General features: G+C 64.0%; 53 protein-coding genes (2 of these 53 only partly in view). 25 read left to right on the plus strand and 28 right to left on the minus strand.

Features of this window, described 5'->3' with window-relative positions; genetic code table 11:
* The 3 genes in view from C7402_RS19965 to C7402_RS19975 are tightly spaced (at most 3 nt apart) and all read right to left on the minus strand, a layout consistent with a single transcriptional unit that may run on beyond the window.
* Window positions 1-606 carry the 5' portion of an SDR family oxidoreductase gene (locus tag C7402_RS19965; protein ID WP_116611787.1) on the minus strand. The gene continues 135 nt to the left of window position 1, outside the view, so 606 of the gene's 741 nt are visible here — the first part of the coding sequence; it begins with the start codon at window positions 604-606; the stop codon falls past the left edge of the window.
* A complete protein-coding gene (locus tag C7402_RS19970; protein ID WP_116611788.1) occupies window positions 603-1,919 on the minus strand; it encodes an FAD-binding oxidoreductase in 1,317 nt (438 codons plus the stop codon). The genes C7402_RS19965 and C7402_RS19970 overlap by 4 nt, the downstream gene beginning before the upstream one ends.
* A gap of 3 nt (window positions 1,920-1,922) precedes the next feature.
* On the minus strand, window positions 1,923-3,347 hold the full coding sequence (locus C7402_RS19975; RefSeq protein WP_116611789.1) for a UbiA family prenyltransferase: 1,425 nt from the start codon (window positions 3,345-3,347) through the stop codon (window positions 1,923-1,925).
* A 682-nt stretch (window positions 3,348-4,029) separates the two neighbouring features.
* Between C7402_RS19975 and C7402_RS19980 the strand changes: the two genes are divergently transcribed.
* The 9 genes from C7402_RS19980 to C7402_RS20020 all read left to right on the plus strand — a co-directional run bounded on the left by C7402_RS19980 (window position 4,030) and on the right by C7402_RS20020 (window position 12,772).
* The gene (locus C7402_RS19980; protein WP_341869251.1) at window positions 4,030-4,854 is read left to right on the plus strand and encodes a glycosyltransferase family 2 protein; all 825 of its coding nucleotides are present in this window, start codon (window positions 4,030-4,032) and stop codon (window positions 4,852-4,854) included.
* The gene (locus tag C7402_RS19985) at window positions 4,851-5,807 is read left to right on the plus strand and encodes an NAD-dependent epimerase/dehydratase family protein (protein WP_116611791.1); all 957 of its coding nucleotides are present in this window, start codon (window positions 4,851-4,853) and stop codon (window positions 5,805-5,807) included. Before C7402_RS19980 ends, C7402_RS19985 begins: the two co-directional genes overlap by 4 nt.
* 26 nt (window positions 5,808-5,833) lie before the next feature.
* Window positions 5,834-6,856, plus strand: coding sequence for an MraY family glycosyltransferase (locus C7402_RS19990; protein ID WP_116611792.1), 1,023 nt, complete (start codon window positions 5,834-5,836; stop codon window positions 6,854-6,856).
* Complete coding sequence (locus C7402_RS19995) at window positions 6,856-8,754, plus strand: polysaccharide biosynthesis protein (protein WP_116611918.1); 1,899 nt, start codon at window positions 6,856-6,858, stop codon at window positions 8,752-8,754. The genes C7402_RS19990 and C7402_RS19995 overlap by 1 nt, the downstream gene beginning before the upstream one ends.
* A 65-nt stretch (window positions 8,755-8,819) precedes the next feature.
* A complete protein-coding gene (locus C7402_RS20000; RefSeq protein ID WP_116611793.1) occupies window positions 8,820-9,653 on the plus strand; it encodes a sulfotransferase in 834 nt (277 codons plus the stop codon).
* 92 nt (window positions 9,654-9,745) lie between these two features.
* On the plus strand, window positions 9,746-10,684 hold the full coding sequence (locus C7402_RS20005) for a glycoside hydrolase family protein (protein WP_116611794.1): 939 nt from the start codon (window positions 9,746-9,748) through the stop codon (window positions 10,682-10,684).
* 8 nt (window positions 10,685-10,692) lie between these two features.
* Window positions 10,693-11,109 (plus strand): sugar 3,4-ketoisomerase, encoded by a 417-nt coding sequence (locus tag C7402_RS20010; RefSeq protein ID WP_116611795.1) that lies wholly within the window; start codon window positions 10,693-10,695, stop codon window positions 11,107-11,109.
* Between the two features lie 137 nt (window positions 11,110-11,246).
* Window positions 11,247-11,663 carry a sugar 3,4-ketoisomerase gene (locus tag C7402_RS20015; protein WP_116611796.1) on the plus strand — a complete coding sequence of 139 codons (417 nt, stop codon included), beginning with the start codon at window positions 11,247-11,249 and terminating at the stop codon, window positions 11,661-11,663.
* Complete coding sequence (locus tag C7402_RS20020) at window positions 11,660-12,772, plus strand: DegT/DnrJ/EryC1/StrS family aminotransferase (protein WP_116611797.1); 1,113 nt, start codon at window positions 11,660-11,662, stop codon at window positions 12,770-12,772. Before C7402_RS20015 ends, C7402_RS20020 begins: the two co-directional genes overlap by 4 nt.
* A gap of 32 nt (window positions 12,773-12,804) precedes the next feature.
* Here the strand turns inward: C7402_RS20020 and C7402_RS20025 are convergent, their stop codons facing one another.
* From C7402_RS20025 to C7402_RS20065, 9 genes are all read right to left on the minus strand, one after another.
* Entirely contained in the window at window positions 12,805-13,743 is a 939-nt protein-coding gene (locus tag C7402_RS20025; protein WP_208948958.1) for a GNAT family N-acetyltransferase, read from the minus strand.
* A gap of 72 nt (window positions 13,744-13,815) precedes the next feature.
* The gene (locus C7402_RS20030; protein WP_116611799.1) at window positions 13,816-14,490 is read right to left on the minus strand and encodes an acetyltransferase; all 675 of its coding nucleotides are present in this window, start codon (window positions 14,488-14,490) and stop codon (window positions 13,816-13,818) included.
* Between the two features lie 7 nt (window positions 14,491-14,497).
* Complete coding sequence (locus tag C7402_RS20035; RefSeq protein WP_116611800.1) at window positions 14,498-15,253, minus strand: class I SAM-dependent methyltransferase; 756 nt, start codon at window positions 15,251-15,253, stop codon at window positions 14,498-14,500.
* Window positions 15,254-15,309: 56 nt separating this feature from the next.
* Complete coding sequence (locus tag C7402_RS20040; RefSeq protein WP_133254511.1) at window positions 15,310-16,872, minus strand: hypothetical protein; 1,563 nt, start codon at window positions 16,870-16,872, stop codon at window positions 15,310-15,312.
* A gap of 132 nt (window positions 16,873-17,004) precedes the next feature.
* Window positions 17,005-17,946, minus strand: coding sequence for an NAD-dependent epimerase/dehydratase family protein (locus C7402_RS20045; RefSeq protein WP_116611802.1), 942 nt, complete (start codon window positions 17,944-17,946; stop codon window positions 17,005-17,007).
* A 15-nt stretch (window positions 17,947-17,961) separates the two neighbouring features.
* Window positions 17,962-21,123 carry a rhamnan synthesis F family protein gene (locus C7402_RS20050; RefSeq protein ID WP_116611803.1) on the minus strand — a complete coding sequence of 1,054 codons (3,162 nt, stop codon included), beginning with the start codon at window positions 21,121-21,123 and terminating at the stop codon, window positions 17,962-17,964.
* A gap of 745 nt (window positions 21,124-21,868) precedes the next feature.
* Window positions 21,869-22,474 carry an adenylyl-sulfate kinase gene (gene cysC, locus C7402_RS20055; RefSeq protein ID WP_279635564.1) on the minus strand — a complete coding sequence of 202 codons (606 nt, stop codon included), beginning with the start codon at window positions 22,472-22,474 and terminating at the stop codon, window positions 21,869-21,871.
* Window positions 22,475-22,633: 159 nt separating this feature from the next.
* A complete protein-coding gene (gene galE, locus C7402_RS20060) occupies window positions 22,634-23,665 on the minus strand; it encodes a UDP-glucose 4-epimerase GalE (RefSeq protein WP_112172558.1) in 1,032 nt (343 codons plus the stop codon).
* A 31-nt stretch (window positions 23,666-23,696) separates the two neighbouring features.
* Complete coding sequence (locus C7402_RS20065) at window positions 23,697-24,815, minus strand: glycosyltransferase family 4 protein (RefSeq protein ID WP_244314887.1); 1,119 nt, start codon at window positions 24,813-24,815, stop codon at window positions 23,697-23,699.
* A gap of 304 nt (window positions 24,816-25,119) precedes the next feature.
* Between C7402_RS20065 and C7402_RS20070 the strand changes: the two genes are divergently transcribed.
* The gene (locus C7402_RS20070) at window positions 25,120-25,491 is read left to right on the plus strand and encodes a CidA/LrgA family protein (RefSeq protein ID WP_116611805.1); all 372 of its coding nucleotides are present in this window, start codon (window positions 25,120-25,122) and stop codon (window positions 25,489-25,491) included.
* Window positions 25,492-25,496: 5 nt separating this feature from the next.
* Window positions 25,497-26,243, plus strand: a complete 747-nt coding sequence (locus tag C7402_RS20075) for an LrgB family protein (RefSeq protein ID WP_224040662.1) — start codon at window positions 25,497-25,499, stop codon at window positions 26,241-26,243.
* 19 nt (window positions 26,244-26,262) lie between these two features.
* On the opposite strand, the gene C7402_RS20080 is transcribed toward C7402_RS20075, so the two are convergent.
* Both C7402_RS20080 and C7402_RS20085 read right to left on the minus strand, forming a co-directional pair.
* Window positions 26,263-27,093, minus strand: coding sequence for a glycosyltransferase (locus C7402_RS20080; RefSeq protein ID WP_116611920.1), 831 nt, complete (start codon window positions 27,091-27,093; stop codon window positions 26,263-26,265).
* Window positions 27,093-28,355 (minus strand): oligosaccharide flippase family protein, encoded by a 1,263-nt coding sequence (locus C7402_RS20085; protein ID WP_112172562.1) that lies wholly within the window; start codon window positions 28,353-28,355, stop codon window positions 27,093-27,095. Before C7402_RS20085 ends, C7402_RS20080 begins: the two co-directional genes overlap by 1 nt.
* Window positions 28,356-28,636: 281 nt before the next feature.
* On the opposite strand from C7402_RS20085, the gene C7402_RS20090 reads away from it, so the two are divergent.
* The 6 genes from C7402_RS20090 to C7402_RS20115 all read left to right on the plus strand — a co-directional run bounded on the left by C7402_RS20090 (window position 28,637) and on the right by C7402_RS20115 (window position 36,076).
* Window positions 28,637-30,031, plus strand: coding sequence for a phosphomannomutase/phosphoglucomutase (locus tag C7402_RS20090; protein WP_112172563.1), 1,395 nt, complete (start codon window positions 28,637-28,639; stop codon window positions 30,029-30,031).
* 189 nt (window positions 30,032-30,220) lie between these two features.
* Window positions 30,221-31,222, plus strand: a complete 1,002-nt coding sequence (waaC, locus tag C7402_RS20095) for a lipopolysaccharide heptosyltransferase I (RefSeq protein WP_208948959.1) — start codon at window positions 30,221-30,223, stop codon at window positions 31,220-31,222.
* A 264-nt stretch (window positions 31,223-31,486) separates the two neighbouring features.
* A complete protein-coding gene (kdoO, locus tag C7402_RS20100; protein ID WP_112172564.1) occupies window positions 31,487-32,371 on the plus strand; it encodes a Kdo hydroxylase KdoO in 885 nt (294 codons plus the stop codon).
* Window positions 32,372-32,459: 88 nt separating this feature from the next.
* A complete protein-coding gene (gene waaA / locus C7402_RS20105; protein ID WP_116611806.1) occupies window positions 32,460-33,782 on the plus strand; it encodes a lipid IV(A) 3-deoxy-D-manno-octulosonic acid transferase in 1,323 nt (440 codons plus the stop codon).
* Window positions 33,783-34,082: 300 nt separating this feature from the next.
* Window positions 34,083-34,445 carry a DMT family transporter gene (locus C7402_RS20110; protein ID WP_112172566.1) on the plus strand — a complete coding sequence of 121 codons (363 nt, stop codon included), beginning with the start codon at window positions 34,083-34,085 and terminating at the stop codon, window positions 34,443-34,445.
* 50 nt (window positions 34,446-34,495) lie between these two features.
* A complete protein-coding gene (locus tag C7402_RS20115) occupies window positions 34,496-36,076 on the plus strand; it encodes a hypothetical protein (protein WP_116611807.1) in 1,581 nt (526 codons plus the stop codon).
* 12 nt (window positions 36,077-36,088) lie between these two features.
* On the opposite strand, the gene ureG is transcribed toward C7402_RS20115, so the two are convergent.
* The 14 genes from ureG to C7402_RS20185 form a co-directional block, all read right to left on the minus strand.
* Window positions 36,089-36,733 carry an urease accessory protein UreG gene (ureG, locus tag C7402_RS20120; RefSeq protein ID WP_116611808.1) on the minus strand — a complete coding sequence of 215 codons (645 nt, stop codon included), beginning with the start codon at window positions 36,731-36,733 and terminating at the stop codon, window positions 36,089-36,091.
* A gap of 22 nt (window positions 36,734-36,755) precedes the next feature.
* Complete coding sequence (locus tag C7402_RS20125; RefSeq protein ID WP_116611809.1) at window positions 36,756-37,436, minus strand: urease accessory protein UreF; 681 nt, start codon at window positions 37,434-37,436, stop codon at window positions 36,756-36,758.
* Window positions 37,423-38,073 carry an urease accessory protein UreE gene (ureE, locus tag C7402_RS20130; protein ID WP_116611810.1) on the minus strand — a complete coding sequence of 217 codons (651 nt, stop codon included), beginning with the start codon at window positions 38,071-38,073 and terminating at the stop codon, window positions 37,423-37,425. The genes C7402_RS20125 and ureE overlap by 14 nt, the downstream gene beginning before the upstream one ends.
* A gap of 9 nt (window positions 38,074-38,082) precedes the next feature.
* Complete coding sequence (gene ureC / locus C7402_RS20135; RefSeq protein WP_116611811.1) at window positions 38,083-39,789, minus strand: urease subunit alpha; 1,707 nt, start codon at window positions 39,787-39,789, stop codon at window positions 38,083-38,085.
* 29 nt (window positions 39,790-39,818) lie between these two features.
* A complete protein-coding gene (locus C7402_RS20140; RefSeq protein WP_112172572.1) occupies window positions 39,819-40,124 on the minus strand; it encodes an urease subunit beta in 306 nt (101 codons plus the stop codon).
* A 10-nt stretch (window positions 40,125-40,134) separates the two neighbouring features.
* The gene (ureA, locus tag C7402_RS20145) at window positions 40,135-40,437 is read right to left on the minus strand and encodes an urease subunit gamma (RefSeq protein ID WP_065057295.1); all 303 of its coding nucleotides are present in this window, start codon (window positions 40,435-40,437) and stop codon (window positions 40,135-40,137) included.
* 243 nt (window positions 40,438-40,680) lie between these two features.
* The gene (locus C7402_RS20150; RefSeq protein WP_116611812.1) at window positions 40,681-41,583 is read right to left on the minus strand and encodes an urease accessory protein UreD; all 903 of its coding nucleotides are present in this window, start codon (window positions 41,581-41,583) and stop codon (window positions 40,681-40,683) included.
* Between the two features lie 91 nt (window positions 41,584-41,674).
* Entirely contained in the window at window positions 41,675-42,370 is a 696-nt protein-coding gene (urtE, locus tag C7402_RS20155; RefSeq protein WP_112172574.1) for an urea ABC transporter ATP-binding subunit UrtE, read from the minus strand.
* A 34-nt stretch (window positions 42,371-42,404) separates the two neighbouring features.
* Window positions 42,405-43,190 carry an urea ABC transporter ATP-binding protein UrtD gene (gene urtD, locus C7402_RS20160; protein ID WP_224040668.1) on the minus strand — a complete coding sequence of 262 codons (786 nt, stop codon included), beginning with the start codon at window positions 43,188-43,190 and terminating at the stop codon, window positions 42,405-42,407.
* Between the two features lie 92 nt (window positions 43,191-43,282).
* Complete coding sequence (gene urtC, locus C7402_RS20165) at window positions 43,283-44,476, minus strand: urea ABC transporter permease subunit UrtC (protein ID WP_116611814.1); 1,194 nt, start codon at window positions 44,474-44,476, stop codon at window positions 43,283-43,285.
* A gap of 1 nt (window position 44,477) precedes the next feature.
* Complete coding sequence (urtB, locus tag C7402_RS20170; protein ID WP_116611815.1) at window positions 44,478-46,118, minus strand: urea ABC transporter permease subunit UrtB; 1,641 nt, start codon at window positions 46,116-46,118, stop codon at window positions 44,478-44,480.
* Between the two features lie 134 nt (window positions 46,119-46,252).
* Window positions 46,253-47,557, minus strand: a complete 1,305-nt coding sequence (urtA, locus tag C7402_RS20175) for an urea ABC transporter substrate-binding protein (protein WP_116611816.1) — start codon at window positions 47,555-47,557, stop codon at window positions 46,253-46,255.
* A 483-nt stretch (window positions 47,558-48,040) separates the two neighbouring features.
* On the minus strand, window positions 48,041-48,364 hold the full coding sequence (locus C7402_RS20180) for a rhodanese-like domain-containing protein (RefSeq protein ID WP_112172579.1): 324 nt from the start codon (window positions 48,362-48,364) through the stop codon (window positions 48,041-48,043).
* An 82-nt stretch (window positions 48,365-48,446) separates the two neighbouring features.
* Entirely contained in the window at window positions 48,447-49,100 is a 654-nt protein-coding gene (locus C7402_RS20185) for a protein-L-isoaspartate O-methyltransferase family protein (RefSeq protein ID WP_112172580.1), read from the minus strand.
* Window positions 49,101-49,428: 328 nt separating this feature from the next.
* On the opposite strand from C7402_RS20185, the gene C7402_RS20190 reads away from it, so the two are divergent.
* The 8 genes from C7402_RS20190 to C7402_RS20225 form a co-directional block, all read left to right on the plus strand.
* The gene (locus tag C7402_RS20190) at window positions 49,429-50,505 is read left to right on the plus strand and encodes a LacI family DNA-binding transcriptional regulator (RefSeq protein ID WP_116611817.1); all 1,077 of its coding nucleotides are present in this window, start codon (window positions 49,429-49,431) and stop codon (window positions 50,503-50,505) included.
* 52 nt (window positions 50,506-50,557) lie between these two features.
* Entirely contained in the window at window positions 50,558-52,045 is a 1,488-nt protein-coding gene (locus C7402_RS20195) for a sugar ABC transporter ATP-binding protein (RefSeq protein WP_112172582.1), read from the plus strand.
* Window positions 52,026-53,045: an ABC transporter permease gene (locus C7402_RS20200; RefSeq protein WP_116611818.1), complete on the plus strand. Its 1,020-nt coding sequence runs from the start codon at window positions 52,026-52,028 to the stop codon at window positions 53,043-53,045. The genes C7402_RS20195 and C7402_RS20200 overlap by 20 nt, the downstream gene beginning before the upstream one ends.
* A gap of 108 nt (window positions 53,046-53,153) precedes the next feature.
* Entirely contained in the window at window positions 53,154-54,122 is a 969-nt protein-coding gene (locus C7402_RS20205) for a substrate-binding domain-containing protein (protein ID WP_112172584.1), read from the plus strand.
* 39 nt (window positions 54,123-54,161) lie between these two features.
* Complete coding sequence (locus C7402_RS20210; protein ID WP_116611819.1) at window positions 54,162-55,211, plus strand: sugar phosphate isomerase/epimerase family protein; 1,050 nt, start codon at window positions 54,162-54,164, stop codon at window positions 55,209-55,211.
* Window positions 55,212-55,236: 25 nt separating this feature from the next.
* Window positions 55,237-56,397 (plus strand): Gfo/Idh/MocA family protein, encoded by a 1,161-nt coding sequence (locus C7402_RS20215; RefSeq protein WP_224040649.1) that lies wholly within the window; start codon window positions 55,237-55,239, stop codon window positions 56,395-56,397.
* Window positions 56,398-56,544: 147 nt separating this feature from the next.
* Window positions 56,545-56,868: a type II toxin-antitoxin system RelB/DinJ family antitoxin gene (locus C7402_RS20220; RefSeq protein WP_112172587.1), complete on the plus strand. Its 324-nt coding sequence runs from the start codon at window positions 56,545-56,547 to the stop codon at window positions 56,866-56,868.
* Window positions 56,865-56,906, plus strand: the beginning of a protein-coding gene (locus C7402_RS20225; protein WP_116611821.1) for a type II toxin-antitoxin system RelE/ParE family toxin. 246 nt of this gene lie beyond the right edge of the window; the window shows 42 of its 288 coding nt (coding positions 1-42); its start codon is at window positions 56,865-56,867; its stop codon lies beyond the right edge, outside the window. Before C7402_RS20220 ends, C7402_RS20225 begins: the two co-directional genes overlap by 4 nt.

Genomic DNA, 56,906 nt, shown 5'->3' on the forward strand with positions numbered 1-56,906 from the left:
TGGCGTTGCGACGAGCGGTCCCGGCAATGGCATACCTTCCGTCATCGGCGTAGCAACGAAGCCGGGCTTGATTGTCAGCACGTGTGCTCCAGCTTTGAACAGTCGCGCGCGCAACCCCTCGCAGAATGCCGTGAGCGCCGCTTTCGCACTGCCATAAACATAGTTCGAGCCGCGTCCTCGATCGCCCGCCACCGAGGAAATCACCGCGAGCGCGCCGTGCCGCTGAGCCTCGAGCATATTGGCGATTGGGGTCAGCAACGCGATGATCGATACGGCGTTGACGTTGAATTCGCGCACCGCGAGGGCGGGGTCGAGTTCGCAGGCCTTCTGATCCGGCAAGGTGCCGGGTGCGACGAGTGCAACGTCGAGTTGGCCAAGTTCACGCGTAAAATGCGCGAGCATCTCACTATGTGCCGCGAGATCGTTAATATCGAGCTGGTGGCAAACTGCGAGTTCCGCGCCTCGCGCGCGCAGGTCGGCGGCAACTTGCGCGAGGCGATCGCCATTGCGTGCAACGAGAAATAAGCGAGCCCGCTGCTCCGCCCATTTGCGAGCACAGGCGATAGCGATTGCCGAGGTCGCGCCGATGATGAGAATGTTTTTCATAGTCGAGTCGTTCGTTCCCAGAAGCGTGACATCATTGCTGGATCCCTCAGCGCTTCGAGTTCTTGCCACTTTGAATAGGCTGCGCGAAAGTCCGCGCCGGACATATGCGCGTCTTTGGCAGGGTAGAGTCTGCCGCCGGCCTCGCGAACGATTGCATCCAGGCACGCAAAGAGGCGAACATTGGATGCGTCCCGTTGCGGAAAGTCGAGCGCGAGCGAGGTGCCTTCCATCGGAAAGGACAGCAATCCGGGCGAAACACCTGAGCCGCAACGCTTGAGCACCGCAAGGAAAGAGCCTGTCCCGCTCGTGGAGATCGCGTCGAGAATGGCGCGTATCGCGTCGCGTGCGGTCTGCTGAGGAACCACGCATTGATATTGCTGAAAGCCTGCGCGGCCGTAAATCCGGTTCCACTCAAGCACGCTGTCGAGCGGATAAAAAAAAGCATCGTAGCTGACTTTCGATCGCGTTTCGCCATTGGGCTGGCGATGGTAGTACAAGCCATTGAAGGCTCGTAGTGTCAGCGAATTGAAGATGGGGATGGGCAGCGTCAACGGCACGGTATGTTTTTTGCGCCGGTCGACTTCGAGCGGCCCATCAGTGGCGTGGTCGCCGACCATGAAAATGCCGCGCCCGAGCGCGGAGCCGCGGCTTTGGCAGTCCACCCACGCCACGCTGTACTCGTGCAGCGGATCGAGGCGCTCCGAGAGTTCGAAGAATTCGTCGAGGTTCGTGAAACGAATACTTGTCTGGTCGATCTGGCTCGAGCAGATCGGCATGAGCTGGATTTCCGCCCAAAGAAGAAGGCCCGTGAGACCGAGGCCCCCGATCGTGGCTGCGTAGAGATCCCGATGCGTGTCCGGAGAACATTCAAGAATGGCGCCGTCGCTGCGCGCAAGACCGAAGCGGCGTACATGACAGCCGAAGGTTCCGCGCACATGATGGTTCTTGCCGTGTACGTCGTTCGCGATTGCGCCGCCTAGCGTGGCGTATTTGGTTCCCGGTGTGACTGGCAGCATCCAGCCGCGCGGAATTGCGACCTCGAGAATCTGTTCGAGTGTGATGCCGGGTTCCGCACGCAGGACGCCGGTGGTCCAGTCGACCGTGATTAACCGGTCGAGGGGCAAGGCCCGAACGACGTGGTTCGATGCCGCGAGGCAACTGTCGCCGTAGCTGCGGCCGTTGCCGAATGCAAGCGCGTTGCCGTGCGCCTGCGCTACCTCGCGCCAGGTTGCCACGGCGCGGTCGCGCCAGGTGAGTGAATGGGCTTCTTGCGGGACGGCGGGATAGCGTCCCCAGGATAGTACTGTCGTCATCAGTCAGATCGCTGCCCAGAACACGAGGCAGCAGAGCGCTACGACGGCAAGGCTTACGCGGTCACGCGCGGCGAACACGATCGGGTCGTCATGCATCAGGCCGCGGTGCGCGATGATCCACGTCCGGCTGACCCAATAGAGCAGCAACGGGCACGCGAGCCAGATGACCTGTGCATGGCGGTAGAGCTTGGCTGTGTTGCCGTCCTGGATATACATCGCCAGCACGAGCACGGAAAGGTAGCCCGACGCCGTCCCGAGTGACGAAATGAGCGGCAGGTCGCTCAGTACGTAGCCACGCCCGCGCGTCTTGACGAGACCACGTGCCTGCATCGAGTGGAGTTCCGCGTAACGCTTCACCAGCGCGAGGCTGAGGAAGATGAACATCGAGAACGCAAGCAGCCAGAATGTGAGGTGCGCGCCAATGGCAGCGCTGCCGGCGACGATGCGGATGGTGTAGAGCATTGCGAGCACGACGACATCGACCATCACCTGCCGCTTGAGATACATCGAGTAGGCTAGCGTGAGTACGTAGTAGCCAACCAGTACGGCGCCGAATCGTAAGGGGAGGAAGAGCGCAGTCAGCGCGAAGGCGCACGCTAGCAGGACAGGAAACAGCGCGATCCCCCAGGTAAGCGGAAGCGCGCCGGATGCGAACGGGCGCTTGCGCTTGGTGGGATGGTGTCGGTCGTCTTCGAGATCGAGCAAGTCGTTGAGCAGGTAGACGCTTGACGCGCAAAGCCCAAAAGCCACGAATGCCAGCAAAGCCGCGATAACGAGTTCTGGACGATCGAGCTTGTGAGCCGCAAGAAGAGGGACGAAGATCAGCAGGTTCTTCAGCCACTGATGCAGGCGCAACGATTTCGACAAGGTCTTGAGCATTGGCGGCCGCGATTCGATCACGCTCTCGACATTGCCAATTTTGCGAGCGGCGCGTTCGACGCCGCTCGACGGGTTCACGACATAGGCCCGTGCAGCGGATTGCCACACGGCGACGTCGTCGTGCGAGTTGCCAGCGTAGTCGAAATTCTTTTCGCCAAACTCGGCTACGAGCTTTTCGCGCTTGCGATGCGACGAGAGATTGACTCCGTCCGCAGTTGCGAAGGTCTGGTCGAAGAGGCCGAGATGGTCAGCGATGGCACGCGCGTAGCGCTCGTGGGTGGCGGTCGCGAGCACGAGTTCGCGACCGGCCTGGCGTTCTTCCTTGAGCCAGTCGATCACCTGCGGATCGTAGGGCAGGACAGTGACATCGACATTGGTGCTCTCGGCCAGGCCCGCCTTGAGGGCCGGCTTGCCGCCACGCGCCAGCCACACGAGCGGCCGGTAAAACCGCAGTGGCGCAGATTTGAAATAGGCGAATCCCGATTCGATTAGCACATCCGATCGAATCAATGTGCCATCCAGGTCAACAACGAGTGGTCTGCTGCGCATACAGTTGGCCAGTTGGCAATGGGTTTATGGGGCGTGATTTATCGGGCGCGTACCCGCGTGAATGCGGACGTGTCCTCCGCAGCTTTCGAGTCGGGGAATTTTACCGGAACTTCCGATCACGTTACATGCACACCGATTTATCCCTTGCGCAGCTTTGCGCTTGCGACGGCTTGTGCGGCGGACCGTGGGGTTCGAGGCGGGCCGCAAATCAAGGCGCAGAGGTCTCGCACGAATGCCCGGTGCCTGGGCAGTTGATGCGTTAGAGCGCGGGCGCCGGCTGGGCCGTCTGGGCGATGCAGGCGATGAGATCGAGTACGCCGCGCCTGGCGGGATTGCGGACGAGCGCAAACCAGGCGAGTCTTGAAAAAAGCAAACGATGGTCGTTGTACGGGCCGGAAAGCGCCGCTTATCGTCCCCCGGTAAGTCCCTGGAATGCGCAGCGATGGTGATTTTTCGGCCATGCCAGGTCGCTCAGGTACTATTGAAAACAGGTGCGGAAAACTTCCTGCAACGTAAGAATTTCGCTGCACTTTGCTGTCGGCGCGTAACAAATAGAAAAGTCAGTTGCCTGAAGCGGACCTTTTCAGCAAACTAGTGGGTTTCAATCGACCCCGTTTAAACAAACGGCACATATGGTGCTATATCGTCGCGTTTTCAGATGACAGTGACTGCGGTATCCAGCATGGATCACGGTGTGGTGTCCGTTTCGGTGGTCGTCTTTCATCCTGACCGGCAGCTGCTTGCGCGCACCTTCGCGAGTCTCGCAGAAGCCGGCGCGGCATTGGCTCAGGCCGTGCCAGGGACGTCGATCCACCTGTATCTGGTCGACAACGGCGGGATGCCTGACATGCCAGACGGTGGTTTCGCCGTGTTGGCGAGGGCGGGCATCGGTTGCACGGTGCTCGGCGGTCACGGCAACGTCGGGTACGGGCGCGGGCACAATCTGGCTATCGCGCTGGCGTCGAGCCGATATCATCTGGTGCTCAACCCGGACGTCGACATCGAGCCCGGCGCGTTGGTCGAGGCGGTGGCGTTCCTGGACGCACATCCTGAAGCGGGCCTGCTAACGCCCGCCATCGTCGACGATGCTGGCCAGCTTCAATACCTTTGCCGCCAGTTTCCGACCCTCACCGATCTATTTGTGCGCGGCTTCCTGCCACGCGCGGCGCGCCGGCCTTTCGAGGGGCGACTTGCCCGTTATGAGATGCGGGCGCAGATCAACGAACGCGACACGATCTGGGATCCGCCGATCGTAAGCGGTTGCTTCATGCTGTTTCGCACTGACGTGCTCAAAAAGCTTGCGGGCTTTGACGCGCGCTACTTCCTCTACTTCGAGGACTACGACCTCAGCCTGCGCGCGCATGACGTCGCGCGTGTCGTTTATGCCCCGTCGGTGCGCGTGCTGCACCATGGCGGCGGCGCATCGCGCAAGGGACTCGCGCATATCCGCATGTTCCTTGCGTCGGCATTCAAGTTCTATAACCGGTTCGGGTGGAAGTGGCTTTGAGCAGCGTATTGGTGACCGGTGCAAATGGTCTGGTCGGACGAACGTTGTGCGCGACGCTGGCCCGTCATGGCCATGACGTGACCGCGTTGGTGCGACGCGGCGATTTCGGCATGGACGCGGTCCGGGAATGGCGTCATGAGACGGCGGATTTCGAGGGACTCCCGCAGGCGTGGCCTGATGGGTTGTCGCCGGATTGCGTCGTCCATCTCGCCGCGCGCGTGCACGTGATGCACGATGACGCTCCCGATCCGCAAGCGGCGTTTTACGCGACGAACGTTGAAGGCACATTGCGCGTTGCCCGCGCCGCGCAGGCCCGGGGCGCGCGGCGCATCGTATTCGTCAGCAGCATCAAGGCTGTTGCGGAGGTGGATGGCGGCATTCCGCTTGCTGAGTCGGTGCGGCCCGCGCCGCGCGATCCGTACGGCCGTTCGAAGCGTGCTGCCGAGGAAGCGCTGTGGCGTCTGGGTGAGGAAACAGGGCTGGAAGTCGTGGTCGTCCGGCCGCCGCTCGTCTACGGTCCCGGGGTCGGCGCCAATTTTCTTCAGATGATGAACGCGCTTTCGCGCGGCATGCCGTTGCCGCTAGGTTCGGTCAATGCACGGCGCAGCCTCGTCTATAACGAAAATCTCGCCGATGCGCTCATGCATTGTGTCACCGACCCACGAGCCGCCAATAGCTGCTTTCACGTGGCCGATGCCAACGATCTTTCGGTCGCCGAATTGCTGCGTGGCCTTGGCCGCCACCTCGCGAAGCCCGCACGCCTGATTCCCGTTCCAACAGGCCTGCTGCGCGCCGCAGGCGTGCTGACCGGTCGCGCCGCCCAGTTGGAGCGTTTGACGTCCAGCCTGCAAGTCGACGCATCGCTGATTCGCGAACGGCTGGACTGGCAGCCGCCGTTTGCGGTGGAGGAGGGGCTGGAAGCGACCGCACGTTGGTATCGTGCGACGCATTGAAAGCGCGGAGACCGTACACGTTTATCATGCATTTGCCGATTTCATCACCGCTGGCCGCCGCATGGATCGCGCTGGCTTGCTGCGTACTCTGCGCAGCCATCCTCGCGTTTCTGCTGAAGAGTGGTCTCGCGTGGCGCCTTGCTACGGATATCCCCAACGAACGCTCGCTTCATGCGCGGCCGACGCCCCGCGTGGGTGGTTGGGGCGTCGTGCCGGTTGCCGTGCTGGCAATAGTGCTCCTGGCGCCTTCGCTATGGTTGATCGCGATTGGCGCGGCGTTTCTTGCCACCGTTTCGCAGATCGATGACCGGCGTGGACTACCCGCGCGCGTGCGCTTCGCGGCGCATTTCATTGCCGTTCTGGCGCTGACGGTGGTTTATCCCGCCCCGGTTCCTTGGTGGTGTTTGGTGGGCCTGGCGTTTTTGATGCTTTGGCTGGTGAATTTGTACAATTTCATGGACGGCGCTGACGGTCTCGCCGGCGGCATGGCGTTGTTCGGCTTCGGCGCATATGCAGTGGCAGCGCTTTTCGGGCCGGCGCCGATGCTCGAACTCGGCTGGGCCTGTGCGGCAGTCGCCGGAGCCGCGGCGGGATTTCTGCTGTTCAATTTCCATCCGGCAAAGATTTTTTTAGGCGACGCCGGCTCGATTCCAGCCGGTTTTCTCGCCGGCGCGCTAGGCTATTGGGGCTGGCGCGGTGGTGCCTGGCCGGTCTGGTTTCCGGCGTTGGTCTTCTCGCCGTTTATCGGGGATGCATCAATCACCCTGATCCGCCGGCTTTTGCGCGGCGAAAAGTTCTGGCAAGCGCATCGAGAGCATTATTATCAGCGCATGGTGCGGTTCGGGGCCGGTCACGCAGCGACAGCATTGACGTGGTATCTGGTAATGTTTGTCGGCACGGTACTTGCTGTTTGGACTCTGAATCGCCCTGCGGCTCTGCAGTGGGGGATCGTGGCAGGTTGGGCAGTCGTGCTCGTTGTGATGGGCGCGGCAATTGACGCACGCTGGCGTAATTTCCAGTCCCTTGGCAGAAAAACAGAGGTCCAATGATGCTCCGTAACAAAGCCTCATGGCTCTCGTTCAGCGCCTTTCTGTTTGATATTGGCGCGGTGGCCGCAGCGTGGCTGACGGCTTACCTTCTACGCTTCAACGCGACCGTTCCGCCCGAGTTCTGGCACGGCGCCATGAACACGCTCATCTGGGTGCTGCCTGTCTATGCGTTGATGTTCCGCATATTCGGGCTGTATCGCGGTATGTGGGTCTTCGCGAGCCTGCCGGACCTCATGCGAATTTCGAAGGCGATCATAGCGGCCGCGCTGATCGTCATGATCAGTTCGGTCATGTTGCAGCCGACGCCGATCATTCCTCGCTCGGTGCTGATCGTTTCGCCGCTGCTGGTGTTCTTTGTCATGGGTGGCTCGCGGGCGCTCTACCGTGCGACCAAAGAGTTTTATCTTTACGGCGGTCTCGTCGCACAGGGCAAGCCCGTGATCGTCATCGGCGCGGGCGGTGCCGGGGCGAGTCTTGCGCGCGAACTGTCGCGCTCTGCCGAGTGGCGCCTCGTAGGCTTGCTCGACGACGACGAGGCGAAACAGCGGCGCGAGATCTATGGCTACAAGGTGCTCGGCGCGATCGACGACATCGCGCATTGGGCACAGACATTACGCTGCGAGTTCGCCATCATTGCCATTCCGTCGGCTTCGGCCGAGGTGCAGCGTCGTGTCGCGACACAATGCGTTCGTGCCGGCGTGAAGGCCCTTATGCTGCCTTCGCTGACCGAACTCCTGCCTGGTCAAGGTTTCCTTTCGCAGGTGCGCAATATCGACCTCGAAGACCTGCTCGGCCGCGACGCCGTCAACATCGACACACCGCATGTCGAAGCCCTGCTGAGTAGCCGGGTGGTCATGGTTACGGGCGCAGGTGGCTCAATCGGCTCCGAGCTATGTCGGCAGATTTTGCGTTTTGCGCCCGCGCAACTCGTCGCGCTCGATGTGTCTGAATATGCGATGTACCGGCTCACCGAAGAAATCCGCGAACGCTTTCCCGAGCTTTCCGTGGTGCCGATCGTTGGTGACGCGAAGGATGCGCTGCTGCTCGACCAGGTCATGGCGCGCTACACGCCCCATATCGTATTCCACGCCGCCGCCTACAAGCACGTACCGTTGATGGAGGAACTCAATGCCTGGCAAGCGATTCGCAACAACGTGCTCGGCACATACCGCGTGGCGCGCGCGGCGATCAAGCATCAGGTGAGGCATTTCGTTCTCATTTCGACGGACAAGGCTGTCAACCCGACCAACGTGATGGGCGCAAGCAAGCGCCTTGCGGAGATGGCCTGCCAGGCGCTGCAACAGACCAGCGAGCGCACTCAGTTCGAGACCGTGCGATTCGGCAACGTGCTGGGCAGTGCGGGCAGCGTGATCCCGAAGTTCCAGCAGCAGATCGCGAAGGGTGGCCCGGTGACGGTCACGCATCCGGAGGTCACACGCTTTTTCATGACCATTCCCGAGGCGTCGCAGCTCGTGCTACAGGCTTCGAGCATGGGGCGTGGCGGAGAGATTTTCATTCTCGACATGGGTGCGCCGGTCAAGATCGTCAATCTCGCGAGGGACCTGATTCGTTTGTATGGCTACACGGAAGAGCAGATTCGTGTGGTCTTCACGGGATTGCGGCCCGGCGAGAAGCTATATGAAGAACTGCTCGCTGATGACGAAACCACGACGCGTACGCCGCACCCCAAGCTGCGTACGGCTAAAGCGCGCGAGGTGCCTGACAATCTGCTGGACGAATTGCTGCCGTGGCTCATGCAGCACCGTGTGCCAGGCGACGACGAAGTGCGGCGCGATCTGCGCCGGTGGGTGCCGGAGTATCAGCCAGCCGTTGCGCCGACGCTCCAGAGTGTGGGTACTTCCATGGTCCGCACCAGAGAGTTGAGCAATCGCGCCTGACCGCGGCGACCATACGGCCTGTGCGACACAAGGCCTGACCAATTCGAAACCCTGAACGCTCACTGATGAAATTAGGTCTTTTCAAGAAACCCGTGGCTTCCGCAGATTCGCAACGACCTTTCACTCCGTTGTTCGTGGGTGGTCCGCCCAGGTCCGGAACGACGATCCTGCACGCCATGATCTGCTCTTCGAACAAGACCAATGGTTTCATCAATGAATGCAGCTACTTCACGGCGTTCATGCACCCGCTGCAAGTTGGCCTCAATACGTTTGATGCGCACACGCGACATTATTTCGACTCCAGGGAAGCATTGATTTGCAATCACGCGGGCATTCTCGAGACGGAACTCGGCAAGATCTGGGAGCGTACCGGCAAACCGGAAATTCTCGCGCTGAAGGACCCGATGCTTACGCCGTTGTTTTCACTACTCGGTGAAACGTTGTCGTTCGCGAAATTCGTGGTATCCGTGCGTGATCCCCGCGCGACGATTTCGTCGCGCATCGAGGTCACAGAGCGTGAGCAACGGGGCGTTGCCGTGACAGATGAGCAGATTCAAGCGTTCTGTCATGAGTATGTCCACATGTACGGCATGATCGCCAATGCGCGCGCAACGCTTGGAGAACGTTTATGCCTCGTTGACTATCGTGACGTCGCGGGTGGAAAGGCGATTGAGCAGTTAACGGCCTTCGGTCTTGGCACACTGGACAGTCAAAGAATCTGGGCTGAGCCTATCAGCAATCCGAGCGAGTATGCCGACGACGTATGGGCAACGCAGCTCCACGGTCAACAGCCGTCCCTGGATTCCGTTGAACGCTTTCGTCAGCATCTGAGCCCTGCCGCAGAGCAGTGCATCATGGCTATGTGTGGTCCGATTGCGCGAGAACTCGGCGCAATCTAGACGGTATCGGTTAGAGGTCTTTGGTCGAGAGTATCTGTGGCCAGGACACTGCGCGAACGACGATAACGTCGGGGTGCGCTCAAGGAGAAAATGTGCATTGGGAAAAACTGGGGATCGTCTACGCACCTGATGAGCGCGCGCCTTGGGCCGTGTCTCACGCAATGGTTCCTACGCCATTTCTTCTCAACGACAACACGATTCGCGTCTTCGTCACGCTGTGCGATGCCAATTTCGTCGGTCGTCCGGTGTATGTCGACGTCGATGCCCGTGACCCGAAGAAAATTCTCGGCGTGGGACCGGGACCGCTCATGGACATCGGGGTACCCTCCGCATTTGATGACAACGGCGTACTCACGTGTAGCGTGACCCGGCTCGATGACGGCAGGATTTTCATGTACTACGCCGGTTTCGAACTCGGTGTAAAGGTGCGGTACAAGCTTCTCACCGGCCTCGCGGTCAGCAGCGACAACGGGGAGAGGTTCGAGCGGGTACAGCAGACGCCTGTACTCGAGCGCAGCGACAGCGAGATGACGTTTCGGGGCGGGCCGTTTGTGTTCCGCGAGGACGGCGTGTTCAAGCTTTGGTACGTGGCTGGGTCCGGTTGGGAGATGATCGATGGCAAACCCATGCCGGTCTACGTGCTTAAATATGCCGAATCCAGTGACGGCGTGCAGTGGCCGAAGGAGGGGCGTACCGTTCTGGATCTCACAGGAAGTGACGAGCATGGCTTCGGGCGCCCCTGGATCACGAAATCCGCAAACGGCAAGTACCAACTGTACTACTCGATTCGCCGCCGTTCTCTTCGCGCGTATCGGCTCGGCTACGCTGAATCCGACGATGGCATCCATTGGCTGAGAAAGGATGACGAAATGGGGCTCGACGTTACGCCGGGATCATTCGATTCTGACGCGATCATGTACTCCGCCGTCATCAATGTGCATGGGCAGACTTATTGTTTCTACAATGGTAACGAATTCGGACGCGATGGCTTCGCCGTCGCCCGCTTGACCAGCGCCCAGATCAGCGCTTGAAAGAATCCATGGCAAACATTTCGGATTGCATTCTGCTCGACTTTCGGCAAATTCACGATGATCGCGGATCGCTTACCCCGGTCGAGAGCGGAAAAGACATCCCGTTTGCCATCCGTCGAGTTTTCTATCTTTACGATGTGCCCGCAGGTGTCGAACGCGAGGGGCATGCCTACAAGTCGCTTCAGCAGGTGTTGATTGCGATTGCTGGCGAATGCGTGGTTCATCTGGACGATGGTGTGAATCAGCGCGAAGTCGCACTGCGGCATTCGCACGTCGGACTTTATATTCCATCGATGATCTGGCGCCGGATTGACGGGTTTGCTTCCGGCTCGATGTGCCTGACGCTCGCATCCGACTACTATGATGAGGGTGACTATTACCGCCAGTACGACGCCTTTCAGCAGGCTGCAACCGGCGGGCTTTAGCGTAGCAACAGAGAACGCGGCGCCTCTGCTTCGGGAGCCCCAAAGCGGATCGTCATATAATTGCTGTTCCCAGATGACGCCGCACGGCTACACTCGTGTGCGATGATCGTTTTGGGGCGTCCCGTCCCCGCACCTCTATGCCCAGCGTACACGACTGCCGAATTCTGCGCTTCCCGCAGATCCACTCTTCTGCCGGCACGCTAACTCCGATCGAGAACATGCGCAACGTTCCGTTCGAGATCCAGCGCGTCTACTACCTGTATGACATTTCCGAAGGGGCATCTCGCGCGGGTCACAGCCACAAGAACTTGCAGCAGGTGCTCATTGCCGTGTCCGGCTCGTTCGACGTCCATCTCGACGACGGTCGCGAAAAGCGCGTTGTGCGGTTGAGTCAACCCCAAGAGGGCCTGTATATCCCAAGGATGATCTGGCGGGAAATCCACGCCTTTTCGTCGGGCGCTGTGTGCGTTTCGCTGGCGTCGCTCCTCTACGACGAAGCGGACTACTTCCGTCGCTATGACGATTTCCTGCTTGCAGTGTCGGAGCGAACATGAACATCATCCCTTTTCTCGATCTCGCTCCCACGCATGAAGCGATTCGCCAGCAGCTAGATGCGGCGTATCACCGGGTGATGCACTCGTCAAGATTCATTCTCGGCGAGGAAGTCGCCGCCTTCGAGCGGGAGTTCGCGGCGTACTGTGGCGCCGGGCATTGCGTCGGCGTAGGCAACGGGCTTGACGCGATCCACCTTGTCCTTCGCGCGCTCGGTATTGGACCGGGTGACGAAGTGCTCGTGCCGTCGAATACCTACATCGCAACATGGCTTGCCGTGTCACAAGCCGGTGCGACGCCGGTGCCGGTCGAACCTCTTGCCAGCACCCACAATGTCGACCCGTCGGCGATCGAGCGTGCAATTACGCCTCGTACCCGCGCGATCATCCCCGTTCATCTGTACGGCCAGCCTGCCGACATGGCGCCGATTTGCGAAATCGCGCGCCACCGTGGTCTAAAAGTCGTTGAAGATGCTGCTCAAGCGCATGGCGCGCTTTACGACGGGCTGCGCGCGGGTTCGCTGGGCGACGCTGCGGCGTTCAGCTTCTACCCGGGGAAGAATCTCGGCGCGCTCGGCGATGGCGGTGCGGTTGTCACGCGCGATGAGGCGCTCGCAGACCGAGTCCGGATGCTGGCCAACTACGGCTCGAAAGTGAAGTACGTTCACGACGTTGGCGGCTACAACTCACGCCTCGACGAGTTGCAGGCGGCGTTCCTGCGCGTCAAGTTGCCTTATCTCGACGAATGGAACGCGCATCGTCGGACACTGGCGAATCACTACGTTGCCCGGCTTCGCGACCAAGCTATCGGTTTGCCGGCTGTCATCGAGAATGCATCGCCGGTTTGGCACCTCTTCGTCGTTCGGGTGCCGGAGCGGGAACGCGTGATGCGCCATCTACAGGAATCGGGCGTTGGCGTGCAGATTCATTATCCGATTCCTCCGATGCGCAGTGGAGCGTATCAGGAGGCGTGCCAGACGATGCAGCCGTGCGCCATCGCCGATGCACTGAGCAAGGATGTCTTGAGCCTTCCCATCGGTCCACATCTTTCCATGGCGCAGGCCGATCGTGTGTGCGATGTGCTGATCGACGCGGTGAGATCCGTCAGATAGCGCAGGGTGAAGCACCGATAGGCGCGCCGACTTCAAAGCGTCAGTTCGTAGAAGTCGTGGACGACGGTCCTGGCGCCGAAGCCTTCTTTTTGCTCTATCAGGCCGATGTTCAGATGCCTGCCATTGTCCTCGTTTGAAATCCCGAAATCGAAATAGACGCGCTGCGCGTAATCGTGTTCGATCAGGGTCGCAAACAGCAGATCGAGTGCACCCGTTTCGCGTCCGCGCAGGCTGGTCGATATGTACTGCATGTGCGCAACACGGCCGGTATCAAACACCACAACGCCCGCGATCACGTTGCACGCTTCGAGGCAGACATGGAGTCGGATGTTCTGCGGAAAGCGTTGTGCCAGCATCTGGATCTCATCGAGTGTATGAACTGGCTTCACACCGTGCGCGGCGGCGAGATTGTCCTCGAGGATGGCCCAGAACGGACCATATTCGTCCACTGTCCTGACTTCGAGCGCCAGCTTGCCGGCCTGCGTGATTTTGCGCTGGCGTCGCTTCTGAAACGGGATGCGTGACTCCTGCGCAATAACCGAAAGCACATCGCGTCGCGTCAGACGTGCGTCGAGCCGGAACAATGCGTAATGGTCTTCTTGTGCAGGGTAGCGGTGGTAGATCGACGGAATTGTCTTGTACGCGAGCTTTTCGAAACCTTGCTCACGAAGGTATGACACGAGGGCGTCGAAGACCGCGAGCATGGTGGGGGTGGTCATCGACGTCGCGGATATGACGCCGCCATAGGTCAGCCCACCGTGGCTTTGCAGCGTGCGGTCGCTCTGATTGCCAGGCAGCAGCGCCAGTAACGTTCCCTTTGCGTCGTGTACAAGTAGCGAGTGATCGACGAAGCGTTCGTTGTGGTAATCCATGTAGTCCCGCAAGAGCAGAAACGTTGCGTTTCTTGACTCGCGAACAAACTGGTCCCAGCACGCCTTGAATTCCGTCGTATAGCGGGTAACCTTGATCACTGCCTGAATCCTGGTATTTTCATCCGACATTGCAAGGGCTTGCGCGCGCAGTGGCATCGATGATGGAGAAGCTCAGGTCCGAATACGATTCAGCCGACGCGCACTGCCGGTCGGCTCGCCGGCTGCACCGCGCATGACTTTGTCCTCGTCGACGTCGCTGGCGACCAGAGCGCCAGCGCCAATCACACAGTCGGCTCCTACCCGGATGTTGTTCGCAAATGTCGCATTGACACCGACAAAGCAATTCGCACCGATTTCCACAAAGCCAGAGATCACCGCATGAGAGGCCACGAAACAATTGTCGCCGACAATTGAATGATGTCCGACGTGATTTCCGCTCCATAGCACGACGTTGTTGCCGAGCCTGGAAAACGGCTGAACGACGTTATTTTCGAAGATGAAGCAGTGCTCGCCGATTTCGACATTACGCCACACGAACGCGTGGCTGCTGATGTACGAAGCCGGGTGATATCCCCGTGCTTTCGCTTCCGTGTAGAGACGTGTCCGAAGCCGGTTGAGCTGACCATATGTGACTGCCGCAAAGAACTCATGGCTTTGCGGGTCGAATTGCGTTTCGATAGATTCGAACGGCACGACAGGCAAGCCGAACAGATCGCCCCGCTTCAGGAAGGCTTGTTCGACGGCAAAGCCCACAACGTCATAAGGCGAGTCGTGTGTGAAATACTCGTACGCGATCTCGGCGAACGCCGAGTCTCCCAGGATCACAAGCTTTTTGGTCTTTTCCATCTCGAGCTCACGGACGAATAATGAGGATATCTTCCCTTCGGTTAGCCATCGGCAAATCGGGCGCTTGCGGCATGATGTAAGCGTCGAATCCGGCCGCCCGCGCGCGATTGACGATCGACATGACCACTGCATCGTCGATCTGCCCGATCTCGGGCGTATTGAAAACTGCCGGTGGCACTTCATCCGTTCCGGTATAAGCCTGATGGAAGCGTATGCCCGTCTCGCTGGCAAAAAAGCGCTTTCGCTTTGAGATATTCGGTATGTCGCCAATGAGCAGACTGCCACCGGGTGCGAGCAGGGAGAGCGAACGATCCAGGAAATCCCAGACGTTGCCCTCTGCAAAGACATACTGGAAGACGGAGTAGACAACGATCGCGTCGACTTTGCCAATGTACTCGGCGAAGATCTCGGGGCACTGCGGATAGTAGGCGGCCACCTTGCGCGCGCCAAGGCTATCCGGCAGGTGCGACAGCATCTCCTCTGAATCGATCAGCACAAGGTCGTGAGCCTGCCGCTCGCAATGTGCCATGAAGGCGCGCGCCAGGTCACCGCATCCCGGACCAATGTCCAGCACGACACGGTTGCGTTGTGAGAGCGCCGGCATCTTGGCGATGAGGTCGTTCAGGATCGCGGCTTCCTTTCCTGCCCGGTAGCTTTCGGGGAAACCGATCCGTTCGTTTGCCGAGAGTGAATCGTCCTGCGCAAGCGCGCGGAAATCGTCGAATCCCAGATTCGCGAAGCGGGCGTATCGATGTTCACTCATATCAACGGGTCCCAAGTCTCCCGAGCATTAGTCGGTAGCGAAATCATCAAATTGTGTCATCGTGTTCTATCCGTGGCCGAGTGTCTGTCGGTCAAACGCAGCACTTCCTCCACTTCGAACTCGTATCCGCGACGTAGGGCATCGAGTTCTGCGGCGTGTTCTGCGGCTAACGTTCGTGCCCGATTCAAGGGGGGCGCGATTTCTGCGGCGGTTAAATAGTCGGTTGGCGCGTAACGAACATCGTCGAGAAACGACTGCATCTGGTTAGGCATATGGCGCCTTAGCGGCGGAGGAGGGGCGGCGTCGAGCCCCGCGTCGATCGCGCACTCCAGCGCCTGCTGCGTGTGGTGCCGCTCGTATTGCGCGCGCGCCAGGTGCGATTCCCTGGCCAGTTTGTCGGGCGTGATCGTGCCAAGATGATCGATCAATTCCTCCGGGCGTGACCAGACAAACGCTTCTCGATAGAACATGTCGCAACCGCCGAGGAAGCGAGAGACGTAACTGTCGTGGCCGACGATCGGAATACCCGCTCCCATTGCCTCGATTGCGACCTTGCCGCCACCCAACGGAAATGACGCGAGATACAGATCGACGCCGTACGAGTGTAGTGCCTTCCATACGCTGCGCACCCAGGGCACGTGAATAAACCGTTCACGAGGCACCCCGTTCGACTCAAGCTCGCCGTGTATCCGCTTCAGGACTTCCGGGGACAGTGGTCCGATATGCACGTGAGAGCCACCCGTTGCCTTCATGACACGGGGCAGCACGTCGAAGTATGGATATTTATAAGGCACGTCGAACTTGTTCTGCGAGCCCGACGACGCAGTTCGCAGGACACCCTTCACCATAAACGGCGTGTCATCGCGGTATCCCTGGTCGGCTGCGACCAGTGGCCAATAGACCGGGCGTGCAACGCCGATCGCATCCCGGCAATTGCAGAATCCCATCGGGTGCGGATCGATGTGCATGGCATGGCGGAGCGCGACTCCCAGGCACAATTGATGATCACCGTGGTGGTAGAAAACTGTCCTGTCTGCGAGGAACGGCTGGGCTGCGGCAATGGCGACTGGATCCTGATGGTGATTCATCAGGATGAGTGTTCGGGGACGAAGCGTATCCAGACGTCGCAGTAGCCACTGTAGCTTCGACGCCATCGAGCCTTCCGGCGCAACTTCTCCAGCCACCGATTCGCCAAACCGCTCCTCGATGATCGAACGATCAGCCAGGCCGAGTGCATCGGTCAAGATCACATAGGGGCGTGCGCCAAACTTGCCGGTCTTCAATAGATCTTCGATGACGGCAGTGTGGCCGCCAGCCCGATACAGCCGGGTTGCGAGAACGACGCAATCAGCTCTTTGATGCGTGGCATCGCACTCGCGGGCGATATGCAACTCTTGCCCAACGGCTTCGCCGATTCGCTGGCAAAAGTCGTCAAGGGCTGGCTCCGCGAATACCCTCGCAAGACTGCGCCGATCGAGGATGCATGCGTGCACGAACTTGCTGATACCGGAGAGCGCGGCGTCCGCGCCATCCGAACGCCAGGCGTCGTTCAACTCGTCGACCAGTGCCTCAACGCTCGGATAGAACTGTTTCCCCGAGGATAGAATTTCGCCGTTCATCTCAATGCCTTTGCCGCAGGCTCTGTGCATGGAACAACATAACTTACGGTAGTCCTAGTCATTCCAGTCCTCTGATTCCTCAACAACCAACAAACCAATCGCTTGCTTCTGTCTGGTTCATGCCGAGAAGTCTCAGATATCTCCTTTTGCTTTGATGAGCCGCCAGTAATGCGCACAGCCGCTTTCGAGTGAATACTTCGGCTTCCAGTTCAGTCCTTCGCGAGCCCGACGGATATCGAGGTAGATCTGCTCGACATCGAAATTTCTTTGCGGCAGATAGCGGACCGCTCCTTCGAGACCGGTAGTCTGTCGAACGACCTTCAGCACGTCGCTGATACGATGCCCGACACCGCTGCCAATGTTGAACGTGCCAGATGACCGGTCGCCGTAAGCAGCGAGCAGGGCAGAGACGACATCTTCAACATAGATGTAGTCACGGACGACAGAGCCGTCGCCCCATATCTCGATCGGTTCGCCGCGCATCATCTTCCCGATGAAAGTAGGGATGACGCCTTGTACCCCGATCCGATGCTGATGCATGCCGTATGGATTGGCGACACGCAGGACGGTTGCACTCAAGCCATACAGCTTTGAGTACATCGCAAGGTAATTCTCCACTGCGACCTTGACTACGCCGTAGGAGCACAAGGGATTCAGGGGATGTCCTTCCGGCACGGGTAACGTCATGGGATTGCCATAGACCGTTCCGCCAGACGAGACATACACGATCCGCCCGACGTTTGCGGCCTGCATGTGCCGGAGTAGTTGCAACGTTCCAATGAGGTTGCTTTGAACGTCGGCGATGGGATCGTCGTTCGACGTGCTGGGTACCGTCGTACTGATCAGATGGTAGACCACATCGACGTCGCGCAGCGCCTCGTCAAAGCCCTCTCCAGTCACGAAGTTGCCGAGAACAACTTCGACATCCCGGGCGAATTGCGCATCGTTCGGCATGTTTCTCTCGAACACACGTACGTTGGCGCCGGAGTGCAGAAGACCGTCGACAAGATGTCGTCCAAGGAAGCCGAAGCCTCCAAGAACAAGTACCTTCGCGCCTGATACCGCTTGAATCATTTGTTGCTCCGTCGCTTACCGGGAAATGCCAGGGGCGTAGGTGACCTGACTCTCAAAACCCGCGCGCCGTGCGATGGTCGGCAGCATGCGCTCGAGTGCGTGTAGCATCGTGCCATCAATAGGCAGCGGCTCTGCGGGATAGTCGTCCCAGCCGAGGCCCAAATCAAAAAGCGGCTTAAGCGCCGCGGCGCGAGCCCAGAACATCGTCCCGACGGGGAACGGGAAAAACTGGTCGGGCAAATCTCCGATACCCATCTCTGCGGCAAGCTTTTCCGCGAACGGGTAGTTCTTGTCCCACCCGATCATGTTCGGGTCGTCGGAGAAAATCAAGCCGACCTTCGGCTGCGCAGCAAACGTCGCCAATATGTTTCGCGCCGCGGGGTGCGTTGTGCCGAGCAGGTTTTCCATGAGGAAGGCGATCCAATGCCTGACGATGGGCGAGCCCGCCACATGCAAGCTCTTCTTCGTATGGAAATGCCCGATGATGTCGTAGGCCTGAAGGTCTTTCGCAAATTCCGTCACCATCGGACCAATGTCGCGCCCGCGGTTCTTCACGACGCGAACGTCGAGCGCGCCATGTGCATAGTCCTTGAGCGCCAGGTGAGCCGCGCGGGCGGCTTCCTCGGTTGGCGCGCTGACGAATAGATCGCAATGGACATCGTTGAACTCGAGCCTCTGGATGATATCCGCAAGCATGTCAGGATAGAAGGCGTGAATGTGAACGGCAACACGCTGCGTAGACGATGTGCGGGCTTGCGTAGCCGACACGTCGATAACCTTGAGTTGCCACGGCCCGGACGGTCTTCCCGCACGGACGAAATGGGCGAGCGGATTGGCGCCAGTTTCGACCAGACCTTGATGCGCTGCGTAGACGTGCGGATAGAATCCGGGCGTTGCCTTCCTCGCATAGATTCCCGACTGGTTCGCCTTGACGTATTCGGCGATCGCGTCCGCTCGGCCAACGGGCGACTCCGGTGGCAGATAGAAGTCCGCAATGAAGTCGTGACCGTCGTTGAGCGTCTGAATGTCGACGTCCTGCTGCGCATACCGCTCACGTGTGGTGCGCCCGAGATCAACCAGTTGCTCGACATAGTGCGACATGTCGAACCGATCCTTAGCCAATCTACGCACACTGTCCGAGAGATTCGCCCGTAATTCGGGTTCCTGGTACAGTTCGACAATGCGGCGGGCCGCCTCTTCAGTGCTCAGAAAAGGCAGCACACACTGCCGCGTCAACTCGCCGGTGAGCAGATTTTCCGCGACGCCGGAGGCCTTATCGAAGCAGAGCACAGGCAAGCCAGCTGCCATCGCATCGATTGCGATATTCGGCAGGGGATCGAGTCGTGAGGATATGAAGCATGCGTCAGCAAGCTGGTAGATTTCCTCCAGGTCAGGTGTTGCTTCAGCCAGCAACACGCGTCCCATCAGATCGGACTGCTTGATTTGCTCCTCGATGTAATCCGCATACTGGCGATAGTTGTCGACGATTCGTCCAACCCAGATCATCAGGATGTCAGCCGTGGGATCGATGCGCCGGATCTCCGCAGCGGTCGCGATGAACAGATCAACCCCTTTGCGATATTCAATGGTGCCGGCACCAAGAACGACGAACGGCTTACGGCTTCGTTCGGCGAGCACGGTCGCAATTTCGCTCTTTCGTTGCGCCACGCCCGCGCTGGTGAGCTTGGGTTTGCGCGGAATGACAGACTTGCCCTGAGGGATGATGCAAGCCGCGTCGGCCGCGGGGCGGGTCCGCTCAATCGCGGCATTCGTGCGGACGACCTCTGCGGAAAACACGGTCGTACCGGCCCACGCCATGGCGTCGACCAGGTCGTCGGGAGAGCAGTGGAATTTGAAGAACTCGTGAATCAGGAGAACCGAAGGTATTCGGCATTTCGCGAGCGGCACCAGTACAGCGCGCGACGCGAGGCTGTTCACAATCGCCATCCGGATCGGGTAGCGACTGTGCAATTCGTCAATGACGGGCGCCAGCGACAGCGGATCGCGTTCCCCCGGGGAGTAGGGGCCGACTACCACGTCACTATCTTCGATGAAATGCTGCTCGAGTTCGCCATCATCGAGCAACAGCGTGATCACATTGTATTGGTTGCGCAGTTCCCGGCAAATATTCCACGCGAGAACCGGTGCGCCGGTCCGCGATGCTTCATGGCTCACAACAAGCACGCAATCGCGCCCAGGACGCATGCCGTCGACGTTTGCGCGTAACTTCAGTTGGGCCGGTCGGCCGGTTCTGCCTTCTGCGCGACCGTGTTCCGCGAAGTGACGGTAAGGATCGAGTTGCGCATTCTTCACGTCCGGATAACGCCTGAGGTAATACTCGGCGTCGAAGTCTTCATCAACAACTTGCATAGCCTTTCCCGGCTCTGGCTCCGGCAATGGCGCAATCTCAATGGGGGCAGGATATGAAACATTGGCGTCAACCGGCGAAATCATGCGTTTGGCCGCGCGCAAAGGCGCCGTTACGCGCCAGGACGTCGAACTCAGCAGCGCGGCAATCACGCTCTCTCGCTTGGCGATTTCCAGCCCGCTTTCCGCGCGCACTTGTGCAACTTGCTGGGCGATTTCCGCTTCGCTTGCCGTGCGCGCTTGATCAATATGCCTGGCGATTTCCGCTTTGCTTGCCGCGCGCGCTTGATCAACGTGCCTGACGATTTCCGCTTTGTTTGCCGCGCGTGCTTGATCGACCTGCTTTGCGATTTCCAACGCACTTTCTGCGCGCATTTGCGCGATTTGCCCAAGGAGCTCGTAGATACGCTCTTCGCTTGTTCCCAGCTTTTTTTGCAGAGATTCGATATCGCGTTCTTGCAAGTGCAACTCTTGCTGCAAAGCCGAGATCCGCGCGTCGCGATCTTCGACTAGCCCTGCGAGGCTTTCGATGCGCCCGACATTGAGATCGGCTTGCTTGTCGTGCAACTCCTTCGCCAAATGTGCGTTCCTGACGCCGAGCTCACGAATCGCATTGTCCTGACCCTCTATGCGTGCTTCGAGGTTGGCAGCATGCTGGCGCCATTGCGACATTTCTTCGCGAAGGTTTGCGATTTCAAGGTCGCCCTTTGCCGCTCTGTTCGTTTCTGCCAAGAGTTCCTGCCGAAGGCTATCGACATTGCTTTGCACCTGTCCTCCGTTCGTGCGCAAGACTTCCTCGGTGTGCATCATTTCTACCCCATGTGTCGGACACAGTTTGCCGTTTCGGGCTTATTCCGAGACTATTCGAATGTTCAGTTGCCAGTAAAATTTTCCGGAAATTTCCGGGCGCCGGTACATATTGCGATCTGAAAATGCCGCATGAATGCAGTACTGCGGTTTTGGATTGTCCAGGTCAGCCTAATTGGGACGACGAAAAAGATGCGCTTCCGAGTCTTCCGGCTGCAAACCTTTACCCTAACCGCAATTGCGGCCTGCGCTCACCGAGATGTGCGCGAAGCTTGTTTTGGGCATGGCGCCTATTGTAATAGCTGGAGGCTGTCCGGCCGCTAGATGAGATTGAACTGAGGTTGTTGCCAGCAGCGTTGAGCGTCATCGGAGCGCCGACCAACATTGTCGATTGCTGCTGACGTGCGATTTATCGGGCTGGATCGGCACTGGCCGCTGTAGCCCCTGCGAGCGGTTCGCGTTGCGGCGGGGCGCGGCCTGGATTCGTGTCCGGATATACGCTGTCCGATTGAGTTGGTAGCCGCCATTCGGGACGCGTCGGTGAAGTGAGTCACGTGTGTTCAGCGGCGCTAGCGTTGACCGCCGGAGGCTCCGGAGTGCGCGTCTTCATGTTCCGTGGCGTGCCGAAGCGATATGGCCGAACGCTTGGCGTTTCCCGTGCTTTTTCGTTTTTTTCGATTTGGGACGCCGGCGTGAGCCGCTGAGCGAAGGCAAGATCAGGACGGCGTGAACGTTCGCCGTCGTCTGGTTATTGGGTGCCTGCCGCGCGACGAGTTGCGATCTCGGGCGCATGCTCGTCATGATGGCCAATCGCCATGTTGCGCTCATGCACCAGATACTTAACGATTTCCTCTACGCAATGCTCAACGCTGTTGTCGTGAGTGCGTAGCGCGAGATCCGGGTGGAGCGGTCGACGATAAGGTGAATCGACGCCGGTGAACTGAGGAATTTCCCCACGTCGAGCGCGTCGATAGAGGCCTTTAGGATCGCGTTCCTCGCATATGGAAAGCGGTGTATCGACAAAAACTTCGACGAATGTTTCATCGCCGATGATGCGCCTGGCATTGGCCCGGTGCTCAGGCTCGGGAGAAATCGTCGCGGTTACGGCAACGAAACCTTCGTTGCGAAAGAGCGCTGCCACGTGGGCCACGCGTCTAAGGTTTTCCGTACGCTCGTCGTCGCTGAACCCGAGATCCGAATTTAGCCCGGTGCGAAGTACGTCGCCATCGAGAACAATCGCGCGTTGTGCAAACGTTTGCAATCGGTTGACAAGTGCACGCGCAATCGTTGATTTTCCTGCCCCAGACATGCCGGTGAGCCAGATGACCACACCAGCCGATTCCTTTTCTCTCACAGCTTAAGCCCTGTTAGACGTCAGTTGCATTTCGTCCGAAGGATTGTTGCATCCACAATCTGGAGGCTTATTGTAGCTGTGATACCGCTGTTGTAACGTCGACGTAATAAAACGCAACAAATCGGCGATCTTGTAATTGTTTGTCTCGGCACGATGTGCTTACTCAAACCCCCGCGGATTCCCCTCCTGCCACCGCCAGTGGTCCGCGCACATCTGCTCGATCCCAAACCGCGCCGTCCACCCCAGCACGTTTTCCGCCGCCGCCGGATTCGCATAGCACTCGGCAATATCCCCCGGCCGGCGCGCCACGATTTCATACGGCACAGGCCGCCCCGAAGCCTCTTCAAACGCCTTCACCACCTCGAGCACGCTATACCCGCGCCCCGTGCCGAGATTCACAACAAACCCCGCATCGTGCTTCACGAGCGCATCGAGCGCCGCGAGGTGTCCTTGCGCGAGATCGACCACGTGAATGTAATCGCGCACGCCCGTGCCATCCGGCGTCGGATAGTCGCCGCCGAACACGCGCAGCTTCTCCAGCTTGCCCACCGCCACCTGCGCCACGTACGGCATGAGGTTGTTGGGAACGCCCGCCGGATCCTCGCCGATCAGCCCGCTCTCATGCGCGCCCACCGGATTGAAATAGCGCAGCACCGCGATGCGCCACGACGCGTCCGAAATCGCCACGTCACGCAGGATCTGTTCGGCGATGAGCTTCGACTGGCCATACGGGTTGGTCGCCGAAAGCGCAAACGTCTCGTCGATAGGCGAGCGCTCGGGCACGCCATACACCGTGGCCGACGAGCTGAATACGAACTGCTTCACGCCGTGCTGGCGCATCACGTCGAGCACGACGAGCAGGCCGTCGACGTTGTTGCGGTAATACTCGATGGGCTTCGCCACCGACTCGCCCACCGCTTTGAGCGCCGCAAAATGGATCACGCCGGTAATGCGGTGCGCTTCGAAAATGCGCGAGAGGGCCGCGCCATCGCGCACGTCGGCATCGTAAAAGGCAACCGGCTTGCCGGTGATCTTTTCGACGCGCGCGAGCGATTCCCGGCGGCTGTTCACGAGATTGTCGACCACGACCACTTCATAGCCGCCATTGAGCAGTTCGACGCAGGTGTGCGAGCCAATGTAGCCCGCGCCGCCGGTGACGAGGATGGTGCCCTTTGAGTTCGTCGCTGTCATGCCGTGTTCGTTCCCGTGAAATCAAACTCGATCAAAATGTCGACCCGGTAATTTCCCGGATCAGTTCCCGGTAGCGTTGTACCACAACGCGTTCGTCGAATTCTTTCTCGATTTTTTTCCGGCCGCGCCCGGCCATGGCGGCGCGCGCTTCGTTCCCGAGGTCGAGCATGCGCGCCAGGCTCGCCGCGAGCGAGGCGGCGTCGCGTGCTTCGCACAGCAGGCCGTTCACGCCTTCGGCGACGACTTCGCGGCAGCCGGGCACGTCGGTGGCCACGATCGGGCGGCCCATCGCGCTCGCTTCCATCAGCGTGCGCGGCACGCCCTCGCGGTACGACGGCAGGACGACGCAATCGGCGTCCGCAATATAGGGGCGCACGTCGGCGGTCTCGCCGAGGTATTCGATCACGCCTTCGCGCTCCCACGCGGCCACTTCGTCGCGCGAGATGGCGCTCGGGTTGTCCACGCCCACCGGGCCGAGCAAGCGAAAGCGCGCATGCGGATAGCGTGCGCGCAGCGTGCGGGCGGCTTCGACGTACTCGCCCACGCCCTTGTCCCAGAGCAGGCGGCCGATCAGCACGAAGGCGAAGGTCTCGCGCGCGGGCAGCGGCGTGAACGGGAAGTCGTCGAGATCGACGCCTTCGCCATGCAAGAGCCGCGCGCGCTCGGGATGCGCGAGCAGGTCCTGGTCCTTGAAGGCGGCTTCGTCGTCGCGATTGAGGAACCAGACTTCGCGTGGAAAGCGGAACGCGAAGCGATAGAGGCGCTTGGCGACCTGCGCCGCGCGGCTCTTCTGGATGAAGACGTAGCCGAGGCCCGTCGTCACCGCGACCGACGGTGTGCGCGCGAGCCACGCGGCGATCGAGCCATAGATGTTCGGCTTGATCGTGTAATGGAACACGACGTCGGGCTTGAGCGCGCGATAGTGGCGACGGAGCGCGAGGAGGGTGCGCAGATCGTGCAGCGGGTTCGTGCCCTTCGAGGCGACCGGCAGATCCACGCAGCGGCAACCCATTTCGGCGAGCGGCTCGAAGGTGCGGTCGCGCGGCGCGATCACGGTGACCTGCGCGCCGGCCTGCGTGAGCGCGCGCAAGAGGCCGCGCCGGTACGTGTAGATCGCCCAGGCGGTGTTGCAGACGAGGGCGATATGCAAGTGGCTGGCGGCGGACCGGGGGGCGCTTGCGGCGCGAGCGTTCTGCGAGGTTGGGGCGGGCGAGGTGTTCACGAAAGCGGGGGCGTCGTTGTCACGGCGTGTGACGAAAAGGGCGGCAGCAGCCGGGCGGCACATTTTAGCCGACGCCCGATCCGTCCCTCAGATGACCCTGTTTGTGCCGATCTGTGCCGCTCTGTGCTGTTCAAGCGCGCGCACGCCCCGCCAGGTATGAAGATTCGCTGCGCATCGGCCGCCGTTGGGCTACACTGCGCGCGCCTCGCGTGTTTCCAGTCCAGTCTTCGCCATGCTTCGTTCCCTTGCCGCCCTGCTGATATTCCAGTGTCTCGGCGAGAGCGTGTCCTACGTGTTCTCGCTGCCCGTGCCCGGTCCCGTGATCGGCATGCTGCTTCTGTTCGCCTTCGCGTTGATGCGGCCCGCCGCCGCCGAGGCCATCGAGCCCACCGCGCTCGAATTGTTGCGCCATCTTTCGCTGCTCTTCATTCCGGCCGGCGTGGGCATCATGGTGTCCGCCCAGGCGGTGCGCGGCGAAGCGTTCGCCGTGATCGCGAGCCTCGTGGTGAGCACGACGCTCGGCATCGCCGTCACCGCGCTCGTCACGCGCGCGCTGTTGCGGCGTCAACGGCGTGCCGATACGGCCGGGGAGGGCGCGTCGTGAACAACCTGGCGAACAACCATCTGCCGCTGTCCAGGCTCGACGCCATCTGGGTCTATCTCGCCGGCTCGCCGCTGCTCGGCCTCACGGTCACGCTCGTCGCGTATCTCATCGCCATCAACATCTATGCGCGCGCGAAGCACAATCCGCTCGCCAATCCGGTGCTGATCGCCGTGGCGCTCGTGGTCGCGGCCCTCAAGATCACCGATACGCCGTATCGCACGTACTTCGAAGGCGCGCAGTTCGTGCACTTCCTGCTCGGCCCGGCCACCGTCGCGCTTGCGTTGCCGCTGTATCGCCAGTGGGGCAAGTTGAAGCGCGGCGCGCTGCCCTTGCTCGGCGGTCTCGTGGCGGGCTCGCTCACCGCGATCGTTTCGGCGGTCGGCGTGGCGAAGCTGTTCGGCGCCTCGCACCAGACCGTCGCTTCGCTTGCGCCCAAGTCGGCGACCACGCCGATCGCGATGGCCGTCGCCGACAAGATCGGCGGCATTCCGTCGCTTACCGCCGTGCTCGTGATCTCGACGGGCGTGTTCGGCGCCGTGACCGCGCGCTGGATTCTCAACCTCGTGCGCGTGCGCGAAACCGAGGTGCGCGGCTTTGCGATTGGCGTGGCCTCGCACGGCATCGGCACCGCGCGCGCGTTTCAGGTGAGCGAGGAGATGGGCGCGTTCGCGGGCCTCGGCATGGGCCTGAACGGAGTGTTCACGGCGTTCGTCGTGCCGGTGCTCCTGCCCGTCATGCTGCGCTGGATGTAACGCGCACGGTCCCAGGTGATCAGCGCGCGAAGAGCGCGCGCTTCATTTTCTGCAAGGTGCGATAGGGCGTCACGAAGTGCAGCAGGCTCTTCGCCACGCCCGCCCAGTCGCGCCAGTTCAGCACGTTCAGATAACGCAGTTGCAGGCTCAACGTCGAAACGATCTGCCGCCGCCGCTTCGTTGCGCTAATGCCGCCTTCATTCAGTTCGTAGTACAGGCCAAGTTCCGGCAGGTTCGCGCATTCGTAGCGCTCCATCAGTCGCAGGAACAGGTCGAGGTCCTCGGCGGCCGGATACTTCAGACGATAGTTGCCCACGGCGAGCACGGCGTCCACGCGCAGCATCACCGAAGGATGCACGAGCGGCGAGCGCAGGAGGCGCGTGCGGCGCAGCGCGCGCGCGTCGGCGCTCGGGCGCAGCATGAAGAGCGGCTCGCCCGCGCGGTTGACCACCTGGGTCCACGTGCCGAGCGCTGCGAGCGCGGGCTCGGTTTCCATGCGCGCGCGCTGTTTGGCGAGCCGCTGCGGCGCGGCGAGGTCGCCCGCGTCGATGCGCGCCGCGTAGCGAAAGCCGCGCGCCGCGAGCGCCTCGACGCCGGCCTGCAACGCGCGCTCGATGCCGCCGTTCTTCGCCATGCGCAACACTTCCACCTGCATGCCGGGCACTTCGGGCACGACGATGGGCGGCGTGCTGCCGTCGTCGACCACGAGCGCATAAATGGTTGCGTTCTCATCGAACGAGGCGAGCGTGCGCTCGACATCGTGCTGGCCGTTGTACGCGGGCATGAGCACGGCGACGTCGGCGAGCGCGCCTGTGCGTGCGTGGCTCGCCGGGAGCGCGGCGGAATTCATCATGAAACGAGCTTGAAGCGAATGTAGTAGAAGTTCACGCAGGCCGCCGCGAGATAACCCGCCGCGAGGCCGCACAGCGCGCCATACGAACCGAGCCGCCCGATCGCCACGAGATTCACGGCGAACGCTACGGCGAGCGCGAGCAGCCACTTGGCGAGCAGCACGAATTTCGCCTGATATTTGAGCACGACGAGGTTGCCGATGGCTTCGATCCCCGCGGGCACGGAAAGCCACACGGCCCAGCGGAAGATGCCGATCGCGCCTTCATAGTCCGGCCCGAACACGCGGCCGATGATAAAGCCCGCGAGCGCATCGAGCACGAGCGCGCCGGCCACCATCAGCGCGGCCGTCATCGCGAAGAGGCGCACGAGGTTGCGGCGCAGTTGCGCGGCTTGCTGCACGCGGTAGACGAAGGCGGGCGCGATCGTTTGCGAGAGCATGAGCGCGAGCGTGATCCAGTTCTCGTTGAGCTGCTGCGCGGCCGAGTAGCGGCCGAGATCGGCGAACGAGATCGTGCGTTCCAGCATCAGCCGGTCGAGCTTGAGGAACAGGTACATGCAGATGAGGCCGAGCCAGAACACCGTGCCCGCGCTCGCGAAATGCCGGAACAGCGTGCGGTCCACATGCCAGCCGAGCTTGCCGCCGTGGCGGCGCCGGAAATAGAGCACGAGCGCCGCGCCGATCGCCGCCGATTCGAGCGCCCAGAGCCAGCCGAACGTGGCCGGCGCGAACGCCGCGCGCGCGAGCAGAAAGACGAGCAGCGCCTTGATCACGGCGGTCGTCATGCTCGCGAGCAACTGCGGCTTGCTGTACGTCATGCTTTGCAGCCACGCGTTGATGACGCCGACGAACGGCTCGCGAAACAGCATCGTCACCGCGAGTCCGGCGAGCATCGCGCCCACCAACGGATCGGTCGCGCCGAGCGCGATGGCGGCCCAGGTCGCGAGGAGCGCCGCCGCCGACACGCCGATGCGCAGCGCAAACGCGCTGCCGAGCACGGTGCCGAGCTGCGCGGGAGGTTTGTTGACGATCGTCGGCACGAGAATCTCCGCGCCGCACACCCAGGTGATCGGGGAGAGCACGAGCAGCAGCGTGTTGGCGTACTGCCACTTGCCGAACACGTCGGGGCCGAAATAGCGCGCGAGCACGCCGCTGATGGCGATGGCGACGGCGATCTGCGTGAGGCGCTCGAGGCCGAGCCACACGATGTTCGCAAACGCGCGGGCGACATCGGGGTTCGCGAAACGCTTGAGACTCAGCATTGCGCCTCGCCGCTGCGCAAAGGGCGGAAAAAAGCGCCAAAAAAATCGCGGGCACGCGTCGTGCTCCTCGCCGTGATTCCGAAAGGCGGCTTTTTTGGCGAATTTTTTGGCGATAGAAGGGGACGGCGAAGCATTAAAATGGGTGCATACCACTGCCGAAAAACGGCAATTATAGTTTGTAACGGATCCCACTTTTCGTAACGGCAAAGGCTTTCAAGTGCCTGTCCGTGTTACGAATAGTCAGAATTCCTCGAATCCCCTTCTGCACGGTGAGCCTCAACATGATTTCGAAATCGATTTTCAAGGCATATGACATTCGCGGCGTGATCGACAAGACGCTCGACGTCGACACCGCGCGCGCCATCGGCCGCGCGTTCGGCAGCGAAGTGCGTGCGCAGGGCGGCGAAGCCGTGGTGATCGCGCGCGACGGCCGGCTCTCGGGTCCCGATCTTTCGCGCGCGCTGGCGGACGGCCTGTGCGAGGCGGGCGTGGACGTGGTCGACGTCGGCATGGTGCCCACGCCCGTGGGCTACTTCGCCGCGAGCGTGCCGCTCAAGCTCGTGGGCGGCGAGCGCAACGTGGACTCGTGCATCGTCGTGACGGGCAGCCACAATCCGCCCGACTACAACGGCTTCAAGATGGTCCTGCGCGGCAAGGCGATCTACGGCGAGCAGATCCTCGGCCTCTATGACCGCATCGTCGCGGGCCGCTTCGACGCGGGCGAGGGCAGCTATACGAAGTACGACATCGTCGACGCCTATGTCGATCGCATCGTGAGCGACGTGAAGCTCGCGCGCCCGATGAAGATCGTGGTCGACACCGGCAACGGCGTGGCGGGCGGCCTCGCGCCGCGCCTCTTCAAGGCGCTCGGCTGCGAGCTGGTCGAACTCTTCACCGAGGTGGACGGCACGTTCCCGAACCACCACCCGGACCCGGCACACCCCGAGAACCTCCAGGACGTGATTCGCGCGCTCAAGGAAACGGATGCCGAAATCGGCTTCGCGTTCGACGGCGACGGCGACCGTCTCGGCGTCGTCACCAAGGACGGCCAGATCATTTACCCCGATCGTCAGCTCATGCTGTTCGCCGAGGAAGTGCTTTCGCGCAATCCGGGCAAGCAGATCATCTATGACGTGAAGTGCACGCGCAATCTCGCGAAATGGGTGAAGGAAAAGGGCGGCGAGCCGCTCATGTGGAAGACGGGCCACTCGCTCGTGAAGGCGAAGCTGCGCGAAACCGGCGCGCCGCTCGCGGGCGAAATGAGCGGCCACGTGTTCTTCAAGGACCGCTGGTACGGCTTCGACGACGGTCTCTACACGGGCGCGCGCCTGCTGGAAATCCTCTCGCGCGCGGCCGATCCGAGCAAGCTGCTCAACGACCTGCCGAACTCGCACGCCACGCCCGAACTGCAACTGAAGCTCGAGGAAGGCGAGAACTTCGAGCTGATCGCCAGGTTGCAAAAGAACGCGAAGTTCACGGGCGCCGACGAGGTCAACACGATCGACGGCCTGCGCGTGGAGTACCCGGACGGCTTTGGTCTTGCTCGTTCGTCGAACACCACGCCCGTGGTCGTGATGCGTTTCGAGGCCGACAATGACGCGGCGCTCTCGCGCATCCAGGCCGACTTCAAGCGCGTGATCCTCGCCGAAAAGCCGGACGCGAAGCTGCCGTTCTAAGCCGGCCAACCGCGTTCGGGGCGGCTCGATGCCCCGGACGCCGCCCCGAACGGCACCCCGGCGGCGCCGCGCAACCCTCCTGCGCGGCGCCGTTTGTATTTTTTTACGCGCTTTTTCCCCGCTTTTCTTCGCATTTGCGTTCGGCGCGCTAAAATTGCGGACCTTTTTCATCTGTCCGGCCAAAGAGCCTTGAGCGTGCAAAAGATCCTCATCGTGCGCGTATCGTCGCTTGGCGACGTCGTCCATAACATGCCGGCCATTGCCGATATCCGCCGGCGCTACCCCGGCGCGCAGATCGACTGGCTCGTCGAAGAGAGCTTCCAGTCGCTCGTCGAACTCGTGAGCGGCGTGCGCCGCGCGATTCCGTTTTCGCTGCGCCGCTGGCGCAAGGGCCTTTTGTCGAGCGCCAACTGGCGCGAGATCGGGGCGTTCCGGCGCGCGCTCGCGGCCGAGAAATACGACCTCGTGATCGACTGCCAGGGGCTCATCAAGACCGCCTGGGTCGCGAGCTGGGCGCGCGGCCCGCTCGTGGGCCTCGGCAACCGCACCGACGGCGCGGGCTACGAATGGCCCGTGCGGTTTTTCTATGACCGCTCGATCCGTATCGAGCCGCGCACCCACGTGGTCGAGCGCACGCGGCAACTGGTCGCGGGCGCGCTCGATCTCGTGCCGCCGTCGCCTACCGACGAGATCGATTTCGGCCTCGACACCTATCGCGCCGCGCAGGCGCTGGCGGGCGTCGGGCTGAATCTGCCGGTGCCCTATGTGGTGTTCGTGCACGCCACCTCGCGCGCCGACAAGCAGTGGCCCGACCAGAACTGGATCGAGCTTGGCCAGGCGCTCGTGCGGCGCGGCGCCTCGCTCGTGCTGCCGTGGGGCAGCGAGGCCGAGCGGGCGACGAGCGAGCGCCTCGCGCGCGAGTTCGGCGAGGCGGCGATCGTGCCGCCCAGGCTCTCGCTGCCCGCCGTGGTCGGCCTGATCGACGGCGCGGCGGCCACGGTGGGCGTGGATACCGGCCTCGTGCACATCGCGGCGGCGCTGAAGCGCCCGACCGTCGAGTTGTACAATTTCGCGACTGCGTGGCGTACCGGCGGCTACTGGTCGCCGCACGTCGTCAATCTCGGCACGGCCGGGCAGCCGCCCACGCTCGCCCAGGTGAAGGGCACGCTGGCGGGCTTCGGATTGCTGTAGCGGCTGTCGCGGCGCGGCGCCGCACGAAGTGCGCGGGCGTCCCGCTGGCTGCGGCCGGTCAAGGCGCACCTCGGGGGCTGCGGGTATAAGAGTCGGCGCGCATGAGCACACCCAGGCGCCAGGGCCTGGCCGGCAAGGGCCGTGACGGCGCATCGGCAGCGGCGTGCCAGGGGCACAAGCCACGCCGCGAGCGCACCGCACGCGCACCGTACCCGTACCGTACAAACCGGCAGGCAATCAGATCCATCGCTTCCAGGGGCGACCATGAACGAATCCCAGATCATCGAAATCCAATCCGCCGACTGGCACGGCCAGCAACTCTCGCAGCCGCGCGAGACGCTGCTCGACGCCGTCGAGCAGGGCAAGGTGCTGTACTTTCCGAACCTGGCCTTTGCGATCGAGGGCGGCGAGCGCGCGTTGCTCGACCCCGCCATCGCCGACCCCAAGCGCAAGAATATCAGCCTCGACCCGAACGGCGGCGCGCTGCACGGCGTGCTCGGCGACACCGTCACGCAGTCGGCCGTGCGCGCGCTGATCGCGCGTTACCAGACCTGCGCGCGCACGCTTGTCGACGGCCTCTTTCCCGAGTACATCGGCAAACTGCGCGTGGCCCCCACGAGCCTGCGCCTGCACCAGGTGGAAACGCGCGAGACCTCGTGGCGCAAGGACGATTCGCGCCTGCACGTCGATGCGTTTCCGTCGCGCCCGAACTACGGCGAGCGCATCCTGCGCGTGTTCACCAACGTCAACCCCAACGGCGTGCCGCGCGTGTGGCGCGTGGGCGAGCCGTTCGAGGACATGGCGAAGCGCTTCCTGCCCAACATCAAGCCGCAGTTTCCCGGCTCGGCCTGGTTGCAGAATCTGCTGCACATCACGAAGTCGCCGCGCAGCGAATACGACCATCTGATGCTCAACCTGCACGACGGCATGAAGGCCGACCTCGGCTATCAGAAGTCGAGCCCGCAGGAGACCATCGGCTTTCCGCCGGGCTGCGTGTGGGTGTGCTTCTCCGATCACACGTCCCATGCCGTGATGTCGGGGCAGTTCATGATGGAGCAGACCTTCTTCCTGCCGGTGAAGGACATGGTGCATCCCGAATGGGCGCCGCTCGGCATTCTCGAACGCCTCAAAGGCAAGGAACTGGTTTGACTCCCCACCCGAGCGTGAGCCTGCCCGTGTACGCCCGCCGCCGCGCGGCCGTGGCCTTTCGCGCTGCCTCGGCCGCCGCGGAGGCCCGATGCTAAGAGCGATTTATCGCGCGGCCTGGTGGCTGATCGCACCGCTCGCAGTGCTGCGGCTTTTCATCCGCTCGCGCCGCGAGCGCGGCTATCGCGAGCATATCGGCGAGCGCTTCGGGTATTCGGCGGGGCGATTGCCCGAGGACGACAGTCCGCTCATCTGGGTGCACGCCGTTTCCGTGGGCGAAACGCGCGCGGCGCAGCCGCTCGTGGACGCGCTGCTGGCGGCGCGCCCGGACGCGCGCATCCTGCTCACGCACATGACGCCGGGCGGCCGCGCCGCCGGCGAGCAACTGTTCGGCGATCGTGTGCTGCGCTGCTACGTGCCGTATGACATGCCGCAAGCGGTGCGGCGCTTTCTGCGCGCGTGGCGTCCCTCGCTCGGCCTCGTCATGGAGACCGAGGTGTGGCCCACGCTGATCGACGAATGCAAGCGCGCCGACGTGCCGCTCGTGCTCACGAACGCGCGCATGTCGGCGCGCTCGTTCAAGCGCGCGGCGAAGTTTGGCGCGGGCGCGCGCGAGGTGTTCGGCGGTTTCACGCGCGTGCTCGCGCAGAGCCCCGCCGACGCCGAGCGCCTCAGCACGCTCGGCGCGCGCAACGTGGCCGTGCTCGGCAATCTCAAGTTCGACATGGCGAGCCCGCCCGCGCTGATCGCGCGCGGCCGCGACTGGCGCCGCGCGATCGGCACGCGGCCCGTATGGGTCGCGGCGAGCACGCGCGAGGGCGAGGAGGAACTGGTCCTGCAAGCCTTCGCCGCGCTCGTCGAGTCCAATGCGGCACCCGGCGCGGCACCCGACGCGCTGCTGATCCTCGTGCCGCGCCACCCGCAGCGCTTTGACGAAGTGGCCGCGCTCGTCGAACGCAAGCACTTCAAGCTCGAACGGCGCTCGCGCTGGGCGCCGGCCGCCGCCGCGGCGGCTTCGGCGCACGAGGGCATCCGGGCGCTGCCGCAGGACGTGAGCGTGCTGCTCGGCGATTCGATGGGCGAGATGGGCGCGTATTACGCGGCCGCCGATCTCGCGTTCATTGGCGGCAGCCTGTTGCCGCTTGGCGGCCAGAACCTGATCGAAGCGTGCGCCGTGGGCGTGCCGGTGCTGATCGGGCCGCACGTATTCAACTTTACGCAAGCCACCGCCGACGCCACCGCGGCCGGCGCAGCGCTTCAGGTGCAAGACCCCGCCGACCTCGCCCGCGCCCTGCGCGAGCTCTTCAACGACAAGTCGCGCCGCGTGGCCATGGGCGCGGCGGCGGCGGCCTTCGCCTCGCGCCACCGGGGCGCGACCGCGCGCACGGTCGACGTGCTCACCACGCTGCTTTAAGCCGCGCCCGGCCGCTCCGGCGGCATCCAGCCAGTCCCACCATTTCCGCCGCGCGAACCCTCGTTCGCGCGGCTATTTCTCTTGTCGTCTCTTCGCCAGATCGTCTCGCGTGCGATCGATCCGGCTGGCTGCGCGCATGTCAAACGTTTGCGAGGGGCCGTTTTCATTACCGCGTATTACGCCGCGCATGGCCGTCTGTCGTAACGTGGTCCGTCGAACATACTTCCATTTCCATGCGTTTTAGCTTTCATGAGGCGTAACGATGTCTATCAAAAATTACGTTCCTCACGACGAGCCAACATGTACATCATTTTTGTCCTGCTAAGTGGTACGTTCAGCGCGGTCGCCAGCATCCTGCTGCGCATCGCCGCGCGCTCGCCAGAGAACTTCAGCCGCCTCACCGTTGCCTTGCTCGATCGTCCGATGCAGCTGCGCCTTGGCGCGATCTGCGCCTATGGCTTCGGTTTCGTCTGCTATGCCATATCGCTCAAGAAGATCGAACTCAGCATCGCCTACCCGTTGATGGTCGGCATCACGATTCTCGAAATCTTCGTGTACGGCCTTCTGAACAATGAAGTCGCTACCGCCCGCTCGATGACGGGCGCGGCTTTCCTGATCGTCGCCATGTTCCTGCTGTACTCACGCGACATGACCCGTGGCTGAGCTACACGTTCGCTCGACATGAACCGCCGCACCGGAGGCTGATTCCACCGATGAATACCATTCTCAATCCGACATTTCGCGCGAGCCGCGCGGCCAGCACAGCCGCACGCGCGAGGCTGATTCTGCTGGTCGTGACGACGCTCTTTGGCGGCGTGTTGTTCTGGATCGCTCCGCGTCCGCCGATGGGCGATATCGCGCAGCACGTGGCGCAGATCGCGCTGCTGCACGACCTCGTGACGGGCACCTCGCCCTGGTCCGATATCGTGTGGATCAACTGGTTCACGCCCTATCTGCTGCCCTATGCGCTGGCGCTGGCGTTGTCGTTCCTGATGCCGGTGGCGGTGGCGATCAAGCTCGTCATGACGCTTGCCTACTTCGGTTTCGTGGCGGCGGGGGTGGCGCTACGCAAGACCTTTGAAGCGGACGAGCGACTCGACTGGCTGCTCATGCCCGGCTTTTTCGGCTTTGCCTGGCAATACGGCTTCTACACGTATATCGTCGCCGTGCCGCTGGGCTTGCTGTTCTTGATCGTCGCGCGCCGCTTTGCCGCTGCGCCCTCGGTGGCGCGCGCATTCGGCATATTCGCCGCCGGCGTCGGGGTGTTCTTCGCACACGGGCTCGTGTTCCTGTTCGCATGCGCAGTGGGCGCTTCGTTCATTCCGTGCTTCACGCGCCGGGCCGGCGCGATAGCGAAATCTCTCGTGCCATACGTGCTGCTCGGCTTGCTGATCGTCGGCTACCTGTGGTTCGTCAAGCGCAATGCGCTCGTGATTCCGAACGATCCGGGCGGCGCGCAGGCAGCGGTGCTCTGGGACTGGACGGGGCCTTACGGATGGCATCGCGTGTATAACTTCGTGCTCTACACGCTCGCCACCGAGATGCGCGACTGGTATTTCCTGCTCGGCGCGGTGTTCTTGCTGGCCGCACCGATGCTCATGGGGGCGAAGCTGAACCTTCACGACCGCAGCGCGTGGGTGCCCGCGCTGGCGATTCTCGTCGTCTGGTTCCTCGCGCCGACCGCCGCGCTCGGCATCGACCTGCTCTACCAGCGCTTCGCGATTTTCCTGCTGCCGGTGTACGTGCTGCTGTTCCGCTCTCCCAACGCAGGCGAGCGCCGATCCATGCGGGCGGTGCGCATCGGCGTGATCGAAGTGCTGCTCGTGCTGTTCTGCTGGGGCTACTTCGGCACGATCGCCGTGCGCGAGCATCGGTTCGCCGCCGAGAACGAGCCCTTCGAGACGCTGCTCGCGGCAGCGCAGCCGGGTCAGCGTGCGCTCGGTCTCATCTATTCGCCGCAGAGCGAGATCATCCACAATCCGTGGACGTATCACACCTATGCGCTGTGGTATCAGGCGGAAAACCAGGGCTTCGTCGATTTCAACTTCGCGTTTTTCCTGCCGGACGTCGTGCGCTTCAAGCCAGACCAGATTCCGCCGCTGCGGCCCGGTCCCTTGAATTCCGATCCCGGTGCGTTCGACTGGCACAAGGTGAACGGACGCCTCTATCGCTACTTCTTCGTGCGCCACACGCAGCCGTTGCCCGCGCATCTGTTCGACAACGACGAGTGCGACGTGGTGCTCGTAAAGGCGGTGCAGGACTGGTCGCTGTACGAGCGCCGCGCCTGCCGGTAGGCGCCCGGCGCGTTACGCGCTCGTCAGCAATCCTTGCTTTTCGATGAAGGCGATCACCTGGTCGAGCCCGTCGAGCGCCTTCAGATTGCACATCACGAAGGGCCGCTCGCCGCGCATCTTCTTCGCGTCGCTCGCCATCACGTCGAGGTTCGCCCCCACGAGCGGGGCGAGGTCGGTCTTGTTGATGACGAGGAGGTCCGACTTCGTGATGCCGGGGCCGCCCTTGCGCGGGATCTTCTCGCCGCCCGCCACGTCGATCACGTAAAGGGTGAGGTCCGACAGCTCGGGGCTGAAGGTAGCGGCGAGATTGTCGCCGCCCGATTCGATGAAGACGATATCGGCATCGGGAAAGCGCGTGAGCATCTGGTCGACGGCTTCGAGATTGATCGAGGCGTCTTCGCGGATCGCGGTGTGCGGGCAGCCGCCCGTTTCCACGCCCATGATGCGTTCGGCGGGCAGGGCGCCCGCGACGGTCAGGAGGCGCTGGTCTTCCTTCGTATAGATGTCGTTGGTGATGGCGACGAGGTCGTAGCGCTCGCGCATGGCCTTGCAGAGCATTTCGAGCAGGGTGGTCTTGCCGGAGCCGACCGGGCCGCCCACGCCGACGCGCAGCGGCGGCAGTTTCTTCGTACGTTTGCTGGATGCGAGCGAATTCATGGTTGTTCGATGACGTGCGGGTTCAGGAGCGGAAAAGCCGCGAGTATTGCGATTCGTGCCGCCCGGAGAGAATGCCGAGTTGCGGTGCGAAGGTGTTGAGCGATTCGGGCGGGGTGGCGAGCGCGCGCGCCACGGCTTTTTCGATTTCGGGCCGCAGCGCGACGATGATGCGCTGCCCCGCGAGCTGGCCGAGCGGCACCGCCTTGAGGGCGGCGGCCGTCTGGTTTTCGATCCAGCTGAACGCGTAGGCCGCGAGCGTGGCGTCGGGCGCGGCTGCGTGCGCCCAGGCGGCGAACGCGAAGGCCGTGGGTTGCGCCACCGGCGTCATGCGTTCCAGGGTCGCGCGCCGCCCGGCGTCGCCCCATTCGAGCTGCGCGCAAAGCTGGCGCAAGGACCAACCCATTTGCGCGGTCTCGCGGCGCAGTTCGGCCGACTCGCGGCTCGCGACGAATTGCGCGTTGGCCTCGATCAGCGCGGGGGCGTCATGCGTGCGCCAGCGTTCGAGCTGATGCGCGACGAACGGGAGTTCGCCGGTCGCGAGCACGCTGGCAAGGCCGCCCGCGATCCAGCGCGTGGCGTCGTCGGCATTGGTGACGAGCTGGACGTCGATCGCCGCTTCGAGCCCTTGCGAGTAGCTGAATGCGCCAATGGGCAGAGCCGGCGAGGCGAGATGCAGCAGTGCGGTGAGCTCAGCGATGTTCATGGCTGTGGTCGTGCGCGTGGCCGTCGCAATGACCGTGGTCGTGCCCGCAATCGTGGCCGTGCACGTGATCTTCGCCGTGGGCGTGATCGTGCGAATGCGCATGCCCGTGGTGCTCCTCGTACACGCGTTGCGCGAGTGCATAGTCCTCGGCGAAGGTCTCGTCGTGGCCGTGTCGATGGCCGCCGCCTTGAGCACCGCCTTGACCGCTGTACGCGCCCGCTTCGGGCTGGAACGGCAACTGCGCGCGCTCGACCTGGGCGCCCAGGCGCGTGAGCATGTCTTCGAGCACGGGGTCTGCTTCGAGCTTGAGTTCGTCGGCGCCCACTTCCACCGGCGTGTGCCGGTTGCCGAGGTGATACGCGGCGCGCGTGAGCGTGAGGCGATCGGGGGCGCGCACGCGCAGCACGCTTTCGGCCGCCGCGATCACGCGCACGAGGCCGCCGTCGTCGGCCACCAGCATGTCGCCATCGCGCAGCACCGTGCCGCGCGCCAGCACCACGCCCACTTCCTCGCCCGTGTCGAGCGTGGCCGCGAAGCGGCTCTTGCAGCGCGCATCGTATGGGAGCGTGAGCGTGGGCGCGCGTTGCATGAGCACCGGCGCGAGCTTCGCGTTGAGTCGTTTGTCGATCGTGCGCATGTCAAAACTTTAGAACAGAAAGTAACGCTGTGCCATTGGCAGCACCGTGGCCGGCTCGCAGGTGAGAAGCTGACCGTCGGCGACGACCTGGTAGGTCTCGGGATCGACGCTGATCGACGGCTGCCAGGCGTTATGAATCATGTCGCGCTTCGTCACGCTGCGGCAGTTGCGCACCGCGACCACGCGTTTTTGCAGGCCGTAGCGCTCGGGTATGCGCTTGTCGAGCGAGAGCTGCGAAACGAAGGTGAGCGAGGTTTGCGCGAGCGCGCGCCCGCGCGTGGCGAACATCTCCCGGTAGTGCACGGGCTGCGGCGTGGGGATCGAGGCGTTCGGGTCGCCCATCTGCGCGAGCGCGATCATGCCGCCCTTGAGAATGAGCGAAGGCTTGATGCCGAAGAACGCCGGCTCCCAGAACACGAGGTCGGCCCACTTGCCCGGCTCGATCGAGCCCACCTCGTGCGCGATGCCGTGCGTGAGCGCGGGATTGATCGTGTACTTCGCCACATAGCGCTTCACACGGAAGTTGTCGTTGCGCGCATTGTCCTCGGCCAGCGCGCCGCGCTGCACCTTCATCTTGTGCGCGGTCTGCCACGTGCGGATGATGACTTCGCCCACGCGGCCCATTGCCTGGGAATCCGAAGAGAGCATCGACAGCGCGCCGAGATCGTGAAGGATGTCCTCGGCGGCGATGGTCTCGCGGCGAATGCGCGACTCGGCGAACGCGATGTCCTCGGCAATCGACGGATCGAGGTGATGGCACACCATCAGCATGTCGAGATGCTCGTCGAGCGTGTTGATCGTGTACGGGCGCGTGGGGTTGGTCGAGGAGGGCAGCACGTTCGCTTCGCCGCACACCTTGATGATGTCGGGCGCGTGGCCGCCGCCCGCGCCTTCGGTGTGGTACGTGTGGATCGTGCGGCCCTTGAACGCGTTGACCGTCGCTTCCACGAAGCCCGATTCGTTGAGCGTGTCGGTGTGGATGGCGACCTGCGTATCCGTTGCGTCCGCAACGGTGAGGCAGTTGTCGATGGCCGCGGGCGTGGAGCCCCAGTCCTCGTGCAGCTTGAGGCCGATGGCGCCGGCGGCGATCTGCTCTTCGGCGGGCTTGGGCAGGCTCACATTGCCCTTGCCGAGAAAGCCGAGGTTGATCGGCCAGCCGTCGGCCGCTTGCAACATGCGCTCCATATGCCACGGCCCCGGCGTGCAGGTGGTGGCGTTGGTGCCCGTGGCCGGGCCGGTGCCGCCGCCAAGCATCGTCGTCACGCCTGAGGCGAGCGCCTCGTCGATCTGCTGCGGGCTGATGAAGTGGATGTGCGTGTCGATGCCGCCCGCCGTGACGATCTGGCCTTCGCCCGCGATCACTTCGGTCGAGGCGCCGATGGGTATCGTCACGCCCGGCTGCACGTCGGGGTTGCCCGCCTTGCCGATGCGCCAGACACGGCCGTCCTTGATGCCGATGTCGGCCTTCACGATGCCCCAGTGATCGACGATCACCGCGTTCGTGACGACGGTGTCCGCGACTTCGGCGTGCAGGCGCTGCGACTGGCCCATGCCGTCGCGTATCACCTTGCCGCCGCCGAACTTCACTTCGTCGCCGTAGACGGTGTAGTCGCGCTCGACTTCGATGATGAGTTCGGTGTCGGCGAGGCGCACGCGGTCGCCGGTCGTGGGGCCGAACATCTCCGCATAGGCGCGGCGGCCGATCTTCAATGTCATATCGGATTCCTGATGAATGCGGGGCGCGCTCAGAGCGGGCCCATCACCTTGCCGTTGAAGCCATACACGGCGCGCTCGCCCGCGAGCGCCACGAGCTCGACGGTGCGCTCCTGGCCTGGCTCGAAGCGCACGGCGGTGCCCGCCGCGATGTTCAGGCGAAAGCCGCGCGCGGCCTCGCGCTCGAACGAGAGCGCCTCGTTGACTTCGTAGAAGTGGAAATGCGAGCCGATCTGCACGGGGCGGTCACCCGTGTTGGAGACCGTCACGGTGACGGTTTCGCGGCCTGCGTTGAGCTCGATCTCGCCGTCGTCGATCAACATCTCGCCTGGGATCATGAGCGCGCCTTCACGGAATCGGATGGTGGACGGTGACGAGCTTGGTGCCGTCGGGGAAGGTGGCTTCGACCTGGATGTCGGGAATCATCTCGGGCACGCCGTCCATCACGTCGTCGCGCGTGAGCAGCGTGGTGCCGTAGTGCATGACCTCGGCAACGGTCTTGCCGTCGCGGGCCGCTTCCATCAGCGCGGCGCTGATGAAGGCGACCGCCTCCGGGTAGTTGAGCTTGAGGCCGCGCGCGCGGCGCCTTTCGGCGAGCAGCGCGGCGGTGAAGATCAGGAGCTTGTCTTTCTCGCGTGGCGTGAGCTTCATCGTTCTGGGTCGGTTGGGGCAAGTCTGCCGGCCCAGCTTACGGGAACCAGGTTACGCGCAGCTTGCGGCGTCGCGCGCGGAGCGCGCGCATCGGTGCAAGCTCACAGCAAGGTGTGTGCCAGTGATGGGGACAGCGTGAATGCACCATTCATGGCGTATCCGCGCACCGAATTGAGGTGCGCGCGTCGCGACATCGTGCATGGGTGAGCGGGGTAGCACCTTTGTGGTGCGTATGAGACGCGCTCAGGTCGTCCACAGGCGCAGCGGCGTGGCCTTCACGCCATGCACGAACGGACGCAGCGACGTCCAGCATTGCGCGAGCGTGTTCTGTAGCGGTTCCATCGAACGCGCGACCACACGCACGAGCATGACGCCGGGCGCGACACAGCTCACGCCCGAGCGCATTGCGTCGTCGAAGGGCAGGGTGGCGGCGAGGTCCTGCGCCAGCGCGTCGGTGCAGGCGGGGCTGATCGCCCACAGCACGCCGAACGCCGGGTAGCCCGCGAGCCCTTGCGGTGCGTCGCGCAGCGGGTCGGCGGCGTCGATGAGCGCGCGTTCGAACCAGAGCAGTTCTTCTTCGCCGTTATCCGCCGAGGCGCGCGCCACGCGCGTGAGCGCGCGCAGCATGCCCGCCGACCAGCGCTCGCCCGCGGCCTGGCGGCCCAGTTGCGTGGCGTCCCAGCCGATGGCCGTCGCGCCCGCGTCGAGCGTGAGCGAGAAGTCGAGCTCCGCGTGCGCGTGGTCGAACACGAGGTTGTTCTGCGGCAGCCAGTCGAGCTTCGCGCCCGCGCCCACGCGCACCTTGATGCGCTGGCGCGCCACGCGCCCGTTGGACTTGTACCACTTGGTCGCGCCCGGCGTGGTGAGCACGGCGTGCGCGCCGTCGCCCACGTTCACGTCGATGTCGAGCCGGTCGCCGCCCGCGATGCCGGCGGGCGGATGCACGATCACCGCGTGACAGATCGCGTCGCCTTCGGGGTAGAGCGGCCGTTGCACGCGCAACGGCCCGCTGTGCAGCCGGTGCGTGAGCGCCGTGCGTTCCTGCTGGCGCGCGAAGCCGAGTTCGAGCTTCGCGGCCCATTCCTGATGCGCGGTGCTGCGTAGCGTGGTGTTGGCGAGTGCGGCGTGATCGACGTGGAGCGACATGCGGGGCGACGGGGAGGAAGCGGGGGATGGCGTGGAGGATAGCACGCCCGGTCTGTGCTCAAACCGCGCACAAACCGCACACGATCCGCGCTCAAACCGCAATCAACTCCCGCACGCCGTCCGCATCCATGCTCGCGCCCGCGCCGCCCGCCACGATCTCGCCGCGGCTCATCACCCAGTAGCGGTCGGCAATGGCCTTGGCGAAGTCGTAATACTGTTCGACGAGCAGCACCGTCATCTGCATCTCTTCCACGAGCCGGCGCAGCGTGCGGCCAATGTCCTGGATGATCGAAGGCTGAATGCCTTCGGTGGGCTCGTCGAGTATCAGCAAGCGGGGATCGCTCATGAGCGCGCGGCCGATGGCGAGCTGCTGTTGCTGGCCGCCCGAGAGGTCGCCGCCGCGCCGCGTCTTCATCTCCTTGAGCACGGGAAAGAGCTCGTAGATATGCGCTGGCACGCCGGAGGGCATGCGCTTCTTGCTTGCCGCGCCCACCAGCAGGTTCTCTTCCACGCTCAGGCGCGGAAAGATGTCGCGCCCTTGCGGCACATAAGCGAGACCGTGCGCCACGCGCGCGTGGGTCGGCAGCTTCGTGAGCGGCTCGCCGCGCCAGGCGATCGAGCCGTTCTTCGTCGCCACGACGCCCATGAGGCAGCGCAGCAGCGTCGTCTTGCCCACGCCGTTGCGGCCGAGCAGCACGGTCAGTTCGCCCTCGGGCACCGTCATCGAGACGTTGCGCAGGATGTGGCTGCCGCCGTAGTACTGGTTCAGCGATTCGATGGTTAGCATGGCTGATGTCGTGCCAAAGTCATTCGGGTGAGGCCTAGCGGCCCAGATACGATTCGATCACCGCTTCGTCGCGCTTCACGTCGTCGAGCGTGCCGTGCGCGAGCACGCTGCCCTCGGCCATCACCGTCACGCGGCCGGTTTCGCCCGCGAGCGCCGCGACGAACTCCATGTCGTGCTCCACCACCATCATCGAGCAACTGCCGCGCAAGCGGTTGAGCAGCGTGGCGAGTTCCATCGTCTCGTCGTCGGTCATGCCCGCGGCGGGTTCGTCGAGCAGCAGCAGTTGCGGCTTCTGCATGAGCAGCATGCCGATTTCGAGGCGCTGTTTCTGGCCGTGCGACAGCTCGCCGGCGAGGCGCCGCGCGTCGCTCTCCAGCCGGATCACTTCGAGCGTTTCCTCGATCTTCGCCTGCGCGTCGCGATCGAGGCGCGCGCGCAGCGTCGCGAACCAGCCCTTGTCGGCTTTCATCGCAAGTTCGAGGTTCTCCCACACGGGGTGTTGCTCGAACACGGTGGGCTTCTGGAACTTGCGGCCGATGCCCACGCGCGCGATCGCCGGTTCGTTCATGCGCGTGAGGTCGAGCGTCTGGCCGAGGAACACCTTGCCCGAGTCGGGCGCGGTCTTGCCCGTGATGACGTCCATCATCGTGGTCTTGCCCGCGCCGTTCGGGCCGATCACGCAGCGCAACTCGCCCGCGTCGATGGTGAGCGAGAGCTTGTTGAGCGCGCGAAAGCCGTCGAAGCTCACGGTCACGTCTTCCAGATAGAGGATCGTGCCGTGCGAGGTGTCGATCGTGCCGGGCTCGACCACATGCCCCATGTCGGCGACACCGGAGAGCGCGAGTTCGTCGCCCTTGAGCGCTTCGTCGAAGGGGTTGGGGTTGAGCGGGTCGTTAAGCACGCTGAGTCCGATCATGGGCGTTGGCTCCGTACGGTGAGGCGATGCTTCAGGAGGTCGATGAGACCCATGATGCCGTTGGGCAAAAGGAGCGGCACCAGCACGAACATGAGGCCAAGGAAGAACAGCCAGTATTCGGCGAAATGGGCGGTGAAGAAACTCTTCGCGCCGTTCACGGCGAACGCGCCGATGATCGGGCCGATGAGTGTGCCGCGGCCGCCCACGGCCACCCAGATCGCCATTTCGATCGAGTTGCCCGGCGACATCTCGCTCGGGTTGATGATGCCGACCTGCGGCACGTAGAGCGCGCCCGCAATGCCGCACAGCACGGCCGAGAGCGTCCACACGAACAGTTTGTAGCCAAGCGGGCTGTAGCCGAGGAACATGAGGCGCGTTTCGCCGTCGCGCACGGCGGTCACGACGCGGCCGAGCTTCGAGGTGACGATGGCGCGCGCGGCGAGGAACGCGAGCACGAGCACGGCGAACGTGAGCAGGAACAGCACGGTGCGCGTGCCCGGATGCGTGATCGGCATGCCCGCGATGCGCTTGAAGTCCGTGAAGCCGTTGTTGCCGCCGAAGCCGGTTTCGTTGCGATAGAAGAGCAGCATCGCGGCGAACGTCATGGCCTGGGTGATGATGGAGAGGTACACGCCCTTCACGCGCGAGCGGAACGTGAAGAAGCCGAACACCCACGCAACCACGGCGGGCGCCAGCACGACGAGCAGGAGCGCGAACCAGAGGTGCTCGGTGCCTTGCCAGTACCACGGCAGCGCATGCCAGTCGAGAAACACCATGAAGTCGGGCAGGTCGCTGCCGTACTTGCCGTCGTGGCCGATCTCGCGCATGAGGTACATGCCGATGGCGTAGCCGCCGAGCGCGAAGAAGAGGCCGTGGCCGAGGCTCAGGATGCCGCAGTAGCCCCACACGAGATCGAGCGCGAGCGCGGCGATGGCGTAGCACATGAGCTTGCCGCCGAGCGTCATCGCATAGGCGGAAAGATGCAGCGCGCTCGTCTGCGGCAGCACCAGCGCGCACAGCGGCACGCCCACGCCGATCGCGAGAATGAGCGCGATGAGGGCGAGCCACGCGCGCGGCGTGAGCAGGGCGGGGCGCGCGGGCAGCCCGAGGGCGAACGTTTCGGCGCCGTTGCCGGACGCGTGCGGCGCGCCCAGCGTGGGGGGCGTGGAAGTCGAAGTGACGCTTGTCATGTCATGCCTCCGCGCTGCGGCCCTTGAGGGCGAAGAGGCCCTGCGGACGCTTCTGGATGAAAAGCACGATCAGCACGAGCACGGCGATCTTCGCGAGCACCGCGCCCCAGAACGGCTCGATGGCCTTGGAAACGAGCCCGAGGCCGAAGCCGCCGATCACGGTGCCCGCGATCTGCCCGACGCCGCCCAGCACCACGGCCATGAACGAGTCGATGATGTAGCTCTGGCCCAGGTCGGGGCCGACGTTGCCGATCTGCGACAGCGCGCAGCCGCCGAGTCCCGCCACGCCCGCGCCGAACGCGAAGGCCCAGGCATCCACGCGCGCGGTGCGCACGCCCACGCACGCGGCCATGCGGCGGTTCTGCGTGACCGCGCGCACGAAGAGGCCAAGACGCGTTTTCGTGAGCACGGTCCACGCGATGCCCACCACGATCAGCGAGAACGCGAGGATCGCGAGGCGGTTGTACGGCAGGATCAGGTTCTGCATGACCGTGACGCCGCCGCTCATCCACGAGGGGTTTTCGACCTGCACGTTCTGCGCGCCGAAGATCATGCGCGTGGCCTGAATGAGGATGAGGCTGATGCCGAACGTGGTGAGCAGCGTCTCCAGCGGGCGGCCGTAGAGATGGCGGATCACGAGCCGTTCGATCACGGCGCCCACCAGCGCGGCGGTGACGAACGACGCGGGAATCGCGAAGAGGGGATACCAGTCGAACGCACCGGGCGCGTAGCGCTGCACGAGCGATTGCACCACATAGGTTGCGTACGCACCGATCATGAGGAATTCGCCGTGCGCCATGTTGATCACGCCGATCAGGCCATACGTGATGGCGAGGCCGAGCGCCGCGAGCAGCAGCACGCTGCCGAGCGAGAGGCCCGCGAACAGCGTGCCCGCGATCTCGCTGCGGCGCTGGATCGAGTCGAGCGCGGCGATGCCCTGTTGTGCGACGGCGCGCACGTCGGCGTCGGGCTCGCTCCATGCGCCGCTCGCGTTCTTTGCAACGAGCGGGCGCAGCAGTTCGTACATGTCGAGGTCGTGGCGCGCGGCGACGAGCTTCGCCGCTTCGAGGCGCGTCGCGGCGTCCGGATCGTGCAGCGCGGTCATGGCCCAGAGCGTGTCGAGGCGGCGCTTGAGCGCGGCGTCGGTTTCCTTCGCGCGCGCGGCGTCGATCATCGGCTTCATCGACGGGTCGGGGTTCTTCAGCAATGCGGCGATGGCGGCGCGGCGTGTCTCCAGGTCGGGCGAGGCGAGTTGCAGGCCCGACACGGCGCCCGCCACTTTCGAGCGCAGCAGGTTGTTCAGCGTGATGGGCTGCGCGCTCGCTGCGACGTTCGCGGCGACGGGCTTGCCCGTTGCGGCGTCGCGCGCGTTGTCGCCGTCCTGAACGAGCACCTGGCCCGAATCGGTCGCGGTGACGCTGTCGTCGGCGAGCGCCTTGAGCAGCGCGAGCGAGGCGGCGTCGTGTGTCGCGATGAGCTTGTCGACGGCCGCGGATTTCGCGTCGAAGTCGTCGCCGGCGAGCGGTGCGACGTCGGCGCTATCGAGCGCGTGGGCGGCCGTGGTGAGCGCCGCGAACAGCGCTGCGGCGCCGAGCGCCCGGCGCAGGCCCGCACGGGCGTACCTCGTGAGTGAGAGAGCCATGATGATGTTCTTTTTAATGCGGGCCGCCGCGCGGCGCGATCACGCTTCGCGGCGCGCGGGCGGCCCGTGAGCCGGTCACGCGCGCAACACGCGTGGCGGGCGGAAGGCGTGCAGCACGCCTGTGACGGGCAACATCAGGCGACGCGCGAGCGGCGCAGGAAGGCGGGCAGCGTGCTTTGCGTGACCACGTCCGGCTTGCCTTCGTTGCCGGCAATGAACGGGCTCCACGGTTGCGCGCGGATCGCCGTCTTCGTCTTCCACACCACGTTGAACTGGCCGTCGCCGCGAATCTCGCCGATCATCACCGGCTTGTGCAGGTGGTGATTGCCGTCCATCGTGAGCGTGAAGCCCGACGGCGCCGCCACGGTCTGCCCGATCATGGCGGTGCGCACCTTGTCGACGTCGGTGCTCTTTGCTTTTTCCACGGCCTGCTTCCACATATGGATGCCGACGAAGGTCGCTTCCATCGGGTCATTGGTCACGCGCCTGGCGCCGCCGGGCAGGTTGTTGGCCTTCACCCACGCTTCGAATTGGTCCTTGAACTTGGTGTTGTTCGGGCCTTTCACCGACATGAAGTAGTTCCACGCGGCGAGGTGTCCCACGAGCGGCTTCGTGTCGATGCCGCGCAGTTCTTCCTCGCCCACGGAGAACGCGACCACGGGCACGTCGGTGGCCTTGATGCCCTGGTTGCCGAGTTCCTTGTAGAACGGCACGTTCGAGTCGCCGTTGATGGTCGAGACGACCGTGGTCTTGCCGCCTTGCGAAAACGTCTTGATGTTCGCGACGATGGTCTGATAGTCGCTATGACCGAACGGCGTGTAGACCTCCTGAATATCGCTGTCCTTCACGCCCTTGGAGTGCAGGAAGGCGCGCAGGATCTTGTTGGTCGTGCGCGGGTACACATAGTCGGTGCCGAGCAGGAAGAAGCGCTTGGCGCCCCCGCCTTCGGTGCCCATCAGATATTCCACGGCCGGAATGGCCTGCTGGTTGGGCGCAGCGCCCGTATAGAACACGTTGCGCGACATCTCTTCCCCTTCGTACTGCACGGGGTAGTAGAGCAGGCCGTTGAGTTCCTCGAACACGGGCAGCACCGACTTGCGCGACACCGAGGTCCAGCAGCCGAACACGCAGGCCACCTTGTCCTGGGTGAGAAGCTGGCGGGCCTTTTCGGCGAACAGCGGCCAGTTCGAGGCCGGGTCGACCACCACGGGCTGGATCTGCCGGCCCATCACGCCGCCGTTCTTGTTGATGTCGGCGATCGTCATCAACGCGGTGTCTTTCAGCGAGGTCTCCGAAATCGCCATCGTGCCCGAGAGCGAGTGCAGGATGCCGACCTTGATCGGGCCGGTGCCGGTGTCCGCATGCGCGAACGGTACGCGTCCCGCAACCGCGAGTGCGCCCGACATCGTCCCGAGTTTCAACAGACTGCGACGTTTCATTTATTTGCCCCTTGTCGATGAAATAGGTCGTGGGCCGTGGCGCGTGGTCGTTTGTCGTCTTGCGCGCCGCCCGGTGTGTGTGTGGCCAGTCTTGCCCGTACCCTTCTGCAAACGTTGTGCCAGCGCGAGGGGAAAGTGCGAGGCTTGCCCCACAAGGGGTGCGCCGATGCGGGGCGCATGCGTGCGCGCACGGCAAGCGGGCGATTGTGGTGCAGCGAGATGCATGTTCGGGCGCGCTGCATCGTCTCAGTGCGCGCATGCATGATGCGAAGCGGCCGGTGCGGCGGCGCACGCTGCATCGTTGTGCATGCACGGTGCGCGCGTCAGGCGGGGCGAAGCGGAGTGGAGTGACGTGAAGCGACGTGAAGCGAAAAGAAGACGCGCTTGAAAAGCGCCGGCCTCAAAACGACAAAGGGCGTGGCCGAAGCCACGCCCTTTCAATCTGTCTCGCCAGTGCAGGCACTGGCGCTCAAGCGAGGGGGCTCAGTACGTCGGCACCTTGGGGTCGACCTGACGCGACCACGCGTCGATGCCGCCTTGCAGGTTGAACACCTTCGTGTAGCCGCGCGACTCCAGGAACATCGCCACCTGGGCGCTGCGCGCGCCGTGGTGGCAAATGCAGACGATCTGCGCTTCGTCGTCGAGTTCCTCGCTGCGCGCGGGGATCTCGCGCATCGGGATCGACAGGCTGCCGGCGATCTTCGCCGTTTCGATTTCCCAGGGCTCGCGCACGTCGAGCAGCACAGGGGTGGCGCGCGAGGTGTCGGCGAGCCATTCGGCAAGAGCGGGGGCGGTCAGATTCTGCATGGAACACTCGATCAGGTAAAAGGCCGGGCCGCCGCGAAAGGCGCCCGGCAATGCAACGGATGCAACAGTGAGCCGGCGCGCGTCAGAACTTGAAGCGCGGCGGGTGCACGGCGTTTTGCAGCGGTTCGACGTAGGTTTCGAACACGCCGGCGATGCGGTACTGCTTCTCGTCGATGCGCGTGATGATCTGCGCTTCCATGACGGGCGCTGAGCCCACGAATGCGGCGAGGCGGCCGCCCACCTTGAGCTGCTCAAGCAGTTCCTGCGGCACGACCGGCAGGCCGCCCGAGACGCAGATCACGTCGTAGGGCGCGTTGGCGGCCCAGCCGCGCGCGCCGTCGCCGAGCGCGACTTCGGCGTTCAGCACGCCGTTCTTGACGAAGTTCGCGCGGGCGAACTCGGCGAGCTCCGTGTCGATCTCCACGGTCAGCACCTTCTGCGCGCGGTGCGCGAGCAGCGCCGCCATGTAGCCGGAGCCCGCGCCGATTTCCAGCACGCTTTCGTGCTTCTTCACCGCGAGTTCCTGGAGCACGCGCGCCTCGACGCGCGGCGCCAGCATGTGCTGCCCGTTCGGCAGCGGCAGTTCGAGGTCGGCAAACGCGATGTCGACATAGGCCGCGGGGACGAAATGCTCACGCTTGACGATCGAGAGCAGGTTCAGCACGTCCTGGTCGAGCACTTCCCAGGGGCGAATCTGCTGTTCGATCATGTTGAAACGCGCTTGTTCGATGTTCATGGTGACTCGGCGTTGTGGTCGGGATCAGTTCGGGACCGCTTTCGGATTCTGCTTCGCTCCGGACGGCGGTTCCGGGGTCATGGGGCTGGCCCGCGCGCTGGAAGCCTTCCCCGTTGCTCGCGACACCCCACCAGGCCCGGCAAAAAAGGCGTCGGGCAACCGCAGAATTGTAGCAAACCGGCTTCTGGCTTTGCCTCGCCGTCGGCAGCCGGGGCGCATCCGGGCGCCAATATCGGATCGGTGTTTGTCCTGGCTTCATGCGCCTTGCGGTTTTGCGATTTACCTACCAAAAATGTAATCGATTACATCCGGGGCCCCGAACGCCGCCATGCCCGCTCACCCGTCTGGATCGCCGCAGCCCGAAAACGCCGACGCGCAAGGTGCGGGCGAGGGCGCGCGCGGCGGCTCCATTGCCGCGGTCGCGCAGCGCGTGGGCGTGTCGGTCGCGACGGTTTCGCGCGTGCTCAACGGCCACGCGAACGTGCGCGCCGCGACGCGCGAGCGCGTGCTGGCCGAGGTCGAGGCGAGCGGCTACCGCGTGAACGAACTCGCGCGCAACCTGCGCACCGCCGAAAGCCGCCTGCTCCTCACGATGGTGCCCGACTTCGGCAACCCGTTTTACGCCGAGATCGTGCGCGGCATCGACAGCGTGGCGCGCCAGCACGGTTATTTCATGCTGCTGTGCGACACGGGCGCCGACGCGGGCCGCGAGCGCGGCTACTTCGACCTGCTGCGCCGCCATCGCGCGGACGGCGCGATCTGCCTCGATCCGGCCACGGTGCAGCAAGCCAACCGGCTGATGGCGGCCGAATCGGCGGCGCTGCCGTGGGTGGCCTGCTGCGAGTTCGACCCGGACGTGGGCGTGCCTTTTGTGGGCATCGACAATTACCGGGCCGCGCACGACGCGGTGCGGCATTTGATCGCGCGGGGGCGGCGACGCGTCGCGCTCATCAACTCCGACGAGCACTACCTCTACGCGCAGCAGCGCCGCGACGGCTGGCGCGACGCGCTTGCCGAGGCCGGCGTCGAGGCGCGCGACGTCTGGCGCGTGAATGTGAACTGCCTCGACTACGACGCGGGCGCGCAGGCCGCCGCCGCGCTGATGCACTTGCCGGCGGAGCACGCGCCCGAGGCGATTTTCGCGGTGTCGGACACGCTGGCGGTGGGCGTCGTCAACGGTTTGCGCAGCGTGGGGCGGCGCGTGCCCGACGACGTCGCCGTGGTGGGTTTCGACGATATCGCGCTTGCCGCGCGCATCGACCCGCCGCTCACGACGATCGCCCAGCCCATGCGCGAACTGGGCGAGACGGCCGCGCGGCTGTTGCTGCGGCGCCTCGCCGACCCGCGCGCGAGCGTGCCGGGCGTGCTGCTGCCGCATCGGCTCGTGATACGCGAGAGCGCCTGAACGCAGGAGACACGCCGCCACGGGCGGCGCCATCGAGGAGGAGCGCACGCTCATGAGCGTCGCCGTGAAATTCAACGACATCCGCAAGGACTTCGGTCCCGTGCGCGTGCTGCACGGCGTGAGCTTCGAACTCGCGCCGGGGCGCATTCACGGGCTGCTCGGCGAGAACGGCGCGGGCAAGTCCACGCTCATGAAGATCCTCGCGGGTTATGAAGCGGCAAGCGCGGGCGAGATGCTCGTGGACGGCGTGGCGCGCCGCTTCGAAGGCTCGCGCGAGGCCGAGGCGGCCGGCATCGTGCTGATTCACCAGGAGTTCAACCTCGCCGAGCATCTCACGATCGCGCAGAACATCTTCCTTGGCCACGAGAAGCGCCGGGGCTGGCTCGTCGACGACGCCGCCATGCGCCGCGAAGCGCGCGATCTGCTCGCGCAGGTGGGGCTCGCACGCGACCCGGACGTCAAAGTGCGCGACCTGATCGTGGCCGAAAAGCAACTGGTGGAGATCGCCAAGGCGCTGTCGCGGCACGCGCGCCTGCTCATCATGGACGAACCCACGGCCACGCTCACGCCCGCCGAAACGGCGCGCCTCTTCGCGTTGATGACGAAGCTGCGCGCGGCGGGCACGACGCTCGTCTACATCTCGCACAAGCTCGACGAAGTGGAGCGGATCACCGACGACGTGGTCGTGATGCGCGACGGCCGTTTCGTGGCCGCGAGCGCGACGGCAGGCCTCGCGCGCCAGCAGATGGCGAACCTGATGGTGGGCCGCGACGTCTCCGACATGTTTCCGGAGAAACAGGCCGCGCCCGAGGACGCGAGCGTGGCGCTGCGCGTGACGAATCTCGCGGTGCCGGGCTGGGTCGAGGACCTCTCGTTCGAGGTGCGCGCGGGCGAGATACTCGGCTTCGCCGGGCTCGTGGGCGCGGGGCGCAGCGAAGCGTTCGAGGCCATTGTGGGCCTGCGCGCGCGGCGCGCGGGCGTCATCGAAATCGACGGCCGCGCCGTGACGCTGCATCAGCCGCGCGACGCGATGCGCCACGGCCTCACCTACCTGAGCGAAGACAGAAAAGGCCGTGGCCTGCACATGAACCTCACGCTTCAGGACAACCTCACGCTCATGACGCTCGAACGTTACGGTCACCCGCTGCTGGACCTCAAGGCGGCCCGCCGCGCGCTGGAAACGGCGGTGCGCGAATTCGGCATCCGCACGGGCGACCTCAACAGCCGCGCGCGCATGCTGTCGGGCGGCAACCAGCAGAAGCTCGCGCTAGCCAAGTTCCTTCAGCCCGACCCGCGCGTGATCGTGCTCGACGAGCCCACGCGCGGCGTGGACGTGGGCGCGAAACGCGACATCTATTTCCTGATCCAGCGGCTCGCGGCCTCGGGGCGCGCGGTCGTGGTGATTTCGTCGGAGCTGGTCGAACTGATCGGGCTCGCGCATCGCGTGGCGGTGATGCGCGCGGGCCGGCTCGTCGCCACGCTCGGGCGCGAGCACCTGAACGAAGAGGAGTTGATCGCCCATGCAACCGGCACCCACTGAAGCGGCGCCCGAGGGGCGTCGCGCTCGCGCCGCCGCGCTGCGGCTCGTGCATCGGCTCGCGGGCGTCGGGCCGCTCATCGGCCTGATCGCGCTATGCGTGCTCGGCACGCTGCTCAACCGCGACTTCGCCACCGCCGGCAACCTGCTCAACGTGCTCACGCGCACGTCGTTCATCGGCATCATCTCCGTGGGCATGACGTTCGTGATCATCTCGGGCGGCATCGATCTGTCGGTCGGGTCGATGGCGGCGCTCATCGCGGGCGTGATGATCTGGACGATGAACACGCTGGCCGACGCCCACGGGCTCGCGCCGCTCGCGATCGTGGCAATCGGCATGGCGATTGCGCTCGTGCTGGGCGCGGTGTTCGGGCTCGCGCATGGCTTGCTCATCACGCGCGGGCGTATCGAACCGTTCATCGTGACGCTCGGCACGCTCGGCCTCTTCCGCTCGGTGCTCACGTGGCTCGCCGACGGCGGCGCGCTCACGCTCCAGAACAATCTCGTCGATCTCTACGGGCCGGTGTATTACGCGAGCCTCTTCGGCATACCGGTGCCCGTGTGGGTGTTCGCGCTCACGGCGGCGGGCGGCGCGCTCATTCTCAATCGCACCGCGTTCGGGCGGCATGTGCAGGCCATCGGCTCGAACGAGCAGGTCGCGCGCTATGCCGCGATTCGCGTGGATCGCGTGAAGTGCGCGACCTACGTGCTGCTCGGCGTGTGCGTGGGCGTGGCGACCGTGCTCTATGTGCCGCGCCTCGGCTCCGCCACGCCGACCACGGGCCTGCTGTGGGAACTGGAGGCGATCGCCGCCGTGGTGGTGGGCGGCACCGCGCTCAAGGGCGGCGAAGGACGCGTGGCGGGCACCGTGGTGGGCGCGGTGCTGCTTTCGGTCATCGCCAACATTCTCAATCTCACGAGCATCATCAGCGTGTATCTGAATGCGGCGGTGCAGGGCGTGGCGATCATCGCCGTGGCGTTCTTGCAGCGCGGCAGACGGTAAGGATGGCGAAGCAGATCGGGCAGGGCGAGTCGAGGGGTCGAGAGGTGGAAGGAGGCAGCGAACACTCAACGCATAAAACGGGCGCGGGCCCGCATAGGAGACGGCATCATGAAGAAGATGATTCGAACGATGTGCGCGGGCGCGCTGGCGCTCGGCGTGGCGGCGACCTTCGGCGCGGGTGCGGCGCGCGCCGACGACAAGGTCACGCTGGGCGTGGCCATTCCCACGGCCGACCACGGCTTCACGGGCGGCATCGTCTGGTGGGCGAACGAGGCGAAAAAGGAACTCGAAAAGGCGCATCCCGACCTGAAGGTCATCGTCAAGACGGCTGCGAACGCGCCGGATCAGGCGAACCAGTTGCAGGACCTCGTGACGGTGAACAAGATCAACGCGCTCGTGATCTTCCCGTATGAATCGGCTTCGCTCACGCAGCCTGTCGCGCAGGTGAAGAAGAAGGGCGTGTACGTGACGGTGGTCGATCGCGGCCTGACCGACACGAGCGCACAGGACGCCTATGTGGCGGGCGACAACACGGCGTTCGGCAAGATCCCCGCCGAATATCTCGCGAAGCAGTTGAACGGCAAGGGCGACATCGTCGCGCTGCGCGGCATTCCCACCACGCTCGACAACGAGCGCTGGACCGCGTTCACGACCGTGCTGAAGGGCTATCCCGACATCAAGATCCTCGACGCAAAGTACGCGAACTGGAACCGCGACGACGCGTTCCGCACGATGCAGGATTACCTCACGCGCTTCAAGCACATCGACGCCGTGTGGGCCGCCGACGACGACATGGCCGTGGGCGTGCTCAAGGCGATCGACCAGGCCAAGCGCAACGACATCAAGATCGTGTTCGGCGGCGCGGGATCGAAGGAGATGGTCAAGCGCGTGATGGACGGCGATCCGCTCGTGAAGGCCGACGTGTCGTATTCGCCGAAGTTCATCTACGACGCGATCAAGCTCACGGCCGAGGCGCGTCTCGCGGGCAAGCCGCTGCCGGCCACGACGATCATTCCCTCGGTGCTGATCACGAAGGAGAACGCCAAACAGTTCTACTTCCCCGACTCGCCGTTCTGAGCGGCGCCAGCGCGCACGATCGACAGGAGACGCAAGCCGATGAAGACGATCAAGGGCCCGGCAATCTTTCTCGCGCAGTTTCTCGGCGAAGACACGCCGTTCGACAGCTTCGCGCACATGGCCGGCTGGGCGGGCCAGCTCGGCTACAAGGGCATCCAGGTGCCCACCGACGCGCGTCTCATCGATCTCGCGCAGGCGGCGTCGAGCGTGGCCTACTGCGACGACCTGCGCCAGCAGGCCGACGACGCGGGCGTGGCGATCACCGAGCTTTCCACGCATCTGCAAGGGCAGCTCGTGGCCGTGCATCCCGCCTACGACACGCTGTTCGACGGCTTCGCGCCGCAAGCGGTGCGCGGCGATCGCGAGGCGCGCACGGCCTGGGCCATCGAGCAGTTGATGCTGGCCGCGCGCGCCTCGAAAAATCTCGGGCTCGCCACGCATGTGACGTTTTCGGGTGCGTTGGCGTGGCCGTATGTCTACCCGTGGCCGCAGCGCCCGGCGGGTCTCGTCGAAGCGGCGTTCGACGAACTCGCGCGCCGCTGGCGGCCGATTCTCGATGCCTTCGGCGCGGCGGGCGTGGATGTCTGCTACGAATTGCACCCCGGCGAGGACCTGCACGACGGCGTGACGTTCGAGCGCTTTCTCGCGGCCGTGGGCGATCACCCGCGCGCGAACATCCTCTACGACCCGAGCCACTTCGTTTTGCAGCAGCTCGACTACCTCGCGTTCATCGACCTCTATCACGCGCGCATCAAGGCCTTTCACGTGAAGGATGCCGAATTCCGCCCGAGCGGCCGCCAGGGCGTGTATGGCGGCTACAGCGGCTGGGTCGAGCGCGCGGGGCGCTTCCGGTCGCTGGGCGACGGGCAGATCGACTTCGGCGCGATCTTCTCGAAGCTCACGCAGTACGACTTTCCTGGCTGGGCGGTGCTGGAGTGGGAATGCGCGCTCAAGCATCCCCATGACGGCGCGCGCGAGGGCGCGGAGTTCATCAAGCGGCACCTCATCCGCGTGGCGGAGCATGCGTTCGACGACTTCGCGGGCAGTGGCGTCGATGCGGCGCAAGTGAAGGGCGTGCTGGGTCTCTGAACCCGGTTTTCGCAGGAGCGACGCAATGACTCGAAGACTCAGGCTCGGCATGGTCGGCGGCGGCGAAGGGGCATTCATCGGCGCGGTGCATCGCATCGCGGCGCGGCTCGACGACGCGTTCGAACTGGTGGCCGGCGCGCTTTCGTCCGACGCGGCGCGCGCCCGCGCGAGCGCGCAAGCGCTGGGTCTTGCGCGCAGCTACGCGGACTGGCGCGAAATGGCGAGTGTGGAGGGCGCGCGCGAAGACGGGATCGAGGCGGTGGCGATCGTCACGCCGAACCATCTGCATGCGCCGGTCGCGCATGCGTTCATGGACGCGGGCATCCACGTGATTTGCGACAAGCCGCTTGCGGTTTCGCTCGCCGAGGGCGAAGCGCTGGCGAGGCATGCCCGCGACGCGAATCTCGTGTTCGCGCTCACCCATACGTACTCGGGCTACCCGCTCGTGCGGCATGCGCGCGAACTGGTCGAGGCAGGGGAGATCGGCGAGGTGCGTATCGTGCAGGTCGAGTATGCGCAGGACTGGCTCGCCCAACCTGTCGAACGCGCGGCCGGGAGCGGCGGCGCGAACCGCCAGGCGGTGTGGCGCACCGATCCGGCGCTCGCGGGCCCGGCGGGGTGCCTGGGCGATATCGGCACGCACGCTTATCAACTGGCGGCGTTCGTGAGCGCGCTCGTGCCGGCGTCGCTCGCCGCCGAGGTGCACACCTTCGTGCCGGGCCGCCGCGTGGACGATCACGTGCAGGCCATGCTGCGCTACGCCAATGGCGCGCGCGGCATGCTGTGGGCGAGCCAGGTGGCGAGCGGCGCGGAGAACACGTTGCGCCTGCGCGTATACGGCACGAAGGCCGGGCTGGCGTTCGATCAGGAGGAGCCGAACCTGCTGTGGTTCACGCCGCAGGGCGGTGAAGCACAGCGGCTCACGCGGGGCCGCGTGACGGGGACGGCGGCCCGGCACGCCACGCGCGTGCCGCCGGGGCACCCGGAAGGATATCTGGAGGCGTTCGCGCAGCTCTACCGCGACGCCGCCGCGCAGATCCATGCGCGCGAGGCGGGCGTGGCGGCGCCACCCGAGAGCCGGCTGCTGACGACGGTCGACGACGGCGTCGAAGGGTTGCGCTTCATCGAAGCCGTGCTGGCAAGCAGCGCGGCGGGCGGCGCGTGGCGGCGCATCGAACGGCAATAGCCATTCGGATGAATTGAGCGCGAAGGGGAGGGACGGGAAACTTGCGACATCTTTAACCCGCTTCAAAGGTGGAGCATGTCTAACGTAATTCAATTGAATTACACTGCGTCTTCGACACGGTCAATGACCCATCCAGGGAGTGAGTCGATGAACGCAAGCGCATTGGTACAGGTACGCATCGATCCCGCGCTCAAGCAGCGCGCGGCCGAAGTGCTCGACAACATGGGACTCACGGTGTCCGACGCCGTGCGCATCCTGCTCACGCGTATCGCGAACGAGGGGGCGTTGCCGTTCGATTTCGCCGTCGATCCGGTGGCGCACGACGCGTGGTTCCGGGCGAAGGTGCGCGAAGCGCTGGAGGACCCGCGCCCGGCCGTGCCGGATGAAGAGGTGGAGGCGCACTTCGCGAAGCGGCGCGCGGCGGCGGCCAGCCAGGCCGAGCCCACGGGCAACCGCAAGGCGAAAAATTGAAGGTCCGGTGGTCGCCGCTCGCGCTGGCCGACCGCGAA

This window comes from Paraburkholderia unamae (genome assembly GCF_003096875.1).
Taxonomy (GTDB): domain Bacteria; phylum Pseudomonadota; class Gammaproteobacteria; order Burkholderiales; family Burkholderiaceae; genus Paraburkholderia; species Paraburkholderia unamae.

What these genes read in the sequence shown, in the direction of transcription:
- C7402_RS19970 (WP_116611788.1), bottom strand. Translation starts at nt 1,919, where the DNA reads ATGACGACAGTACTATCCTGGGGACGCTATCCCGCCGTCCCGCAAGAA.
- C7402_RS19975 (WP_116611789.1), bottom strand. Translation starts at nt 3,347, where the DNA reads ATGCGCAGCAGACCACTCGTTGTTGACCTGGATGGCACATTGATTCGA.
- C7402_RS19980 (WP_341869251.1), top strand. Translation starts at nt 4,030, where the DNA reads ATGGATCACGGTGTGGTGTCCGTTTCGGTGGTCGTCTTTCATCCTGAC.
- C7402_RS19990 (WP_116611792.1), top strand. Translation starts at nt 5,834, where the DNA reads ATGCATTTGCCGATTTCATCACCGCTGGCCGCCGCATGGATCGCGCTG.
- C7402_RS19995 (WP_116611918.1), top strand. Translation starts at nt 6,856, where the DNA reads ATGCTCCGTAACAAAGCCTCATGGCTCTCGTTCAGCGCCTTTCTGTTT.
- C7402_RS20000 (WP_116611793.1), top strand. Translation starts at nt 8,820, where the DNA reads ATGAAATTAGGTCTTTTCAAGAAACCCGTGGCTTCCGCAGATTCGCAA.
- C7402_RS20010 (WP_116611795.1), top strand. Translation starts at nt 10,693, where the DNA reads ATGGCAAACATTTCGGATTGCATTCTGCTCGACTTTCGGCAAATTCAC.
- C7402_RS20015 (WP_116611796.1), top strand. Translation starts at nt 11,247, where the DNA reads ATGCCCAGCGTACACGACTGCCGAATTCTGCGCTTCCCGCAGATCCAC.
- C7402_RS20020 (WP_116611797.1), top strand. Translation starts at nt 11,660, where the DNA reads ATGAACATCATCCCTTTTCTCGATCTCGCTCCCACGCATGAAGCGATT.
- C7402_RS20030 (WP_116611799.1), bottom strand. Translation starts at nt 14,490, where the DNA reads ATGGAAAAGACCAAAAAGCTTGTGATCCTGGGAGACTCGGCGTTCGCC.
- C7402_RS20035 (WP_116611800.1), bottom strand. Translation starts at nt 15,253, where the DNA reads ATGAGTGAACATCGATACGCCCGCTTCGCGAATCTGGGATTCGACGAT.
- C7402_RS20040 (WP_133254511.1), bottom strand. Translation starts at nt 16,872, where the DNA reads ATGAACGGCGAAATTCTATCCTCGGGGAAACAGTTCTATCCGAGCGTT.
- C7402_RS20045 (WP_116611802.1), bottom strand. Translation starts at nt 17,946, where the DNA reads ATGATTCAAGCGGTATCAGGCGCGAAGGTACTTGTTCTTGGAGGCTTC.
- C7402_RS20050 (WP_116611803.1), bottom strand. Translation starts at nt 21,123, where the DNA reads ATGATGCACACCGAGGAAGTCTTGCGCACGAACGGAGGACAGGTGCAA.
- galE (WP_112172558.1), bottom strand. Translation starts at nt 23,665, where the DNA reads ATGACAGCGACGAACTCAAAGGGCACCATCCTCGTCACCGGCGGCGCG.
- C7402_RS20070 (WP_116611805.1), top strand. Translation starts at nt 25,120, where the DNA reads ATGCTTCGTTCCCTTGCCGCCCTGCTGATATTCCAGTGTCTCGGCGAG.
- C7402_RS20080 (WP_116611920.1), bottom strand. Translation starts at nt 27,093, where the DNA reads ATGAATTCCGCCGCGCTCCCGGCGAGCCACGCACGCACAGGCGCGCTC.
- C7402_RS20085 (WP_112172562.1), bottom strand. Translation starts at nt 28,355, where the DNA reads ATGCTGAGTCTCAAGCGTTTCGCGAACCCCGATGTCGCCCGCGCGTTT.
- C7402_RS20090 (WP_112172563.1), top strand. Translation starts at nt 28,637, where the DNA reads ATGATTTCGAAATCGATTTTCAAGGCATATGACATTCGCGGCGTGATC.
- kdoO (WP_112172564.1), top strand. Translation starts at nt 31,487, where the DNA reads ATGAACGAATCCCAGATCATCGAAATCCAATCCGCCGACTGGCACGGC.
- waaA (WP_116611806.1), top strand. Translation starts at nt 32,460, where the DNA reads ATGCTAAGAGCGATTTATCGCGCGGCCTGGTGGCTGATCGCACCGCTC.
- C7402_RS20110 (WP_112172566.1), top strand. Translation starts at nt 34,083, where the DNA reads ATGTACATCATTTTTGTCCTGCTAAGTGGTACGTTCAGCGCGGTCGCC.
- C7402_RS20115 (WP_116611807.1), top strand. Translation starts at nt 34,496, where the DNA reads ATGAATACCATTCTCAATCCGACATTTCGCGCGAGCCGCGCGGCCAGC.
- ureG (WP_116611808.1), bottom strand. Translation starts at nt 36,733, where the DNA reads ATGAATTCGCTCGCATCCAGCAAACGTACGAAGAAACTGCCGCCGCTG.
- C7402_RS20125 (WP_116611809.1), bottom strand. Translation starts at nt 37,436, where the DNA reads ATGAACATCGCTGAGCTCACCGCACTGCTGCATCTCGCCTCGCCGGCT.
- ureE (WP_116611810.1), bottom strand. Translation starts at nt 38,073, where the DNA reads ATGCGCACGATCGACAAACGACTCAACGCGAAGCTCGCGCCGGTGCTC.
- ureC (WP_116611811.1), bottom strand. Translation starts at nt 39,789, where the DNA reads ATGACATTGAAGATCGGCCGCCGCGCCTATGCGGAGATGTTCGGCCCC.
- C7402_RS20140 (WP_112172572.1), bottom strand. Translation starts at nt 40,124, where the DNA reads ATGATCCCAGGCGAGATGTTGATCGACGACGGCGAGATCGAGCTCAAC.
- ureA (WP_065057295.1), bottom strand. Translation starts at nt 40,437, where the DNA reads ATGAAGCTCACGCCACGCGAGAAAGACAAGCTCCTGATCTTCACCGCC.
- C7402_RS20150 (WP_116611812.1), bottom strand. Translation starts at nt 41,583, where the DNA reads ATGTCGCTCCACGTCGATCACGCCGCACTCGCCAACACCACGCTACGC.
- urtE (WP_112172574.1), bottom strand. Translation starts at nt 42,370, where the DNA reads ATGCTAACCATCGAATCGCTGAACCAGTACTACGGCGGCAGCCACATC.
- urtD (WP_224040668.1), bottom strand. Translation starts at nt 43,190, where the DNA reads ATGGGGCATGTGGTCGAGCCCGGCACGATCGACACCTCGCACGGCACG.
- urtC (WP_116611814.1), bottom strand. Translation starts at nt 44,476, where the DNA reads ATGACAAGCGTCACTTCGACTTCCACGCCCCCCACGCTGGGCGCGCCG.
- urtB (WP_116611815.1), bottom strand. Translation starts at nt 46,118, where the DNA reads ATGGCTCTCTCACTCACGAGGTACGCCCGTGCGGGCCTGCGCCGGGCG.
- urtA (WP_116611816.1), bottom strand. Translation starts at nt 47,557, where the DNA reads ATGAAACGTCGCAGTCTGTTGAAACTCGGGACGATGTCGGGCGCACTC.
- C7402_RS20180 (WP_112172579.1), bottom strand. Translation starts at nt 48,364, where the DNA reads ATGCAGAATCTGACCGCCCCCGCTCTTGCCGAATGGCTCGCCGACACC.
- C7402_RS20185 (WP_112172580.1), bottom strand. Translation starts at nt 49,100, where the DNA reads ATGAACATCGAACAAGCGCGTTTCAACATGATCGAACAGCAGATTCGC.
- C7402_RS20190 (WP_116611817.1), top strand. Translation starts at nt 49,429, where the DNA reads ATGCCCGCTCACCCGTCTGGATCGCCGCAGCCCGAAAACGCCGACGCG.
- C7402_RS20195 (WP_112172582.1), top strand. Translation starts at nt 50,558, where the DNA reads ATGAGCGTCGCCGTGAAATTCAACGACATCCGCAAGGACTTCGGTCCC.
- C7402_RS20200 (WP_116611818.1), top strand. Translation starts at nt 52,026, where the DNA reads ATGCAACCGGCACCCACTGAAGCGGCGCCCGAGGGGCGTCGCGCTCGC.
- C7402_RS20205 (WP_112172584.1), top strand. Translation starts at nt 53,154, where the DNA reads ATGAAGAAGATGATTCGAACGATGTGCGCGGGCGCGCTGGCGCTCGGC.
- C7402_RS20210 (WP_116611819.1), top strand. Translation starts at nt 54,162, where the DNA reads ATGAAGACGATCAAGGGCCCGGCAATCTTTCTCGCGCAGTTTCTCGGC.
- C7402_RS20215 (WP_224040649.1), top strand. Translation starts at nt 55,237, where the DNA reads ATGACTCGAAGACTCAGGCTCGGCATGGTCGGCGGCGGCGAAGGGGCA.
- C7402_RS20220 (WP_112172587.1), top strand. Translation starts at nt 56,545, where the DNA reads ATGAACGCAAGCGCATTGGTACAGGTACGCATCGATCCCGCGCTCAAG.